This is a genomic window from Corynebacterium sp. 74A, from assembly GCF_008930665.1.
In the GTDB taxonomy this organism is placed as follows: domain Bacteria; phylum Actinomycetota; class Actinomycetes; order Mycobacteriales; family Mycobacteriaceae; genus Corynebacterium; species Corynebacterium megadyptis.
Genome location: NZ_PQMG01000005.1, coordinates 1 through 57,671, shown reverse-complemented (window position 1 = coordinate 57,671; position 57,671 = coordinate 1). Strand labels below are relative to the sequence as shown.

Below are 57,671 nucleotides of genomic sequence, written 5' to 3'. Positions count from 1 at the left end.
AGATCGCCGATGTGCTCACCCGCGTGTACCTCTACGACCGCAGCACCGACACCGAGCAGTGGGTAGACGCCAGTGCCCTCGAGATGTCCTATCGCTACTCCAACCTGAAGTTCACCCAGCGCGGCCTCGTGCTGGCCGTAGAATTCCAGCTCCGCACTGATGGCCTGTCGGCGCCGCTGCGCTTCGGGCAGCTCGCCCGCGAACTCGGGGTATCTGCGGAGGAAGACACCCCGCGTCGCGCCGCCGCCACCGTGCGTGAGGCTGTGCTCGCGCTGCGACGCGGCAAGGGCATGGTGCTTGACGACGCCGACCCCGACACCTACTCCGCCGGATCCTTCTTTACCAACCCCATCATCGACGCTGCCGATGTGGACACGGTACGCGCCAATGTGGCGGCGCTCGTGGGTGAGGAGGAGGCCGCCGCGATGCCGGTATTCCCCAGTGGCGAGGGGCGGGCCAAGCTTTCCGCGGCCTGGCTAATTGAGCGTGCCGGCTTCCACCGCGGCCACCCCGGCCCGGACGCGCCTGCGCGGCTGTCGACGAAGCACACCCTGGCGCTGACCAATCGTGGTGCGGCCACCTCGGCGGACCTAGTGGCACTGGCCCGCGAGGTGCGTGACGGGGTGCGCGAGCGCCTCGGGGTGACTCTCGAACCGGAACCGATCTGGGTGGGCGTGAGCCTCGATTAAGGCGGAACCACCCCTATTGTCTGGGTGGAACCTTAGAATGGCGAACAAGCCCCGACAATCTACGACGCGGCGTGTACGGCCGTGACACAAGAAGTGAGTGAGCATCGATGACGAATACTGGCAACCCCGGCAACCAGTCCGGCCCTTTCCGCGACCCCAATGAGCCCCAGTGGCAAGCGGGGCAGGGGCAGACGGATCCGCCCACTCAGAACATGCAGCCTATTCAGCAGCCCTACTCGCCTGATGCGGATTTCGCCGCCCCCGCCGGCGCGGCCGCTGGCTATGGTCAGCCGCAGAATTATGGCCCACCACCGCAGCACACACCCCCGCAGCAGCAGCCGCAGCAGCAGCCGAAGAAATCCGGGGGAAAGACCGCCGCCATTATCGCGGGCGTGATCGTGCTGTGTCTGTGTGTCGTCGGCGCTGCCATGGTGCTCGCCCGGGTGCTCAGCGGCGGTGGCGGGGACGATACCCCTACCCAAGCGGTCGGGAGCAGCTCTGAGGAGGAATCCGTGGTGGAAACCGTGGTGGAGACGGTGACCGAGGAGGAAAGCACCCCTGCGGAGACCAGCAGCTCGAGTTCGTCCTCCTCCCCCTCATCGTCTGAGAGCTCATCGCCCTCCACCACGACTGAGCCGCGGGATCATTTCCGCCCCAATGGCACTTATGCGGGCTCGACGAACACCTTCGAGTACTACACCGGTAGCTCCGTGACCACGAAGCCCTTTGCGAAGGCTGTGGCCAAGGAGATGGTGCCCCACGCCAATGCCACCGATGTGTTCACGATTCGCGCCACCTCGCCGGTGACGAATAAGGAGTACGAGATGAAGTGCGTGCCGCAGAAGGCTGATGGTTTCACCTGCAGCGGCGGCGATAATGCGGTGGTTCACCTCGTGCGGAAGTAGGCCAGATCGCCCTCCGCGCGAGCCGCCCAGCGGCCTCGCGTGAGGCCCGAAAAGAAGAGCCCGCCCCATACTGTGGGGCGGGCTCTAGTTATGTGTCCGGGTGGGGACTAATACTCGTTTTCGCTGCCGTAGCGCTCGACGAGGAGCTGCTGCACGTCGCGGCGGCGGATCTTGCCCAGCTGGTCGCGGGGGAGTTCTTCGAAGTGGTAGAACACGCGGGGCACCTTGTAGCGGGTGAGGTTCTCGCGGCAGAAGCTCTTGAGGGACTCCGGATCCAGGGTGGCTCCCGCAGAGAGAGTGATGGCGGCGGTGACCGTCTCAGAACCGTCGCCGCGGGGCATGCCCACCACGGTGCAGTCGGTGATATCCGGGTGCTTCTGGAGCACGTCCTCGACTTCCGCCGGGTAGACGTTGAACCCGCCGGTGATGATCATCTCCTTCAAACGAGAAACGAGCTTGACGAAGCCGTCTTCTTCCATGAGTCCCACGTCGCCGGTGCGGAACCAGCCATTGTGGAAGGAGGCGTCGGTGGCCTCTTGGTTTTTCAGATAGCCGGGGAAGATTTGGGGGCCACGCGCCAGCACCTCGCCCTCGACACCATAGGGCTGCGTCTCATCCAAGTTATCGGGGTTGGCGATGCGAATTTCGGTGTCGGGGAAGGGGATGCCCACATAGCCGGGACGGCGGTCGCTGGTCATCGGATTACCGATGAGAATCGGCGAGCACTCGGTCAGCCCATAACCCTCGACGAGACGGCCATTGGTGTGTTCCTCCCAGCCCTGGACCACAGACACGGGCAGGGTGGAGGCGCCAGAGAAGGCGTTGCGGAAGCAGCTGATATCGATACCGGTTTCCTGCGAGGCCTCCACGATCCGCTCATAGAGAGTGGGAACACCCGGCAGCCAGGTGGGCTTCTTCTTCTTCACTACCTCCATGATCAGCTTGAGATCCGGGGAGGGCAGCAGCAGCACCTGGGCGCCCACGAAGAAGGAGAGGGTGGCGACCATCGTCATGCCATAGGCGTGGAACATCGGCAGGGCGGCGAGCATGCGCTCCTCGCGATCGCCGAGGCCCTCCACCCAGTGCTTGCCCATCAGCAGGTTAGAGAAGAGATTGCCGTGGGTGAGCTGCGCCCCCTTGGGGCGGCCCGTGGTGCCCGAGGTGTAGAGAATCAAGGCCACGGTGTCGCGGGTGACGTCCGGGCAGGATGTGATGTCGGCGCCATCGCCGCCGATCACAGGATCCAGCAGGGTCTCCCACGGAATCGAGTTGCGTGCCGGCTCGGAGAGCTTCTTGCGGGTCTTGATGAGCGAGGGCAGCGGGACGCGCAACGCCACGCGCTTGACCATCGGCATGGCGTTGATCATGTTCACCGAGACGATCGTCTCCAGCGACGTGGAGGCCCGCAGCGATTCCAGCACATGGGCCGACTTATCCCAGCAGATTGCCACTCGGGCGCCATGATCAGCGAAGGGCGGCTCCAGCTCGTGCGAGGTGTAGAGCGGATTGTGCTCCACCACGGTGGCGCCGAGCTTGAGTACCGCGTAGAAGGCGATGAGATGCTGCGGACAGTTCGGCAGCATGATGCCGACGCAGTCACCCGGACGCACGCCGAGGGCGCGCAGACCAGCGGCGCAGGCCCGAACCTGGGTGTCGAACTGGCTGAAGGTCAGTGACTTACCAAAGAAGTAGGTGGCGGGGCGGCCACCATTGATCTGGAGGTTATTGTCGTAGACATCCAGCAGGGTGGTCTCGCCATAGTCCAAGGCGTGGGGAGTCCACTCGGCGTAATACTTCAGCCACGGCTTTGAACCGGGTTCCGGTGTGGTGGTGTTTTCAGGATTGTCGGTCATGGTGGAGATGAACTCGCCTTTCGATCAGCGTGGCGTCGAAGCGTATGAGGATCCGGACGTCTTTTCTGGGGCGTGTAAGGGTCAGTTTGCCAACAGTATAACGATGAATTCCTCATGTTTTTGCGCCGAGGCCCATCGCCCGTTCTTATCTAAATCTTAACTGTGGGGTTATGTGCGGCGCACATGAGGACCTACTGCTGCACTCGATGCCGCAGTGTCAAGGCAATTGTCGCTGGTGGGTGCCGTAGGCGAGAAATTGTGTCATGAGCAGCATGTCCGCAGCGCCGCTGAATGTCGTTCAGTCGCTGTCCTGCCTGCCCACGACGGCCAGACACGAACAGCGGCCGCGATTCTGGCTGCTGAGAGCGCCGTTGCCGCAGAGTAGGGAGCTGTGGCTCGGGGACGTGAAAAAGAGCACATGTGGCCTGGCCGACTGGCGGCGACTGGGGCCCGTCCGCTCTGGGCAGGAGCGCTCTAGAATAAACAGCTATGCGTATCGCGATGATTTCCATGCATACCTCTCCGTTGCAGCAGCCTGGGCAGGGCGATGCCGGCGGCATGAACGTCTACGTGCTGGCCACGGCCCAAGCGCTCGCGGATCAAGGCATGGAAGTTGATATCTTCACCCGTGCCCACCGGCCGAGCCAGGGCGAGATCGTCCAGGTTGGCCCGCGGATTCGAGTAATCAACATCGTCGCCGGCCCCTATGAGGGCCTTGCTAAAGAGCAATTGCCGATGCAGCTCGCGGCCTTTGCCGGCGGAATGTTGGCTTTTGTGCGCTGCCACAAGCTCTCCTATGACCTCATTCATTCGCACTATTGGCTCTCGGGGCAGGTGGGCTGGCTGCTTCGGGATCTCTGGGAGGTGCCGCTGGTCCACACGGCGCACACCCTCGCCGCGGTGAAGAATGCACACCGCAGCGCCGATGACACCGAGGAATCCGAGGCGCGGCGCATCTGCGAGCAGCAGATCGTGGATAACGCCGACAAGCTGGTGGTCAATACCCTCGAGGAAGAGGACAACCTCGTCTCCTACTATGACGCCGAGCGGGACAAAATTGAGATCGTGTATCCGGGGGCGGACACGCAGCTATTTACGCCGGGCAATGATCGAGCCACCGAGCGGGCGCGCCGGGAACTGGGATTGCCTTTTAATGCCAAGGTGATTGCCTTTGTGGGCAGGCTGCAACGCTTCAAGGGCCCGCACATTCTGCTGCAGGCTGTGGCCCAGATGCTCGAGCGCGATCCGGAGCTGAATGTGCGCGTGGTGGTGTGCGGCGGGGCCTCGGGGCCGAATGCCACCGGCGAGGAGTACTACCGCCTGGCCGATAGCCTGGGGATTGGTCGGGTGGTGCGTTTTCTCGAGCCACGCCCGCCCTCCGAGCTGGTCGCGGTGTTTCAGGCCGCGGATGTGGTGGCGGTGCCGAGCTATAACGAGTCCTTCGGGCTGGTAGCGATGGAGGCCCAGGCCACGGGCACCCCGGTGGTGGCGGCCCGCGTGGGTGGTCTGCCGATTGCGGTGCGGCACGGGGAGACGGGGCTGCTCACCGATAGTCACGAAGTAGCGGAATGGGCAGCGGCCCTCACCGCGATGGTCAGCGACGATGTCACCCGCATCCAGATGGGAGAGAATGCGCGTGAGCATGCCCTGAACTTCTCCTGGGCGGCCTCGGCGGAGCGGCTACTGACCGTGTATTCCGAGGCGTTGAACTCCCCAGTGGATCAGTGTGCGCCGCGCAAGGCGCATGGCTAGCCGGTGGTCCCGCGCCTCGCGGAGTCCACAGCGAGATGTGTGAATGTGGGGCACTCAATAGCCTGAGGGCGAGACGATGATGCCTGAGCGTGGCACAATGGTGGTTATGACTGGAAAGCTAATTCTTCTCCGCCATGGCCAGAGTGAATGGAACGCATCCAACCAGTTCACCGGCTGGATGGATGTCAATCTCACCGATAAGGGCCGCGAAGAGGCGCAGCGCGGTGGACAGCTGCTCAAGGAGCAGGGTGTTCTGCCGGATCTGCTCTACACCTCGCTGCTGCGTCGCGCGATCAACACCGCCAATATCGCCCTCAACGCCGCTGACCGCCACTGGATCCCAGTAGTCCGCGATTGGCGTCTCAACGAGCGCCACTACGGTGCGCTGCAGGGCCTGAACAAGGCTGAGACCAAGGACAAGTACGGTGACGAGCAGTTCATGGCATGGCGTCGTTCTTATGACACCCCGCCGCCGGAGCTGGACGATGATTCCGAGTTCTCCCAGGCCGGGGATCCGCGCTACGCTGATCTGCCCGCCGTGCCGAAGACGGAGTGCCTGAAGGACGTCGTCGAGCGCTTCGTGCCCTACTTCGAGGAAGAGATCCTGCCGAAGGCCAAGGAAGGCAAGACCGTCCTGCTCGCCGCGCACGGTAACTCCCTCCGCGCCCTGGTCAAGCACCTGGACAAGATCTCCGATGAGGAGATCGCTGGGCTGAATATCCCCACCGGTATCCCGCTGGTCTACGAGCTCGATGCCGATGGCACGGTGCTCAACCCAGGTGGCACCTACCTGGATCCGGAGGCTGCTGCTGCCGGTGCCGCCGCCGTGGCTGCCCAGGGTGGCAAATAACCTGTCACGCTCACAGTGAGCTCACTGTGCTGTATGCCTATAACGCGGTGAGTGAAGAGGCCCGCAGTGCGTCCCGTGCGCACTGCGGGCTTTTCCGTGTGCTGAGCAGGCCTAGGCGGTGCGTGCGACACCCACGGGTGTGCTCGCGTAGCGGCATCGCCCAAACTGTGCTTGGGTGGGACACAGAACCATCACATTATTCGCAGTGATACCACGGCCGGCCCGTTACTCCGGTCGGTGTCAGTGAGTTATCCATGCCGCCGGCTTGGTCGGCGGCGTCGGCGAGAGAAAGCCAGAGACATGTTCTTAGTCGGAATCATCGTGGGAGCCATGGGGGCTCTCGTGATGATGCCGCTTGCGCGTTTTCTGCGGCGCTGGGCGCAGCGACGCCGCGAGGCCGAAACGATCACGGATAACCGCATCACCACGATCTCCCAGGTACTGCACCTGACGGTGCAGGGATCGCCGACGGGTGTGGCGGTGATCGATCGAAGTGGCTCGGTTGTGCTCTCTAATATGCCCGCACACGATATGGGCATTGTGCACGAGCACAGCGTGAACAAGCAGATCTGGGCCTCCGCGCTAGAGGTATTCGCCGATCAAGACTCCCGGGTGGTCTCGCTAGAGTTGCCCCGCCGGCTCGCCAGCCGCGTCTCCGCGGTGGATGCCACGGTGGCGCCGCTGACGCTCACGGATGAGCGCTTCGTCGTGGTTTATTCCACCGATGAGTCAGAGCATGTGCGCATGGAATCGGCGCGCCGCGATTTCGTGGCCAATGTCTCTCATGAGCTCAAAACCCCGGTGGGGGGTATGGCCCTGTTGGCGGAGGTGCTGCTGAACTCGGCGGATGATCCCGAGTCCGTGATGCACTTCGGCGAGCGGCTGCTCAACGAGGCGCACCGCATGTCCTCGTTGATTAATGAGCTGATCGCTTTGTCGAAGCTGCAGGGCGCAGAGAAGCTGCCCGCGATGAAGCCGGTCTCGGTGGATGAGGTGATTGACGAGGCGGTTAGTCGCAATAAGTTGACGGCCGAGACCGCCGGCATAGAGATCATTCGCGATACGCCCTCCGGGGTGCAGGTGCGCGGCGATAGTACGCTGTTGATCACCGCTATTACCAATCTGATTATCAACGCCATCAACTATTCGCCGGAGTCCACTCCCGTGACCATCTCCCAAAAGGTAGTGCATTCCCCCAGCGGAGAGAAGACCGTGCAGGTGCGGGTGACTGATCGCGGCATTGGTATTTCGGAGGAAGATCAGCAGCGCGTGTTCGAGCGTTTCTTCCGCGTGGATAAGGCGCGGTCGCGCCAGACGGGAGGTACCGGTTTGGGACTAGCGATTGTTAAACATGTCACCGCAAACCACGGTGGATCGATTAAACTGTGGTCACAGCCCAATATTGGCTCGACGTTCACCCTTGAGCTTCCCGTCTTCGATGTTCAAGAAGCGAATGAGGCTCAGCCGCTGACGTCTGAGGCCCCAGAACTTCCCGCCGATACCTCGGTCGCGGCGCCGAAGCGTGCCAGACGCGCCCTCCGCCCCCTCGGCGGGGGACGTGGGCACCGCAATGCCGAGAAGCATCCGGCTGCGCGGCAGGAAAGCTTGATGGATCGTGTGGGAATTACGAGCGCATCCCCGCATGTGGGTATGCGCAATGAAGCCAGCAGGCGGAAGGATGGCACAGACTAACCATGACGCGAATTCTGATTGTTGAGGACGAGGAATCCCTAGCGGAACCGCTGGCATTTCTGCTGGCGAAGGAGGGCTTCGAGGTAAGTACCGCCGTCGATGGCCCCTCGGCGCTGGTGGAGTTTCATAAGAAAGACATCGATATCGTCCTGCTGGACCTTATGCTTCCTGGAATGTCCGGCACCGATGTGTGTAAGCAGATTCGCCAAAGCTCCCAGGTGCCGGTGATAATGGTCACCGCCCGTGACTCGGAAATCGATAAGGTTGTGGGCCTCGAGCTCGGCGCCGATGACTATGTGACCAAGCCTTATTCTTCTCGGGAGCTCATCGCCCGTATTCGCGCGGTGCTGCGCCGCAGCAAGGAACGTGCGGTGGAGGAGGAGTTCGACGAGCAGGTGCTCAAGGGCGGCCGGGTGTGTATGGACGTGGAATCCCATACCGTCACCGTCGACGGCGAAGAGATCGCCTTGCCCTTGAAGGAATTCGATCTGCTCGAGTACCTGCTGCGCAATTCGGGCCGCGTGCTCACCCGCTCCCAGCTCATCGACCGAGTGTGGGGCGCGGACTATGTGGGCGATACCAAAACCCTTGACGTGCATGTCAAGCGTTTGCGCTCCAAGATCGAGGAGCAGCCCTCCCGGCCCCAATATCTCGTGACCGTCCGCGGCCTCGGGTATAAGTTCGAGGCCTGAGGCGCTTATCGACGCTCACTCGCCGCCACCGTGGCTGGGTGCTGCAGCGACGATCCTGCTACCTGGGTGATCAGCTCCACGAGACGCTCATAGGCGGCATCGCCCATCACCTTCCGCAGCTCCGTCTCATAGCTTTGCCACATCGGTATCTCGCTGGTGTGGCAGGAGGGGGCGGAGGTGCACCACCAATCGAAGTCCTCGCCACCATTTCCCCATGCTCGCCGCTCATACTCGGAAATGGTGGTTTTCAAAATATCGGCACCATCGGCGCGCACGGTCCATTCCTCTTCGCGGCGCAAAGGCACCAGCCAACACACCTCCGGCTTGATCTCGGTGATGTCCTGGCCGCTGGCCACCGCATATTGGTGAAGAGCACAACCGGGGCCCGTGCCGTGTCCGTTGCGGTTGGCAAAGATGCAGGCGCCGTCGACAAGCTTCGTCTTCAGCGCCGGCTCCATCTCCCCGTCCTCGTTTTCTAGCTCATCCCATTCCAACCAGGGCTCGATCTCGGTGGCATCGGCGGCGGCGATGTAGTCATCGACCTCCGTGGGGCGTAGCTGCCAAAAATGCGCGGGCATCTCGGCCACGGAATTGTAGAGCAGATCCTGATCGGACTCGTCTGTGAGAAAAGCCCCATGATTGCAACAGCCCACTACTCGGTTGTTTTCGTCAACCCCGAGGCATTCGGGCTGACCGAAATGGCAGCGCCAGCGGGAAGTCAGCCACGTGATGTCCACGCTGAACAGGTGATTCGGGTCCTCAGGATTGTGAAATTCCAGCCATTGCCGCGGAAAGTCAGGGGGCAATTCGCGGCCCGCGCGAATGGATCGGCCGGCGGGGGATGTCGCGGGAAAGCCAAGAAATGTCGACGTCTCATGCGGGGTGTTCACACTTTTCCAACTTAGACCCGCTACCCTAAAGTTGTGCGATTAGGTGTATTGGACGTTGGCAGCAACACTGTCCATTTGGTGGCAGTCGATGCGCGCTCGGGTGGACATCCCACCCCCATGAGCGATTGGAAGACCACGATGAAACTCGTGGAATTCCTGGACGCAGACGGCGCCCTCAATGACAAGGGACAGTCGAAGCTGATCAAGAATGTGGCAGAGGCGAGAGATCTCGCCGACACACTACGGTGTGATGAGGTGATGGCTTTCGCCACCTCTGCGGTGCGTTCCGCCACGAACCAAAAGAAGGTTCTGGATCGCGTTGAGAAAGAAGCGGGCATCAAGCTCGAGGTTCTCACCGGCGAAGAGGAAGCAGTATTGACCTTCCTTGCGGTACGACGCTGGTACGGCTGGTCTGCCGGCCGCATCATCAATCTTGATATTGGCGGTGGCTCCCTCGAGCTCTCCACCGGTACCGACGAGCATCCGGAGAAAGCATTCTCGCTTGATCTCGGTGCGGGCCGGCTCACTCATAAGTGGTTCGACACGGATCCGCCCTCGCGAAAGAAGATCAATATTCTTCGCGATTACATCGACGCCGAACTTGCGGAACCCGCTCAGCAGTTGAAGAACTGTGGCCACGCCGATCTGGCTGTGGGCACGAGCAAAACGTTCCGCACCTTGGCTCGTCTCACCGGTGCTGCACCCTCCTCGGCGGGGCCGCGCGTCAAGCGCACCCTCACCGCGCCGGGCTTGCGCCAGCTGATCGCATTTATTTCCCGCATGACAGCTAGTGACCGAGCGGAGCTCGAAGGAGTAAGCTCGGACCGTTCCCATCAAATCGTCGCCGGCGCCCTCGTTGCAGAGGCAAGCATGCGCGCCCTAGGACTCGAAAAAATCGAGATTTGCCCATGGGCGCTGCGTGAAGGGGTTATCCTTAGACGAATTGATAAGGGATTGGACTAGGAAAGGAAGCGAGTATGAGCGACCAACAGCTGACAGTCGCAGAGCTCTTAGCCCGCGCATCCAAGGAGAACGGCGATCAGGCTCCGCGTAAGCGTCGCCGGCGCCGCCGCAGCCTCGAAGAGGGCGGTGTGTCCGTTGCCGAGCTCACCGGTTCGATCCCGAAGGTAGATAAAACCCCCGAGCAGCCCAAACACACGTCTCAGCCGATCGACGCGGAAAACACCGCCCGCACGGCCGAACCCTCCCCCGAGGCAGCGACGCCTGCTCCGGAGCAGCCGGCTGCGCAGCAGCAGGAGAGCGTCGATAAGCCTGCGAGCGCCCCGGTCGAGAAGCAGAAACCCGAGGGCTTTAGTCCGAAGCTCAACCGCGTGTCGCGCGGTACTGCGCCGAAGGACAAGGACGAGACCATGGTGCTCGACGTGGTCCACGAGGGCGAAGAGCCGCGTCTGACCACCGATACCTTCAAGGCCGTGAGCCCTGCGCAGGCGTCCGCGGCAGCGGAGCAGCCAGGAGCCGCTGCACCGCAGCCCGAGACCGCGCCGGAGCCGGTGGAATCCATCGAGCGTTCGCCGGAATCCGAGGGCAGCCGCAGCGATGAGCCGCCGACCGCCACCCTCGAGGCGGTCCGCGATGAGCACACCGGCGAGCAGAAGCAGCGCGTGGCCCCCTATATAGCCGAGCCGAGCCAGCCGGCCATGCACCCCGACGCGCAAGCCGCCGAGACCCCCGAGGCGGCTGCGGAGGAAGAATCCGAGCGCTCGGTGTCCATCCCCGCCATCATCGGTATGACCGTGGTGGCTGTGGTGATTGGTATCGCGATCTTCAAGGGCTTCGAATTGCTGTGGGCCAACTTCAGCGGCCTCATCACCGGCGTGCTGGCGCTGGCCGTAACCGGCGGCATCGTCGGTATCGTGCACGCGATGCGCACCGACCGCGACAAGCTCACCATGCTGCTTGCCGCGGTGGTCGGACTGGTTCTCACCTTTGGCCCCTCGCTCATCGCCGGGCTCTAACCGCCACCGGCTAGGAAACACCCCCCGCTATGGAGATAATCCGGCGGGGGTTCTTTCTTGCGCTGCCAGCTACATCTGGCACAGTGGTGATATGACCAAGATTGCAGTGATTGGTGGCGGAAACATCGGTGAGGCCCTCATTTCTGGGCTCATTGCCGGTGGTATCCGCCCGCAGGATATCAACGTGTCCAACCGCCGTGAGGAGCGCGGACGCGAACTTGCGGAGCGCTTCGAGATCAACGACTACGTCGATAACTACCAGGCCGTTGAGGGCGTGGACGTGGTGTTCTTGGCGGTCAAGCCCTACATGATCGTGGATGTGCTCGAGGAAATCTCCGATTCTCTCAATGAGAACACCGAGGACGCGATCGTGGTGTCCATGGCCGCAGGCATCTCCCTGGCAGCCATGGAGGAGGTGGTCTCCGCCGGCACGCCGCTGGTCCGCGTGATGCCCAATACGCCCATGTTCGTAGGCAAGGGCGTCTCCGCCATGGCGGCGGGGCGTTTCGCCGGCGATGTCGAGATGGACACCGTCGCCGAGCTCTTGTCCGCCGTGGGCGAGGTGGTGCGGGTGCGTGAGTCGGATATTGACGTGGTGACGGCGATGTCCGGATCCTCCCCGGCCTATGTGTTCCTCATGGCCGAGGCCATGACCGACGCCGGGGTGCAGCTGGGCCTGAAGCGGGAGCTTGCGGAGCAGCTGGCCGTGAACGCCATCGATGGCGCAGCCGCCATGCTCAAGGAAGGCAGCAAATCTCCTGTGGAGCTGCGTGCCTCCGTCTCCTCCCCGGCCGGCACCACTGCCGCTGCCATCCGTTCCCTCGAGGAATCCGGATTCCGGGGCGCGTTTTATCGGGCGATGGAAGCCTGCGCGAAGCGTTCCGCAGAGCTGTCCTAAACCGGTTCGCAACAAACCCTTAAGTAGCACTTCACCCCGCCGATGGGTGGGGTGCTTCTTTTTTGTGGGGTCGCCTCACGTGCCGCTGATAGTGGCGGCGGTCAATGGTGGGAGAGGCCCCGCGAGCCGCCCCTGAGATCGGAACACGGGGTTTCAACTGGGCAAATGAGGAATCCGGTAGAGAAAGGGTGAGGCGATGCAACTCACGTGCATGTATTTTCCCACCTGACTCATGTGACAGCTGAGATAAACTCCATCCCACCAGCTCGCATTCGTAACAACATTAACGCTAAGCTGTTCTCGAACACGATCGTGTCTCCATCTGCAGGAGGGGAAGCCTGCAGCGCGTTCGCGTTATGAAGGGTTTAACACTATGGCACACGAGGACAATGGCACCTTCTTGACCGTCGCAGAAGTCGCTGACATCATGCGCGTATCCAAGATGACGGTGTATCGACTCATTCACTCCAGCGAGCTGCCCGCCGTGCGGGTGGGGCGCTCTTTCCGAGTTCATGAGAAGGCCGTGAATGAGTACCTCGAGGCGTCGTTCTACGACGCCGGCTAAAACACGCTCCCGCGCCACAGTCGATAGACTAGGGCGCACATGTGCGGGCTGGTTATCGCGCTAGGGTGCTCTGCAGGGTGTAGCGAGGGGGAATTTTATCCTCGCTCACCCTCTAGGTATGATTGCTAGCATTCGTGTGGCATCACACCCACTCCCACTACGGGGGTGGCGGCACTCTCTTGCCGGGCGGTGCGTCCGACGATGTCCGTCCGCCTCGGCAGCGGCCTGCTGCTGCACGGCCGTCGCAGATGCGCACACTATGTATATATACGCACAACGATCTTAAGTAAGTGAGGATGCCCTATGGGTTCTGTTATTAAGAAGCGCCGCAAGCGCATGTCCAAGAAGAAGCACCGCAAGATGCTGCGCCGTACCCGCGTTCAGCGTCGTAAGCTCGGCAAGTAAGCCGCATGCGCGCGGCCCTTTGCATCACTCTAGGGCCTGCTCACACACCGCCGCAGTAGAGAAGATCTACCGCTCGGCGGTGTGTTTTTTATTCTCTGGGCGCTGCCTAGCTCTTTTTCTTGGACTTGCCCAAGTAGCGCCAGGCACCGGTGGAGAACGCGGCGGTGATGATGGCGGGCAGGCCAAACTTGCGCACGGCCTTGCGCACATTGCGGTAGTCGCGCACTTCCCAGCCGCGCTGGAGGGCAGTCTTGCGGAGTTTGGCGTCGGGGTTCACGGCCACTGCAGTGCCCACCATGGACAGCATGGGCAGATCATTAATGGAATCGGAATAGGCCGTGCAGCGCTGCAAGTCGAGCTGCTCCACGGCGGCGAGCGCGGCCACCGCGTGGCGCTTGCCAGAGCCGTGCAAGATATCACCCACGAGGCGGCCAGTGAACTTGCCGTCCTTGACCTCGGCCACGGTGCCTAAGGCTCCCGTGAAGCCGAATTGGCGCGCCAAGATCTGCGCCAGCTGCACGGGAGTGGCGGAGACCAGCCACACCTGCTGGCCGGCGTTGAGGTGCATCTCAGCGAGCTCCTTGGTGCCGGGCCAGATCTTCTCCGACATGTGGGTCTCTACGATGTCCTCGCAGAGCTCTACGAGCTCATTGACATCGCGGCCCTTAATAAACTCCAATGCCTGCTGGCGACCCTCGGCCACATCATTGGCGTTCTCCGAGCCGCTGAGGCGGAACTTCAACTGCTTATAGGCCACCGGTGCGATCTCGGAGAATTTAAAATACTTCTTCCTCGCCAGTCCCATGGCGAGCACGATGATGGAGGCGCCCTGGATCAGGGTGTTGTCCACGTCGAAAAAGGCGGCCGCCGTATGGTCCTGCGGGATCTCCGGATCCGGGGTTGTGACCGACCGAGCGGATGCTGCCTCAAAGGCGCCGGAGACGCTGGTCATGCCCGAGTCAAAGTCGGCGGGGTCGAGGCCAAAGACCTCGGCCACCGCGGCCTCGCCGGCGGCACGCTGGGATTGCTCATCAATCGGCGGGAGGGCACGATCTTCAAAGAAGTGGCGCAGGTTCCCGCGCGAGGTGGACCACGCCGCCAGAAATTCCGAGGGCGAGTTAGGCCCATCGAAGGGGCCGAGGGGAACGTTATTGGAGTTCACGGCGATTGTTCAGTGGCTTTCCGGGTAGGGGCTAGAGCTGATAGGCGCGCCCGAAAGTGGGACCCTTGCCATCGTATAAGGTTAGGGCGCAGCTCGCCGTCTTAATAATCACTCCGAGGATGGAGGCACTGATTCTCTATGTCCACCCACAGCGTTGAACTTATGGTCCGTGCCGGTTGTGGATCCTGTGTGCGCGTCGCCAAGCAAATCGAGCCCATTGTGCGCGTCGCCGGCGCGGCATGGCAGGTGCGGGATGTGGACGAGGACCCCGAGCTCGCCATGGAGTTTGGCGACCGTGTGCCGGTGGTTGTGGTAGACGATGAGGAGTTCGCGTGTTGGGAAGTAGACAGCGACGAGTTAGCCAACACTTTGTTGGCTTGAAGGTGAAAGCAGACTAGCGTTCTTATCAGCCTTTAATGTGACTGATGAGGAAGCGGTGAGCTATTTCAATGAGCGTGCTAGTTGTGGGAATGTCCCACCGGTCGGCACCTGTGTCGTTGCTTGAACAGCTCAGCATGGATGATGACGCAGCGATTCGCGTTGCGTCTACTCTGATTACCCGACCCTCGCTCACCGAGGCCCTCATTGTCTCTACCTGCAACCGGGTAGAGGTGTACTGTGTCACCTCCTCCTTTCACGCCGGCGTCCACGAAGTGGTGGATGTCCTGCACGAATACAGCGGGGTAGACATCGATACGCTGCGCGCCAAGCTCTATGTGCGCTATGCCGACGCCGCCGCCGAGCACATGCTCATGGTCACCGCCGGACTGGATTCCATGGTGGTGGGAGAGCAGCAGATCATCGGCCAGGTGCGTCACGCCTACCAGCTCGCCTCGAAATCAGCCACTGCCGGCCCAGCGCTGCACTCTCTCACCCAGACAGCCCTGCACACCGGCAAGCGAGTCCACACCGAGACCGCCATTGATGAGGCGGGAGCATCCATGGTCTCCTTCGCCCTGCAGCAGGCCATCGCCGAGATGGGCCGCGAAGAGGAGGACCTCCCCCTGAAGGGGGTTAGCGTTCTTGTGCTTGGCGCGGGGGCAATGGCCTCCCTAGCCTCCACTCACGTGGGCCGTATGGGGGTAGAGCGCCTCATCGTGAGCAACCGCACCTACGAGCGGGCGCAGAATCTCGTGGCGCACGCCCTCGAGGCAGGGGTGAACGCCCAGGCGATTCAGTATGAGGATCGCACCTCAGTGCTCAACGAGGTGTCCATGGTGGTCTCTGCCACCGGTGCCGATGGCTTCACCATCAACGCCAGCGATATCCCCGCCGATCATCCTGGCCTAGTGGCCGTGGATCTCTCCCTCCCGCGCGACCTGGACGATGCGATCGAGGAGCGCACTGGCTGCCACCTGATCAATATCGAGAAGCTGCACGAGTACGCCGATGGCGAGACCTCGCAGGTGCACGCCGAGTCGCTGCGCATTGTGCGCGATGCCCTTGAGCAGTTCACCTCCCAGCAGCGCGTGCGCGAGGTGGCACCCGCTGTCTCGGCGCTGCGCAAGCACGCTGCTGAGCTGGTGGAGGCTGAGATGGGGCAGCTCATGCGGCGCACCCCAGGCATGGAGGATGCTGACCGCAATGAGGTCAATCGCACCGTGCGACGCATCGTCGATAAGCTGCTGCATCAGCCCACCGTGCGGGTGAAGCAGCTGGCAGCCCGCTCGGGCACCGTCACCTATGAAACTGTGATTCAGGAGCTTTTCGGGCTGCAGGATCCGGTGCCGGGGCGCTCCATTGCTGTGGCGATGGATGAGCTGCCCGGAAATATGGGGCATATGCCGGTGCGGGCCGAGTCCGTAGCGGAGACCTACCCCTCCTCGCTGAGCGTCGGCGAGTAGTCTTAATGGGCATGTTTCGGATTGGTACTCGCGGATCTCAACTTGCCACTACACAAACCGGCCATGTGCGTGATGCACTGGCCGAGCTCGGCCACGACGCCGAATTAACTATCATCACCACCCCAGGTGATAAGAACATGTCGCCGGTGGAGCGCATCGGCGTCGGCGTATTCACCCAGGCGCTGCGCGAGGCCATGGCCCGCGGCGAATGTGATCTGGCGGTGCACTCCTTCAAGGATCTGCCCACCGCCCCCGATGATCGTTTCGTGCTCGTCACCCCGGCCCGTGAGGATCGCCGTGAAGCCCTCATCGCCCGCGATGGGCTCACCCTCGATGAACTCCCCGAGAACGCCACCGTGGGCACCTCCGCGCCGCGACGTATCGCCCAGCTGCGGGCGCTGCGCCCCGATCTGAATATCCGGCCCCTGCGCGGCAATATCGACACCCGTATGGGCAAGGTGCTGCATGGAGAGCTCGACGCCGTAGTGCTGGCGGCAGCGGGGCTGACTCGCGTCGGGCAGCTCGACCGCGCCACGGAGCTTTTCGACGCCACCCGCCTGATGCCCGCCCCCGCCCAAGGCGCCCTCGCTATCGAATGCCGGGCCGAGGATACCCACGCCGTCGAGGCGATCCGGGCCCTGGCAGATACCTCGACCGAGCTCTGTGCCGCCGCCGAGCGTGCCGTACTGGCCACCTTGGAAGCTGGCTGCACCGCACCGGTGGCCGCCCATGCTGAGTTCAGCCAGGGGCAGCTGAGTCTTACCGCCGGTGCTTTTGCGCTCGACGGCAGCGCCCAGCTGGTGCACAGCGCCAGCGGCGCGGCCGAGAACAAGGAGCAGGCCCGCGCGCTGGGCGCTGCGGTGGCCTGCGAGCTGCTCTCGCAGGGCGCCTCCGCACTGGTGGCCGTCTCCTAATCCCGCGCTTTTAATCCTGCGCTTTCTCGTACGTTCTCGCGGCGCCCCGGATAGCACAGTGTTGCTCTCCGCGGGCGCCGCTTGTGTCTCTTCCTACCCCGTGTGAGCTGGGAATATAAAAAAGTTGAGCGAATCGGGAACAACTCTGTGGGATGTGCCGTTGTATGAGGTGAAAAGTTGAGTTAGCTTCACTCAAGAAGGTTGGCGATTATGGCGAGAGTTTGTTAGCGTAGTCGCAGACATTGAGTGAGTAATGCTCAACTCGATGAATACAAACGAGCTCCGTCCGAGTGGGCGGGCACAAACGTACACAGGAGGACAACACAACTATGGGACGTGCAGTAGGCATTGACTTGGGTACCACCAACTCGGTCGTATCCGTGCTTGAGGGTGGCGAGGCAACCGTTATCGCTAACTCCGAAGGCTCCCGAACCACCCCTTCGGTGGTCGCATTCGCAAAGAACGGTGAGGTTCTGGTCGGTCAGTCCGCGAAGAACCAGGCCGTCACCAACGTCGATCGCACCGTGCGCTCCGTCAAGCGCCACATGGGCAGCGACTGGACCGTTGAGGTCGACGATAAGAAGTACACCCCACAGGAGATCTCCGCTCGCACGCTGATGAAGCTCAAGCGCGACGCTGAGTCTTACTTGGGCGATGATGTCACCGACGCCGTGATCACCGTTCCCGCTTACTTCGAGGACGCACAGCGCCAAGCCACCAAGGAGGCCGGTCAGATCGCAGGCCTGAACGTGCTGCGCATCGTGAACGAGCCCACCGCCGCTGCTCTGGCCTATGGCCTGGAGAAGGGCGACAAGGAGCAGACCATTCTGGTCTTCGACCTCGGTGGCGGCACCTTCGACGTCTCCCTGCTGGAGATCGGCGATGGCGTGGTCGAGGTTATGGCCACCGCTGGCGACAACGAGCTGGGCGGCGATGACTGGGATCAGCGCATCGTGGACTGGTTGGCTGAGAAGTTCAAGAGCTCCCACGGTATCGACCTGACCAAGGACAAGATGGCTCTGCAGCGTCTGCGTGAGGCTGCCGAGAAGGCCAAGATTGAGCTGTCTTCTTCGCAGCAGGCATCCATCAACCTGCCCTATATCACCGTGGACTCCGAGAAGAACCCGCTCTTCTTGGACGAGACCCTCACCCGCACCGAGTTCCAGCGCATCACCCAGGATCTGCTGGACCGCACCAAGGCTCCCTTCAACCAGGTAGTCAAGGACGCAGAGATCTCCGTCTCCGATATCGACCACGTGGTGCTCGTTGGTGGCTCCACCCGTATGCCGGCCGTCTCCGAGATGGTCAAGGAGCTCTCCGGCAAGGAGCCGAACAAGGGCGTGAACCCGGACGAGGTTGTGGCCATGGGTGCTGCTCTGCAGGCCGGTGTGCTGCGCGGCGAGGTCAAGGACGTGCTGCTGCTCGACGTCACCCCGCTCTCCCTCGGTATCGAGACCAAGGGTGGCGTGATGACCAAGCTCATCGAGCGCAACACCACCATTCCGACCAAGAAGTCCGAGACCTTCACCACCGCAGAGGACAACCAGCCCTCCGTGCAGATCCAGGTGTTCCAGGGTGAGCGCGAGATGGCCTCCGCCAACAAGCTGCTCGGCTCCTTCGAGCTCGGTGGCATTGCCCCGGCGCCGCGTGGCGTGCCGCAGATCGAGGTCACCTTCGACATCGACGCCAACGGCATCGTGCACGTGACCGCGAAGGACAAGGGCACCGGCAAGGAAAACACCATCAAGATCCAGGACGGCTCCAGCCTGTCTCAGGAAGACATCGACCGCATGGTCAAGGATGCTGAGACCCACGCCGAAGAGGATAAGAAGCGCCGCGAGGAGCAGGAGGTGCGCAACTCCGCAGAGTCCATGGCGTACCAGACCCGCAAGTTCCTCGAGGAGAACTCCGAGAAGGTCTCCGAGGACATCAAGAAGAAGGTCGAAGACGCCGCCAACGGTGTGGACGAGGCCCTGAAGGGCGATGACCTCGATGCCATCAAGGACGCCGTGGACACCCTGTCCAAGGAGTCCCAAGAGATGGGCAAGGCCCTCTACGAGGCCGAGGCTGCCCAGGGCGCTACCCAGGCTGAGGGCGCCGATCCGGCCGCTGATGACAATGTTGTCGACGCTGAGGTTGTCGACGAGGAGGATGAGAAGAAGTGACCCACCCAGGCGAGATGCCCGATAACCCGGGCGATCCCGACGCCACGGATGAGGCCAACTACTCTCCGAACGAGGCCGAAGCCGCCGCTGCGGAAGCGGCGGCCGACGCCGAGGCCAGTGCAGCAGGCGACGAGGAGGTAGTGGATCCCCTCGACGAGGAGATCAACGAACTGCTCGATGAGGAGGCCGCGCTCGCCGACGCCGAAGCCACCGAGGCTGAGGAAGAGGCAGCGGCCGAGGATCCGGCCGCGGCACAGATCGCGGAACTCACCGAGGATCTCAAGCGCGTGTCTGCCGAGTACGCCAACTATCGTCGGCGCACCGAGCGGGAACGCGAGGGCGTGATCTCCACCGCCACGGTGAAGGTGCTCAAGGAATTGCTTCCCATCCTCGATGATCTCGACATGGCTGAACAGCATGGCGATCTCGAGCAGGGGCCCCTGAAGCCCTTTGCGGAGAAGCTCCGCAGCACCGTGAACGGTGTGGGGCTCAAGCGCTTCGGCGAGACCGGCGACGAGTTCAATCCCGAGATCCACGAGGCCATCCAAGATGCCTCGACCGGGGAAGAGAAGGCCCTCGGCACCGTGGTGCGCCCCGGCTACCAGTACAAGGACACAGTCGTGCGCGCCGCTATGGTGATCATCGACGACCCAGTAGAGGATCAAGAATAAAAAGCCCACGATATCGTGTAGCGGAAGGAGGGGACTGTACGTCTCATGGCACAGCGTGAATGGGCAGAAAAAGACTATTACGCGGACCTCGGGGTCTCCTCGTCCGCTTCCCAGGCCGACATCAAGCGCGCCTACCGGAAACTGGCACGAGACAACCACCCCGACACCCACCCAGGTGACACCCAGGCGGAAACCCGCTTCAAAAAAGTCGCCGAGGCGTATGACGTCATCGGCGATGAGCAGAAGCGTAAAGAATATGACGAGATGAAGGCCATGCTCTCCTCGGGCATGGGCGGATTCGGTCGCGGTTTCGGCCAGAGAGGAGGCGCCGGGTTTCCCGGCGGGTTTCGCTCGACGTCGACGGAGGACTTCGACATCTCGGACCTCTTCGGGCAGACGGGCGGGGGACCCAGTGGAGGCTTTTCTAGTGAAGGCGGTCTGGGGGATATCTTCGGTGGCATTTTCAACCGCGGCGGTGGTGCTCGCCACGCAACTCGGCCGACGCGAGGATCGGACGTAGAAACCCAGATCACTCTGGATTTCCGCGAAGCCACCAAGGGCACCACTATCCCGCTCCGGCTCACCGGCGATGCCCCCTGCAATAAGTGTCACGGCTCGGGCTCCGCCTCGGCGAAGCCCGCCACCTGCGGGGTGTGCAATGGCACCGGCTATGAGTCGGAGAGCAAGGGTACCTTCGGGTTCTCTAAGCCTTGCAGCAACTGCAATGGCTCCGGCACTAAGATCACCGATCCCTGCTCGGCTTGTAGCGGCACCGGCACCGTCAACCGCACCCGCTCGATCACCGTGAAGGTGCCTGCGGGCGTGATCGACGGCCAGCGGGTACGCCTCGCCGGACAGGGCGAGGCCGGGCCGAATGGATTGCCCTCGGGCGATCTCTTCGTCACCGTCCACGTTCGCCCGGATCCGGTATTCACCCGCTCCGGCGACGATCTCGAGCTGACCGTGCCGATCTCCTTCGCGGAGGCGGTCTTGGACAGCACGGTGACAGTGCCCACCCTTGACGGCCCCGTCACGGTGCGTTTACGGGAAAACACCCCCAATGGCCGCACCCTGCGGGTGCGCGGCAGGGGAGTGCCCAAGCGTGATGGCACCAAGGGCGATCTGCTGGTCACCGTCGAGGTGGTGGTCCCGGATCATCTCGATGCCGGCGCTACCTCGGCGCTACGCAGCTACGCCCAGGCCGAGAAAGACTCCGGCTTTGACCCGCGGAAGGACTGGGCCGGACAGGACTAAACCCGTTACGCCCACCCGGCCAGCGCTGGGTGGGCGTCCACCCAAGGGAATACCATCGCAGACGCGCGGCGGCGTTCCACGAACCACCGGATGTGAGTGAGGAGGTGTCTTCCTAGCGTCATGACTCAACAGAACGACCACTCTGAGCACACGGAAGTCTATGTGATCTCCGTGGCAGCGGAACTGGCGGGCATGCACGCCCAGACGCTTCGCACGTACGACCGCATCGGGTTGGTGACGCCGCAACGCACCCGCGGCGGTGGGCGACGCTATTCGCCCAGCGACGTCGAATTGCTCCGGAAAATTCAGAAGCTCAGCCAAGAAGACGGCGTGAATCTCGCCGGAATCAAGGCGATTATCGAACTCAGTCATGAGAACGATCGCCTGCGCCAAGCTAATGAAGAGCTCAACGAGGATCTCACGGCGCTCGAGCGGGAGGTGCACGAATTGCGCCGCAACGCCGGGCGCAAGCGCGGCGAGATCGTGCACGTGCCCCGCTCCACCGCGGTGGTGGCGTGGGAGCCGCGCCGCTCCCGCGGCCGCCCCCAGCACTAACAACCTCCAGCCACCCACGACGCCCAGGCCGGGCTCGTGGGTGGTGGTGTATCTATGGCCAGGGCGTCGATGACGCGCCGGCATAGGCGGTACGCAGCGGGAACACGCGAACGCTAGTGAAAAACGTTATCGGCAATGATTGAAAATCTGGGTACACTGGAGGGTTGCACAATGACCCCTCTATGACCCTGAAGGAGTGGCACGTTTATGACAGCCACCGTTACTGGAATCATCGCCCGTGAAAAGGGCGCACCCGTAGAAAAAGCGCAGATAGTTATCCCCGATCCTGGCCCCACCGATGTGGTGGTGGATATCAAGGCCTGCGGGGTGTGCCATACCGATTTGGCCTATCGCGATGGCGATATCGAGGACGCCTACCCCTTCTTGCTCGGCCACGAGGCGGCCGGCGTGGTCTCCCAGGTGGGCGAGGATGTCACCTTCGTTGCCGAGGGCGACTTCGTGGTGCTCAACTGGCGTGCCGTGTGTGGCGAATGCCGTGCCTGTAAGCGCGGCGAGCCCAAGTATTGCTTTAGCACCCACAATGCCTCGCAGCCCATGACTCTCGAGGATGGCACCGCGCTCAGCCCCGCGCTGGGTATCGGCGCCTTCGCGGAGAAAACCCTGGTGCACGAAAAGCAGTGCACCAAGGTGAATCCGGCGGAGGATCCGGCTGCGGCTGGGTTGCTCGGCTGCGGCGTGATGGCTGGACTGGGCGCGGCGGTCAATACCGCCGATATTGCTCGCGGCGAGTCCGTGGCCGTGTTTGGCTGCGGCGGCGTTGGCATGGCGGCCATCGCCGGGGCGGTGGTGAACCAGGCCCGCACCGTGATCGCCGTGGATGTGGACCAGCGCAAGCTGGATGCCGCCATCGATTTCGGTGCCACCCACACCATCAATTCCTCCGAGCTATCGGAGGAGCAGGTGATCGAGCGTGTCCGCGAGATCACCGATGGCTTCGGCGCAGATGTGACCATCGATGCCGTGGGGATCATGCCCACCTGGCGCCAAGCCTTCTATTCCCGCGATCATGCAGGACGCATGGTGATGGTGGGTGTGCCGAACCTGAGCGATCATATCGACATCCCGGCCATTGACTTCTACTCCCGCGGCGGCAGCCTGAAGCCGGCCTGGTACGGCGATTGCCTGCCCGAGCGCGACTTCCCCGCCTTCGTGGACCTGCACCTCCAGGGGCGTTTCCCGCTGGATAAGTTCGTCTCCGAGCGCATCGAGCTGGGAGCTGTGGAAGAGGCCTTCGCCACCATGAAGGCCGGAGACGTCCTGCGTAGCGTGGTGGTGATCTAACTATGTTCCGAGTTGATCATGTAGAAACCAGCGGCACCTTCGCCCTCGATGGGGGCGAATGGGATGTCGACAACAATATCTGGATCGTCGGAGACGACTCCGAGGTCTACATCATTGATGCTGCCCACCAGGCCCAGCCGATTATCGACGCCGTCGCGGGTCGTCGCGTCCGCGGCATCCTGTGCACCCACGCCCACAATGACCACATCACCGTGGCCCCAGAGCTGTCCATCCGCCTGGATGCGCCGATCTATGTGCACCCCGGTGATGAGATGCTGTGGCAGCAGACCCACCCCGATATCGCCCACGAGGCGCTGCGCGAGGACATGCTTTTCGACGTCGGCGGCGCGGAGATGAGCGTGTTGAACACCCCCGGCCACTCGCCGGGATCGTGCTGCTTCTACGTGCCGGAGGCCGCAGAGCTCTTCAGTGGCGACACCCTCTTCCAGGGCGGGCCGGGCGCCACGGGCCGTAGCTACAGCAGCTTCGACACCATCATTCACTCGCTGCGCACCTCCGTGCTGGAGCTGCCTGCCGAGACGGTCGTGCGCACCGGGCACGGCGATCACACCACCATTGGTAGCGAGGCGCCCCACTTGGAGGAGTGGATTAAGCGCGGCTACTAGGGCTGATGTGGCTGTAGGCAATGCGCGGACGGTTTCAGTGACATGCTGGCACTGTCCGCGCAGGTGTGTCGTGGGTCATATGCGCCACGGCGGGAATGTGCGTAGGCTGTGTGACACATCACTACCCGCCGGGTAGTGGTGGTGCAGAAAGTCCCCACACACTGCGGTGCCATGGATATGGTCCGACGAGAGATACGGAGAACACAGCATGACTGTCTACGCACATCCCAATTCCGAGGGCTCGATTGTGTCCTTCCGCGAGCGCTATGACAACTTCATCAACGGCGAGTGGACCCCACCGGCCAGCGGCGAGTACCTAGACAACATCACGCCGGTCACCGGCGAGGTGTTCTGTCAGTTCGCTCGCGGCAAGGAAGAGGACATCAATCTGGCCCTTGACGCGGCGCACGCCGCCAAGGAGGAGTGGGGCCACACCGCCCCAGCAGAGCGCGCGATGGTGCTGAACAAGATCGCCGAGCGCATCGAAGAAAATGTGGAAAAGCTCGCAGTGGCCGAGACCTGGGAGAATGGTAAGCCGGTGCGCGAGGCCCTGGCTGCCGACATCCCGCTGGCTGCCGACCATTTCCGCTACTTTGCTGGTGTCACCCGCACCCTCGAAGGCCATACCTCCCAGATCGATCGCAACACCGTGGCCTATCACTTCAAGGAGCCACTCGGCGTGGTCGGGCAGATCATTCCGTGGAACTTCCCCATCCTCATGGCTGCGTGGAAGCTCGCCCCAGCCCTGGCCGCTGGCAACTGCGTGGTGCTCAAGCCCGCAGAGCAGACCCCGGTATCGGTGCTCTATCTCATGGAGCTCATCGCTGATCTGCTGCCCAAGGGCGTGGTGAACATCGTCAATGGCCTCGGCAAAGAGGCCGGCGCGGCGCTGACCTCCTCCCGTCGTATCGCCAAGGTGGCCTTCACTGGTTCCACCGAGGTGGGCAAGATGATCAACAAGGCAGTGGCCGATCAGGTGATCCCGGTGACCTTGGAGCTCGGCGGCAAGTCTCCCTCGGTGTTCTTCAGCGACATCATGAGCAAGGACGATGAGTTCCTGGACAAGTGCGTCGAGGGCGTGGTCATGTTCGCCCTGAACTCCGGCGAGGTGTGCACCTGCCCCTCGCGCGCCCTCATCCAAGAGGACATCGCCGATGAGTTCATCGCCCGCGTGGTGGAACGCACCAAGAAGATCAAGGTGGGCAACCCCCTCGATTCCGAGGTGATGCTAGGTGCCCAGGCCTCGCAGGAGCAGCTGGACAAGATTTCCGGCTACCTCACCTCCGGCCCGGCCGAGGGCGCCGAGGTGCTCACCGGCGGCAACGTGGCCAAGCTCGAGGGCAGCCTCGACGGCGGCTTCTATGTGGAGCCCACCATCATGCGGGGCGAAAACTCGATGCAGATCTTCCGCGAGGAGGTCTTTGGCCCCGTGCTGGTGGTCACCACCTTCAAGGACTTTGATGAGGCCATCGAGATCGCCAATGACACGAACTACGGCCTCGGCGCCGGTGTGTGGACCCGCGATCAAAACACCGCCTACCGCGCCTCCCGCGCCATCCACGCCGGTCGCGTGTGGGTGAACCACTATCACAGCTACCCGGCCGGTGCTGCCTTCGGTGGTTTCAAGGAGTCCGGTATTGGCCGCGAGAACCACGCCATGATGCTCGATCACTACACCGAGACCAAGTGCGTACTCACCTCCTATGACCCCAAGCCCACCGGGCTGTTCTAAACACCCTCCCGCGAGACGATTCCGGCGCCGTGGCCCCCAGTACTGCTGGGAGCGCGGCGCCGGTGGCGTTTAGCGGTGGGCGAGCTTGCCTAGGCGGGCAAGGAGCTCGGGATCATCCCAGTAGCTGGTGTGCGTGTGCTTACCGTGCCACACCTCCGCGCCGAAGCTGGAGGAGCTGGGATCCGGGCCGTGTATCCCGAAGTGGGGATCGGGGGCGAGGGTGATGACGTCCGCGCTGCCGGTCAGGGCCACTACATCCGTCTCCTCGTTATCAAAGACCAGCTCCTCGCGGTGGCGTGCGCCCACTCCGGGCGAGCCGAGCAGCACCAACGCATCGGTGGCCAGCCCCTCCTCGCGGGCGGCCATGCCCGCCACGGTGGAGCCATAGGAATGGCCGAGGGTAAGCAGCCGCGGCTCTGCCACCCGCTCCTCGCCGGGGCCGTCGCCGGCGGCGATGGCGCGGCGGCGCTCGCGTAGCGATTGCTGGAATGTGCGCAATTCCTCGCTGCCGCGCTGGGCACTGTCACGGGAGAGCGCTTGGCCGAGGTTGCTGGGTGCGCTATAGCCCATCCACATCACCGCAGCCCCGCCAGTGGCGCTGGCGATCGAGCGGGTGCGCTCAAGATAGGTGCCCCAGCCGGAGATATCGGAGGAGCCCACCCCGGCCACCACGGTGGTGATCGACTCGGCCGCATCAATATCGCCCACCGCCACCACGAGCCGTCCATTCGAGGCCTCCAGCACGGTGACATCGGGGTTGTCCGCCAGTAGGGGCTGAATCTCCCGTGGCGCTTGGGCGCGCTGCAGCACATCGATGTCGCGGGCGGGAAGCTCGGCGTAGTCCGCCAATCGCGAGGTCGGGGGCGGCAATTCCGCGCCGCAGACACGGGCAATCTCGGCGCCACAGAGCGCGTCGAGCCCGCGGCCGGTGGCGAGGAGAAACATCCGCATCCGCTGGTGTAGCTGCAGCACCGGTGCCCCGGCGGCTGCGGCTATCGGCGCGGTGGCGCGCAGTCCCTCCCAGAGGGTTTCGAGCTGCCGCTGGAAGGGGAGCGCGGCCTCCAGCACTGAGGCAATCTGCTGCATCTGCGCGGCCGAGCGCGCCGCGGGGACCTGCACCTGCTCCTCATGCTGGGCGGCAGCATCGAATGCTGCGCCGCGTACACCTTCGCTCACGGCCTGCTGCCAGCGGCGAATATTACTGTCGATCTGTCGCGATACCTCCACCGCGAGGGCCACATAGCGTTCGGCGATCGCCGCCATCTCCCTGGAATCAAGGGGCAGCTGCTGGGCAGGGGTGATCAGGCGCGTCATCGCAGCGCCCCTCCGATCCGTTGGGCGAGGTTTTCTGCGAGATGCTCATTGCAGCTGAGGCAGCGGTGGACGAACTCCTCGACGCTGCGGGTGTGCTGGGTGAGGGCGGCGTCGACAAGCGACAGTCTGTGGGTGAGACGGCCATTGGCGGCGTGCAGCGCGAGGCTGGTGAAGGCCGGCATCGCTGGCTCGGGTGGGCGCACGCTCACCGTGGCGGCGCGAAAGAGTGGAGAGACACTGTGCGGGCTAAAGCTGAGTTCATTCATGGCGCTCACTATGCGCCAGCCGCAGCGCCTGGGCGAGGGCGCGGCGCCGCGTCGTGTGGATAACCTAGGGTTATGCACATACGCTGGTGTTATGAAAGCAGCAGTAGTGCAAATTCTGAGTAGCGATGATAAAGAGGCCAATCGCGAGCAGGTGCTTGAGAAGGCTCGGGAGGCGGCCGCCCAGGGCGCGGAACTGGTCGTGTTCCCCGAGGCCAGCTCGCAGGCCTTTGGCACAGGTCGGCTGGATCAGCAGGCGGAGCCGCTCGATGGGCCCTTCGCGACCGCGGTCGCTGAGCTAGCCATCGAGCTCGACGTGGTGATCGTGGTGGGCATGTTCTGTACCGCCGACACCATTGCGCGCGAGGGGAAAGAAGTCCATCGCGTAGATAATGTGGCGCTGGTGACAGGGCGCGGGCTGCACGCCGGCTATACCAAGATTCACTGCTATGACGCCTTCGGATTCCGCGAATCAGACACCGTTCGCGCCGGGCATGAGCTGCTGGTAGTGGATGTGCCGGGCAGTAGCGGTGAGTCGTGGAGGCTGGGCTGTGCCATCTGCTTCGATGTGCGTTTCCCAGAGCAATTCAAAGATCTCGCGCGACAGAAGGGGGCCGAGGTGATCGCGGTGCCCACCTCCTGGCAGGACGGCGAGGGCAAGCGGGAACAGTGGCGCGCCCTCACCACCGCCCGCGCCCTGGACTCCACCTGCTACATTCTGGCCGCGGCCCAAGCGCGCCCCGGCGGAGCAGCGAAAGCCGGGGAGGACGATGGCCCCACCGGCATTGGACATTCCCGCGTGGTGGGCCCGGCGGGGCAGGTGCTCGCCGAGGCCGGCTATGAGCCGGAGATCCTCTACGTGGAGCTCGACCGCGAGCAGCTGAATGCGGCGCGACGCTCTATTCCCGTGCTGCTCAACGAGGCGGAATACAGCTAGCGCCGCCTAAGTCCGCTCTCCGTGCTAGCCGAGCGGGATGGTGTGAATCCGCGCGGGATCGATTCCGGTGTCGAGCAGCCGCCTGCGTGCGGGGAGGATGAAGTTGCCGCCACCGTGGATGAATATGTCGTGGTTGCGCCACGCGCTCAGCGCAGAGTGCGACCCGGCGTGCACGGGAGGAGTGGTGCGCATGGCCACCTCGGTGGGGGAGCCGATATTGAGATTCAGGCCCGTTGGTAGCTGGGAGTGGGTGGTGTCGTGGGCCCAGTAGGGGTTGTCGGGGGAGTCCACGCAGGGATAGACCCGCAGCCATGGCTGAGTGGCGGACAGCTGCATGAGTGTGGAGAGATCGTAGAGCTCGGCGGGGAACTCGGCGCCATAGAACAGCGTCACATTAGGTGCGGTGTGCACGGTGGTGGCGGCGGTGCTCTCGCCTGCTCTGAGTACAGAGTTGGCATGGACGCGCATCTGCTGCTCAGCGAGATCGAAGATCATCGAGCGCAGCAATGCGAGGCCATGAGTGTGGGCGAGCATGAGCACGTCACGGTCGCCGGGGATGGCGAGAGTGCCGAGGGGGTTGCCGATCCACCACACATCGCCGGGCCGGGCGAGGCCGAACATGGGCGAGCATCGTCCTCGCTGGTTGATGCGCACGTGGAACTCGATGAAGCCTTGGGCGTTGCTGGGGTTGGCGGGGGAGAGGAAGCGCCATTCGCCAGGGATGAGGTTGGCATTGCAGGGCACAAACTGTCCCGCGCGGTAGGGGATGGGCCGGTCGGTGACCACGCGCACCACGCTGACGCGCTTGGTGCGGCGCTCCACCTCCACTACCTCCGCCCGATACAGTGCAGGGATGCCACGGTGTTCCTCTGCGATCATTGCCGAGGCCATGATGTCGCAGGCTCTGCTGACAGCTTCTTGGGCGCCGAGCACATGGCCGACGGACATATCGGCGCAGTTTTCGAGGATGCCGCGGTTGATGATGCGGCCGAACTCGGGAAGGCGGTGCACCGGCACCCGAAATTTGCGGTGATCGCGCCCGAGCTGGGCGATGATGCGTTGCATGCGCGGGCTGAGCTCGCCGCTGGCGGGGGTGTTGCGCAGCAGCTGCTCGAGCACAGGCACGAGAAAGTAGTGGCGTTGCTGCGGTGTAGCGGAGAAGAGGATGGCGACATCGGGGAGCGCGGTTATGAGTCGTTCATAGGTGGTGGTTCGAAACGCCTCTGCACGGGAGACAAGGCGCTCTGCGATATCACTCAGATCCTCTGTGGCCATGGCCCTATTCTGCACCATTTCGCAGTGAGCTGGGAACTGGAGCCAGAGTTGAGGCTGGGGTGCTCAACTTTTTCTGAAAATATTTCTGCTTGAGTGGAACAGACTCAAGTTTTGGTGCGTTATAGAGAGTGAATCCCCACGAGGCGATGGCGCACGGCGCTTATCGACGCCACCTACGGCGCTCCCGCCGCGTGGGAGAGATATAACGACACTGATTAATGAGAGGAAAGAACGAACATGGCAGGGTTTAACCCCACAACAAAGACCTCCGAGGCGCTACAGGAAGCCCTGAAGCTCGCCAGCGCCGAGGGGAATCCCGATATCCGTCCCGCCCACATCTTGGTGGCCATCTTGGAACAAGAGGAAGGTATCGCCTCCCCGGTACTCAAGGCATCGGGTGCTGATCCGAAGGCTATTGCTGCCAAGGCGCGGGATCTGGTGACGTCCTATCCCAGTGCCGAGGGGCAGGGGATGGCGAATCCGCAATTTAACCGCGATGGGCTCAATGCTCTCACCGCCGCCCAGGAACTGGCCGGCGAGTTGGGCGATGAGTTTGTCTCTACCGAGGTGCTGCTGGCTGCGATTGCTCGCGGCAAGGATGACGCCGCCCAGCTCTTGCAGGGTGCTGGTGCCACCTATGATGTGATTAAAAACGCCTTTCCTTCGGTGCGCGGTGGGCACAAGGTGACCACCGAGGATCCCGAGGGCCAGTTCCAAGCGCTAGAAAAGTACTCCACGGATCTTACGGCCCGCGCCCGCGAGGGCAAGATTGATCCCGTGATCGGCCGTGACGCCGAGATTCGCCGTGTGGTGCAGGTGCTTTCGCGGCGTACGAAGAATAACCCCGTGCTCATTGGTGAACCCGGTGTGGGTAAAACCGCCATTGTGGAGGGGCTTGCTCGACGCATCGTGGCCGGCGATGTGCCGGAGTCGCTGCGCGGCAAGACCCTCATCAGCCTAGATCTGGGCTCGATGGTGGCCGGCGCGAAGTATCGCGGCGAGTTCGAGGAGCGGCTCAAGGCGGTGCTTGATGAGATCAAGGGCGCCGAGGGCGAGATTGTCACCTTTATTGATGAGCTCCACACCATTGTCGGCGCGGGTGCCACGGGCGATTCCGCCATGGATGCCGGCAACATGATTAAGCCCATGCTGGCGCGCGGCGAGCTGCGTCTCGTTGGTGCCACCACCTTGGAGGAGTACCGCAAGTACATCGAAAAGGATGCCGCGCTCGAGCGCCGCTTCCAGCAGGTGTATGTGGGCGAGCCCTCGGTGGATGATGCCGTGGGTATTCTGCGCGGGCTGAAGGAGCGCTATGAGGTGCACCATGGTGTGCGCATCCAGGACTCCGCCTTGGTGGCCGCCGCCGAGTTGTCCAACCGCTACATCACCAACCGCTTCTTGCCCGATAAGGCGATCGACTTGGTAGACGAGGCTGCCTCGCGGCTGCGCATGGAGATCGACTCCTCCCCGCAGGAGATCGATGAGCTCGAGCGCATCGTCCGGCGCCTGGAAATCGAAGAGATGGCACTGGCGAAGGAAAGCGATGCGGCCTCGCAGCAGCGTCTGGCGAAGCTGCGCGAGGAGCTGGCCGATGAGCGCGAAAAGCTCGGCGAGCTGAAGGCGCGCTGGTCCAATGAGAAGAGCGCGATCGATGAGATGCGCGATGCCAAGGAAGAGCTCGAGCGGCTGCGTTCTGAGTCTGAGATTGCGGAGCGCGATGGCGACTATGGCAAGGTGGCCGAGCTGCGCTACGGCAAGATCCCAGAGGTAGAGAAGAAGGTTGCCGCCGCCGAGTCGCAGGTGAAGGATGGCCAGAACAACGCCATGGTGGCCGAGGAGGTCACTCCTGATGTAATCGCCGAGGTGGTCAGCTCGTGGACGGGTATTCCCGCCGGCAAGATGATGCAGGGCGAAACCGAGAAGCTCCTGCACATGGAAGATGTGCTGGGCAAGCGAGTGGTCGGCCAGCTGGACGCGGTGCGGGCAGTCTCCGACGCCACGCGCCGGGCCCGCGCCGGGGTGGCTGATCCGAACCGGCCCACGGGTAGCTTCCTCTTCCTCGGTCCTACCGGTGTGGGTAAGACCGAGCTGGCGAAGGCCCTGGCCGAGTTCCTCTTCGACGATGAGCGCGCCATGGTGCGCATCGATATGTCCGAGTATGGGGAGAAGCACTCCGTGGCTCGCCTGGTGGGTGCCCCTCCCGGATACGTCGGCTACGATGCCGGCGGCCAGCTCACCGAGGCTGTGCGCCGCCGCCCCTACACCGTCGTTCTCTTCGACGAGGTAGAAAAGGCGCACCCGGATGTGTTCGACATTCTGCTCCAGGTGCTTGACGACGGTCGCCTCACCGATGGTCAGGGCCGCACGGTGGACTTCCGTAACACCCTGCTGATTCTGACCTCGAACCTGGGCGCCGGTGGCAGCCACGAGCAGATGATGGATGCCGTGAAGCGCACCTTCAAGCCGGAGTTCGTCAACCGCCTCGACGATGTGGTGATCTTCGATAGTCTCACCCAGGAGCAGCTGACCCACATCGTGGAGATCCAGGTGAATCAGCTGGCTGAGCGGCTCGCCGCCCGACAGCTCACCCTGCAGGTCTCCGATGCCGCCAAGCACTGGTTGGCCGATCGCGGCTACGATCCCGCCTATGGTGCCCGGCCGCTGCGCCGGCTCATCCAGAAATCCATCGGCGACCAGCTCGCCCGCAAGCTATTGGCGGGAGAGATCCACGATGGCAACACCGTGCACGTGGATGTCGCCGAGGGCGGCGAGGACCTCGAACTGAGCTCCTAAGGGCTGTGGCTGAGGCAGCTGCCCCCGCGCCGGCTGGTGGCTGGGTGTGCGCTGGCGCGCACCCGCGGCCGCCGGTGGCATAGAATAGCGCGCATGCATCGAATCTTCTCCGGCCCTGTCCACCGCCTTTGCGCCGGTATTGCCCTGGCGCCCCTGCTGCTGAGTGCGGCAGCGTGCTCGACGGATGAGCAGGACGGACAGCAGCCGGAGGAGACGGCGTCGACAAGCGCAGTGCAGCAGGCGGAACCCGTGGATATCGCTGCCGCCACCCTGCAGGAAGGGGAGATGCTGCCGCATCTGCGCTACACCAACTATGGGCAAGACTATGCCGCGCTCAGTGATGAGGAGCGCACGGAGCTGGCGCGCAGCCAAAAGTACCAAGAGGAACAACTACGCACAGAGCCGGCAGAATGCGCCGAGGTGGCGTTAGGCGAGAGCTTCATTACCGCGCTCGTGGCCGAGAAGCCCGAGGCCGCGAATGTAGTGATGTGGCAGCCCAAGCCCGAGGACTATACGGATGATGCAGATCTTGAGGCCTATTCGGTGTTGATCGCGGACGCTGCGGCTCTGGGCGAGCACGGTGCCCTTGAGGAGAACTGCCTCGACTACAGCGCCACGCTTCCCGTGGGTGGGGTCGATGTCGGCTATAGCGTGACGCAGCACTTTAAGCACACCGCCATCGACGATGTGACGCTGAGCGGGGCCGAGGATGTGCAGGCCTATTCCACAGTGACGTGGGTCGATGGTTCCTCAGCCGAAGAAGGACACCGAACCTATATTGTGCGGGGGCGCACTGGGAATGTGGTTGTGCTGGCCCGCGGTATCGAGCTCAACAGCGTCAAGACCCTGGCGCAGGCGCAGCTCGATCGCATCGCCGCGACCCGCGGCTAGCGCGGGGACCTGCGGGCTCGTGCCCACGAGACTGTGATCTGGAATCCCAGAACAAATTACATTCACACTTTTTAGACGTGGAATGTACCGCATGACGCGCCGATTTCCCCTCCTGATAGGGGGGAGGTCTGACGAGGAGCGCCTGTTGGGGGATACCAGGGGACAGTCCTAACAGCCGCAAAAGTACAAAACTTCTGCCCGTTGATCTTTCTGAAAACCGCCTCAACCTGCATAAAGGCGTGGTGTGGCTTAGGCTGGCAGCTATGAATCTCACCATCACCCCTGATGAGTTGGCAGACCGCATCCGCTTTGGCCGCAAGACCACCCTCCTTGCATCCTTCTGGCGGGCAGGCGAAAAAGAAGGCCTGTACAAATTCAATTCCGAACACATCCCCACCTCCCTCTACTGCGATACCGCGCACGCGCTGGCCGGTGTTCCCTCCAGCGTGGAGGGGCGCAACCCGCTTCCGGACGCCGCCCAGCTGGCTAGGTGGTTCGTGCGGTGGGGCATTAATACCGATCAAAAAGTTGTGGTCTACGACGAAGGCAATGGGCTTTTCGCGGCCCGCGCCTGGTGGGTGCTGACTTGGGCGGGCGTGCAGGATGTGCGCGTGCTCGACGGCGGCATGGCCGCATGGGAAGCAGACGGGCACCAGATCATCGGCGGCCCGGGGAACCTGCCCATGTTTTCTAATATCCGCCCGCACCTGGGCAATCTGGCCGTCGCCGACTATGAGGACGTGCAGCGCGCCGCCACCACCGGCGACGCCGTGCTCATTGATTGCCGCTCCCGCAACCGCTTCGCGGGCCGCAAGGAATTCCTCGACCTCAAGGCCGGCCACATCCCCGGCTCGGTGAACATTCCCGTCACCGACTTCCTCACCGAGGACAATCGTTATCGCAGCCCCGAGGACATTCGGGAGATCTTTGACAAGGCGGGCATCACGCCGGGCATGAAGACCATCATGATCTCCGGTTCGGGCGTGCACAGCTCCCAAGCGATCTTCGCCATGCACCTCGCCGGGCTCGACGGCGCGGCTCTCTACCCCGGTGGCTGGTCCCAGTGGTGCGCCGATGCCAGCAACCCCGTGGAGCGTGGCGACGTCGCCAGTGTGTCGGAGTGCGTGCGAAATTAGTTTCACCGCCGCTCAGCACAGATTAAGCTAGGTGAGCGATGAACGTAGTTATCTTTATCGTTGCGGCACTCCTCTTCCTCGTCGGCCTCTGGCTGCTCGTTGTAGATCGCAAACGCCGCACCCGCACTGCCCCGCGCGAGCTGTCCCGCACCAGCGACGTCGACCGCCCCGTCGAGGACGAGCAGGCGCCTGAGCGCCCCGTGGCGGATGACGTTGCCGCTGCGCCGCTGCCGGTCGCTGACACCGCGCCCGCCCCAGCCGAGCACTCGGAGCCGCAGCTTGCAGCGGAGGAGGGGCCACTCGAGCCCGTCGAGCCTGCCGAATCTGCAGCCGCCGAGCCTGATGGGTCGGCTGTCGAGCCTGCCGAGTCTGCGGCCGCCCCCGACGGCGCCACGGCCATCTATGCCGAGGAAGAAACCAAGGTGGATGTTGACACCGAGGACGCCCTCTACGATCTCCCGCACCCCGACTCGGAGGCGGAGGCAAAGTCAGCGCCGCAGGCGCCCACTGCCGAGCCCGTAGAGCCCGTGGACCCCGACGCTCCCGAGGAGAACGAGGCGAACGAGGAACACGAGGAGCAGGCTGGCGTCAATACGGCACCGGCCGCCGCAGCCTCGAAGCGGCGTTTCTCCCTGCCCGGGTTTATGAACTCCGCGCGCCGTGAGCGGCGCGACTGGGCCAAGGAGCATGACTACTTCTTCGCTAAAAGCGATGAGTTCCTCAGCGATGAATGGTCGCGTGGCGCGGCCGCCACGGGCGCGGTAGCACGCAACGTGGTCAGCGGCACCGCCTGCGGCCACGAGATGCACTTGGTGGATCTCGGCGGGGTGTGCGTCATGGCGATGCGCCGCGGCTCGGTCTCTGATGTGGTGATCGATGCCCGCCGCGCCAGCGCGGATGATGCCCCCGGCGCCGGTGAGGATTTGCTGGCCGTCGGCGAGCTGCACGAGCTGCGCGTGGTGGCCAGCGAAGTCGATGTGGCCGAGCGCTTCCTCGATGAGCGCGTACACGCCGCCCTCGAGGCCCTGCCGCCGGCCGTTGATGCCGTGTGGTGCGAGGGCAACTGGGTGCTGGCCCAATTCCAGCCCCACTCGCAGTCTCCGGATTGGGATGCGGTGTGCCAGCCGCTCTCTATGCTTGCCGACGCCGCCCGCGCGCTGCCGCCCCGCCGCGGCGCGCTATTGGATCTGAAATTGGAGGAGCGCGATCCTTCCCGGCCGGTGGTGGAACCCATCGAGCTGGATGAGGTGAGCGTGCCGGAGGAATTCTCCGACCCGCGCCCCGCCGTGGTCACCCGCCCCGAAGAGCCGGTGGAGCTGCCGAGCCGCGCCCAGCAGGTATCGCGCGGGGTCGTGAGCTCCCGCGGTGTGGGCACCGATGACATCGCCCCCATCGCCTCCGGCGATAGCCGCGAGCACACTGGCTTCGACGGCACCAAGGTGCTGCGCGATACGGGAATGTCCTCGTCTATCTTTAATGACATCTCCGCAGAGCTGGGCACCAGCTTCACTCCCGAATTCGCCGCGCGTCTCAATGACTCTGCGGCCCAGGACGAGGCTGATACGCCCGTGCAGGACGAGAGCGACGCGGCCACGGATGAGGGCGGCGACGCGGATGAGAACACCACCACTAACAACTAGGAAATGAGCGCGAGAATGGACGTTGCGGCTGCAAAGGCAGAACTGGCAGAGCTAGTGAAAGAACTGGCCGTGGTGCACGGGGAGGTCACGCTCTCCTCGGGGAAGAAGGCCAACTATTACGTGGACCTGCGCCGCGCCACGCTGCACCACCGGGCCTCCCGGCTGATTGGGGCCTTGCTGCGGGAAGAGACCAAGGACCTGGACTATGTCAGCGTCGGCGGGCTCACCCTGGGTGCTGACCCGGTGGCAACCGCCGTGATGCACGCCGAGGGCCGTGAGATCAACGCCTTCGTGGTGCGTAAGGAAGCAAAGAAGCACGGTATGCAGCGCCGTATCGAGGGCCCTGATGTGGTGGGCAAGAAGGTGCTGGTGGTGGAAGATACCACCACCACCGGCAATTCCCCGCTCACCGCTGTGCAGGCGCTGCGTGAGGCCGGCGCCGAGGTCGTGGCGGTAGCGACGGTGGTGGATCGCGCCACCGGTGCCGCCGATGTGATCGCCGCAGAAGGCCTCGACTACCGCTACCTGCTGGGCTTGGAGGATCTTGGTCTTGCCTAAGCATCAGACACCGGAGCCGGAGGGCTCCTCGGGGCGCGGGCCCACCGAGTGGTTCGAGGCGCCCCGCGGGGTCGGGCCGTGGGAGCAGGAGTATCCCGATACGCCGCTGCCCACGGACTCCCGCTACGATCCTCGGCTGCTGGCGGAGGGCGATCGCCGCAATGTGGTGGACGCCTACCGCTATTGGACGATGGAGGCCATCGTCGCCGATATCGATTCTCGGCGGCACCAGCTGCACATCGCTATCGAGAACTTCGAGAATGACTCGAATATCGGCACCGTGGTGCGCACCGCCAATGCTTTCGCCGTGGACACGGTGCATATCGTGGGTCGGCGGCGGTGGAATCGCCGCGGTGCCATGGTGACCGACCGCTACCAGCACCTGCGCCATCACTCCAGCGTGGCCGAGGTCTTAGCCTTTGCCCGCGAGCAGGATCTCAGCGTGGTGGCCATCGATAATGTTCCCGGCTCCGTGCCGCTGGAGACCGCCGAGCTGCCCGAGCGCTGCTTATTGCTCTTCGGGCAGGAAGGCCCCGGGGTCAGTCCCCAAGCCCAAGAGGGGGCGATCATGACCTGCTCGATCGCCCAATTTGGGTCGACGCGCTCGATCAACGCCGGGGTAGCAGCCGGTATTGCCATGCATACCTGGATTCGCCAACACGCCGATCTGCGCCATTCCTGGTAGCCGCGCCCAGCGGCGCATACTCACCCGTAGCTTATGCTCCCGAAGAAGAGCGTTAGCGCAGGCCACGGCGGGTATGTGTCGTTTCTGTTACCGTTTCAACTAGAGAAAGTGTAGAACGTGAGTTGAAGCCACCGCGCTCTGGCAGTGGCTTGCACACGCTGCGCCCTAGTCCCTGCACGGGCCAGGGGCGTATCCACCAGTTTCCGCCCCCGTGGGCGGTCGCTGCTCGTGACCTTGATGGAATGAGGACAACTACCGTGCCCGAGAAGTGGATTCACCGCGCTGACCTAGCCGAGGCAGCGATTGAGGATCGTCACGCCACTGGGCTGTGGGCGTTGCCGCGCACCAACCTGGCCGAAGTGGCCTGGCCTGGGGGCGTGAAGGAAAAGCTCATGCTGCATTGGCACTACTGGTGGCAGGCGCACTATCTGGACTGCCAGATTGATGCGGCGCTGCGTACCTCCACTCGGCCCCGCCGGAAACGCATCCAGCACACGGTGCGCGGCATCAGGGTGCGCAATATCTACAAGCTGAGCCGCAATAAGTACTACGACGATAAAGCGTGGCTGGCCCTTGCCTTGCGCCGCATGGATACAGTGCATTCCCTCTCCGCGCCCGCCTATGCGGCGGAGCTAGAGGAGAACCTGCGCGCCAATGTGGACCCCAGTCTTGGTGTGCTGCCCTGGCGGGAGGGAGAGAACTTCTTCAACGTGCCCACCAACGGCCCCGCCGCGATCATGCTGGCCCGCACCGGCTATGTGGACGAGGCCCGCACCATGACGGATTGGGTTTTCGACAACCTGATGAATGAAAAGGGTTTGATCATGGATGGGGTGCGTATGCGCATGCACGGCCCCGAGGTCGTCAAACCCATTCACCCCTACTGCCAGGGCGTGGTCATGGGCGCCTGCATGGCCATTATCGAACAATTGCGCAAGCAGGCGGGCTTGGAACCCCATGCGCGTATCGAGACTCTCGAGGACGCCGACCGCGCCGAGGACATCATGGATTATGTGGCCCGCGTGCGGCAGCTCGTGCACGCCGTGGCCAAAGAACTGGCCAATGATCGCGGCGCGATCACCACGGTGAACCGCGGCGGCGATGGCGGCCTCTTCAAGGGCATTCTTGCCCGCTACCTCGCCGAGGTGGCCGTGAATCTACCGAATGATGGCGGGCGCAATACCTCCACCAAGAAGATTGCTGCGCGGCTGGTCTTGGCATCCGCCGAGGCCGCCTGGGGATATCGCCTCGAAATCGATGGCCTGCCGGTGTTCCCGTCGGAGTGGACCGAGGATGCCCAGCTGCCACGCAATGCCGGTGTGGTCTCTGCCAAGGTGGGCGGAGCGCTCACCAGTTCCGGCATCCCGGAGCGGGATCTTTCGGTTCAGCTCAGCGGCTGGATGCTCATGGAAGCCGCCGCGCGCGTGAGCACCCAGGTGGGCGCGGAGCTCGACCTCACCATCTAACACTGCCCGTCACATCCACTCATATATGTGCGGTGGGCTGAGAGGGGGTGGGTGCCCGCAGGCATATCTCCCCCTCGCTCACCAGTGCGAAAACAGACAAAGATTCTTCCGTATTCCTCGTTCCCTGTCGTCGACTGGCGCGAATAAAGGGGAATAGGAGTGCGAAAAAAGGGGCGCGCGTGTCGCTCCGTGGCGCTATCATGAGGCCCTAACCTATTTTTTAAGGAGAATCTTTTACGGTGTCACGTCCCACTTTTGGATCGGATTTTCATAATTCTTGGTCTGATCAGCCTGCAGACTCCCGCGGCGATACCGCGCCGCGGGCTTGGGATTCTGTCCCCTCCTCTTCTTCGGCCGCTTCCGACTCTCCTGAGTTCGGTGGCGGCTCCAGCTTTAGCCAACCCACGGCCCCCGCAACCCCGCCGCCGCGCCTCCAACCGGTATCGGGGCCGTGGCCGCTCTTGCTCGTGGCTGGGCTGACCTCGCTGCTCGGAATTTTCTGCGCTCTGGCCGCCCCGCTGCTCGGGGGAACGGCCACCGATCCCGCATTCCGCACCTATGCCCTCGTGGGGTGGGTATGCGCCGGCATCCTCACGTTTGTGGCCATTGGATTCCACAAGATTGCAGATAATCGTCGAAAAGCGGAGAGCTTTTATGTGGAAAACACGACACAAACGGCGCTGCTGCGCGCAGCCTTAGCTTTAGGCGCTGTGGGCGTAGTGATTACCGCGTTCGAATTCGCCCTAGCGATCTCTAAAACGGTCGGTGCGTAGCGTAGCGACGCCACCTTCTTTATCTTCATTGCTTTTTACTCTAAGGATCGAGAAACACAGTGAACCACCCCGCCCAGCGCCGTGGATCGTCTCGTCGATGTGGTGCAGCCGCCCTGGCGGCGGCGCTTAGCGTGGCAGCAGCGCCGCAGGTAGCTGCAGCGCCGGCGCCCTCGCCAGTCGCGGCAGACAATATCGCGCGCCTGAACTCCTGTATCGCCCAGAAAAAGTCCGCAGACCTGATGTTTGTGGTGGATGAGTCCCAGTCCCTCTCGGGATTCGAGGATCTTCCCGCCACCGACCCAGACGCGGTGCGCGTGGCCGCCGCCCAAGACCTCATCCGGCAGCTCGGCATCGCAGCCCAGGATGTGGATGCGGATATCAACGTCAAGCTCGCCGGCTTCGGCGAAACCTACGAGTCCGATCCTGATTCCTATGGTGACTGGGCCAATGTGGCCAACCAGGCCGATGCGCTCGCCTCCACGGCCGAGATTTTCGCGGAGCGCGACCAGCAAAGCTACACCGATTATGGGACCGCGCTGCGTGGGGCTGGGGCAGATATGGCCGCCCATAGCGATGGCGACTCCTGCCGTGCCGTGCTCTTCTTTACCGATGGTCTCATCACCACCCCGGGCGAGGAGGCTGCCGCCGCCACAGACCAGCTGTGCTCGGCGGCCGGGCCGGTCAACCAGCTCCGCCAGTCTGGGGTGCAGCTATTTACCGTGGGGCTTATTCCGCGCGGCACCGATTCCCCAGAGCAGCTGCTGCGCGATATGGCCGAAACCCCCGACTGCGGCGAAGCCCCCGCCAATGGCGCCTTCTTTAACGCCACAGACGATGTGGCCGGGCTCTTCAGCGCCTTCCGCGGCATCCTGCCCAATGCGGGATCCGTGCAGGACGAGCTGCGCATGGGAGAGACCTTCCGCTTCGTGCTGGATAACTCCGTCGATGAGATCCGCCTGGACGCGCAGCCGCAGCAGCGCGGCGCCAGCGATAACGTTCAGCCCTATCTGATTAACCCGCGCGGTGACCGTATTGATCTCGGCGGCAGCGGCACGCAGGATCTCGCCGGGGCAGAGGTAGAGGTCTTGGGAGACAACCAGGTGCTGCCCGGCATGATCGACGCCGAGCTGCGGCAGAATGGCTCCGACGCCTGGGCAGGGGAGTGGACCTTCGGCTATGACTCGCCGGAAAAAGAGGGCCGTTACAAAATAAAGATGCAGATCCTGCCCGGCCTGCACCTCGATATTCCGGCCCTGAGCGAGGGAGAAAAGACCGGTATCACCAACGAGGAGCCGCTGCAGGTGCAGCTGCTCAACCGCGATGGCGAAGCCGTCGATCTGGAGGGTGAGGCCGAGCTGGAGGCGATGTTTGTTGCCGCCGATGGTGCCGCGCCGCTGCCCTTGGGCGAGGCGCAATCCATTGCCGAGGGCAGCCCCGTGGCCGTGCCTCTCGACGCCATCGATCGGCCAGTCAACGGCACGATCGCGCTGCGGAGCCAGATCACCACCAAGGGCACCGATGATGCGCCGGGCACCGCGCTCTCGCCGATCGTGGCCGAGTATCCGGTGTCGATCTCCCCGCGGAATATGCCCGTGGTACCGGGCGAGGTGCAGGTGACAGTGGAGGAGACCCACGCCCAATTCACCGTGCCCATCACCGGTCCTGGAGAGGCCACGCTCGGCGGAGCCGTGCTCAACGCCGTGCCCGAGGGCGCCGAAGGCGTGAGCGTGCAGGTGGATGAGGCCCCGCTACAGCTTGCCAAGGGAGAAGAAGGCACGCTGTCCTTCACCATTGATAGCGAGCACCTGGCAGATGGCCCCCTGGCCGGTGTACTGCAGCTTAACCTCGCGAGCGCCGATGGCGATGGTCGCACGGCCGAGGTGGATATTCCCCTGACCGGCTCCATGCGCGCCCCCGTGAACACCACTGTGTTCTCGCTGGTGATGGTGGTGGCGCTGCTGCTCGGGCTGCTCATCCCGCTGGCTATCTTGTACCTCTTCAAATATCTCAGCGGCACCCTGACCCGCAAGAAGATCTACGCGCTCACCATCCCCGTGCAGATCAAGGAGCACCAGGTGATCCGGAGCAATACCGGCCGCCCCTTCCACGTGGATCGCGGGGAGCTGATGGACTCCACCGGCACGATGGTCAGTGGCCGGCACGCCACCATCGGCTCTAAGAGCTTCGGGGTGGCCCTGGGGCTGAACCCCTTCAGCTCTGCGCAGGCCCGCGCCCAGCAGACGCCGTCCATCCCCGATGATGGCCGCCGCTCGGGTGACAACGCCGTGCTGCCCTTGGATCTTGCCCAGCACTGGGTGTTTTATCCGCAGCAGGGCCGCCCCGAGGCCGGCGTCGTGGTGGTGCTCGTCGATCGTTTCGCCACCGATGACGCCGTGGCGCGCATCGAACGCTCGGTCCGCGAGAAGCTGCCACGCCTCGCCCAGGATCTTCACACCACAGCGAAGGACAGCGGCGAGAACACCGCCAGCGATAGCAGCGGCGGCAGTGGCGCTGCAGAGACGGCCGCCGCAGGCTCTGCGGCCAGTAGCTGGGGCGGGCCCAGCGAGCCCCGCAACACCGGCGGTGGCGGCTGGGATCAGCCCCGCAGCACCGGCTGGGACTCGGGCGGACACGAGGATCAGAAACCCCATCGCCCCTCCTCGGGCGGCTGGTCAGATGACTCCCGCGGCTGGGATTCCTAGGCGCACACGGATACGGCAGTAGACACGGTAGATATCTACAAGGAGAGATGAAAAGATGCGGAAGTTTTTGGTAGTAGGCTGTGGCGGCTCGGGCGCGAAAACCTTGGCCTACATGATGGATCAGCTCAAGGCGCTGATCCGAGAAGTAGAGCCAGGGCGCGATTCCCTGCCCAAGGCGTGGCAGTTTGTCTCTATCGACGCCCCGCTTGCCGCCGAGGATGGGCCCAGCGGCTTAGCCAATGTGGAGCAGGCTGGGGGCCGCTATATCGGTATCGGTAGTCACCAGTCCTATCGCACCTTCGACGCCGCCGTGTCGGCGGAGCTCGCCCGCGGCGACGGCCTCAAAGACATCGCCACCTGGGCGCCGCGGGTGCCCAATGCCATTGAGCTTCCTATCTCCGCCGGTGCCGCCCAGCGCCGCACCTTGGGGCGCATGCTCACCCTGCCCAAGCTGGAGAAGATCCGCGAGGAATTACGCAAGGCACTGGAGGATATGAATACCTCGGATGCCAATGTGGAGTTGAACGAGCTCAACCGCAAGATCCAAGGTTTCTCCTCCGATAAGAGCGAATCGGATCCCACCATCCTGGTGGTCTCATCCATGGCTGGTGGCTCCGGTGCCTCCATGTTTTTGGATGTGTGCCGCGTGCTCGCCGGGCTGCCCAATGCCAAGCCCGAGCAGACCGCCGTGTTCCTGCTGACACCTGAGGTATTCGATTCCTTGCCCAAGGACGCCATGAGTGGCGCCTGGCCCAATGCCCTGGCCATGTTCGGTGAGGTCTTCGCCGCCCAAACCGGGGCCGCCGCCGCGGCCGACGCCTCCCTCTACCACGCACTGGGTATCGCTACCGCAGATCAAGGCTCCACCTTTGCTCGTCTCTTCCCCATTGGTAGCCGCATGGGTGAGGAGCGGGCGCGTTTCGGCCGCGAGGGCTCGCCCTCGGAAATCTATCGTGGGCTCGGTCGGGCCCTGTCCGGTCTGGTCTACTCTGAGCAGGCTTCCGCGGATTTCGTGCAATACGATCTCGGCAATGCAGGCGCCCCGGATGCGAAGCGCTCCTATCTCGGCTGGGCCGATAACGAGAAGCTGAAGTGGACCGGCCTGCCCTGGGGCTCGATGGGCTACGCCCAGCTCAGCATGGGTCGCGATAAGTACAAGGAGTATGCGGCGCAGCGCATTGCCCGCGCCAGCTTCGATCAATTGCTGCGCGGCCACATCGATCCGCGCAATCACTCCACCGGTGAGGAACAGCTTCGGGAGCGCCTCGCTGAGCGCCTGCCGGACAGCATGAACCGGATGAAGATCCACCCGGAGCTGGTGACGAGCGCCGCCACCACAGACATCATCCGCAATTGGTACGAGGTTCTTTTCCATGCGGAGCTGGAGGCCGCCGTCAGCGAATCCCAGGCGGTACTGCGCTCGAAGATCCCCGCGCCGGTGGAGGGCCAAAAGGGCCAAGAGTGGGCCGACGAGGTAGACAGCGTGATGGGGAGCTCCTACCTGAGCACGGAGCTCCGCAGGGTCATGCAGCGATCGGCCTATAGCGCGGTGTATCGCTGGGCGGACTTCATCACGGACAGCATGCTCGCCGAGGCCGAGGAGGAGCTCTCGCGGCTGGGAATTCCCTACGTGGAGAAGATGCTCTCCGAGCTGGATGTGATTGTGAAAGACAAGCTCCAGCCGGGCACCGAGAAATTTATCCTGAACCACCAGGGCCTCGATCCGGCGGCGCGTCCCGCTGATGCCGATCAAGCCCTGCACCCGGTCACCGGGAAGAAGCGCATTCACAATGCCGATGCCGTGGTGGAGCAGCTCCTCAGCTGCTACAGCCCGCAGCTGCGCACCGCCATGGTGGTGGAGCTGGCCCGTAGCCTCAGCCCAGTACTGGAGGATTTCCGTTTCGGGGTGCTGCGCCGCCTGCGCGATGAGCTGGACCGCGCCCACAAGGATGTGCGCGCCGCCGACAAGGCCAAGGAGTCCACGCTGGATCTCGCGGATGTGGCCACCGATGAGCCGGCGGCGTGGCCGCGGCCGCACGATGAGAAGGTCAGTGATCGCTTCCGCGGCTCGGTGAATGAAATCGTGATTACCGAGGTGGATAACTTCCCCGCTGATTTCGAGGCGCAGCTGCTGGAGGCAGTCTCGGGCGAGGACGCGAATGTCACCGATCTTGCCGAGGCCACCTCCCGCGTTACTCGCACCATCATCAAGGGCGAGTGGGAGACCACCGATGCGGTGAAGGCCCCGCGCGATACTCTGGCGCGCCCCGCCGACGAGGTGCCCGGCGGTAACCGGGCGGGCTGGGCGAGCAAGCATTTGCGACGCCACCCCGAGAACACAGGGGAAAGCCGCGAAAGCTCCAATGCCGTATTCAAGGCCCGCATCCGCCCGAAGGACCTGCTCGAGCGCGCCCGCATGTGGGTGGTGCGCCCAGGCGAAAGTTTCGAGCGCTTTATCTCCGCAGACCTGCGTAGCTACATGACCCAGGACGAGATGCTGAGCGACGCCGAGTACGAGCAGCGTATCGCTCGGCTGCGCAGCGAATTCTCCAAGGCGCTGTCCCTATCGCGCCCCTTGGCCGCGGTGGACGCCACGATGGTGCAGGCGGTACACGGGCAGGGAGTCACCTACCGTTATTCCTTCTCGGAGATCCCCTTCAAGGATCAGCGCGTCGCCGCCGAGCTGGAGAGCACCCTGAGTTCGAGCAAGATCGAGGGGCAGTCGCGCACCAAGTTCGACAATGCCCTGCGCGATAGCACCAATATTCAGCGCATCGATATCTTCGGCTCCTATCCGAACTATTCGCCGATCGTGTTCAGCTCCCTGCTGCCGCAGATCGCAAAGGAGTTCAAGGCCAGCCACAATCGCTTCGATTTCTGGAACCTGCGCCGCACCCACACCCTTGATGCCGCGCTGCCGCTGAGTATCGATGAGCGCAAGGCCCTCGTCGGCGGCTGGTTGCTGGGCGTGGCCACTGGCCGCATCCTCATCACCAACCAGGGCACCACGGACGCCGCGGCCCATGTGTATGGGCGCCTGCCCGCCCACCGCGGCTCCGCGGATCGCGCCGAGGGCTGGTACCACTTCCCCTCGCCGATGCTCACCGGCCCTGGGGAGATGCGCAATGAGGTGGATTGGATGCCGGCGGTGTTGGAGTCCATTCTGCTGGCCTACGCCAATAGCCATGAGCGGGATCGCAGTGGCGCCCCCGGCGCATCCCTGCACCCCTACTGGGCGTTGCGGGCCCTCTTCGATGATTCGCCGGAGAAGGCCAGCAATGTCGATGGCGGTCTGCGCCACCCGGCAGTGAATACTTTGGCGCGCTTCCTGCGCACCGGCGAGTGGCCCGCCGAGCGCAATGGCACCCGCGGCACGAGCATCGCGGAGCGCGTCGGCATGGTGGAAGAACACCTGGCCCGCGCCTTGCGCACCGCGGAAATGTTGGCGCCGGTGGATAATACGGGCTTCCCCAGCGCCTCCACGGTGGATAAGTCCTGGGCGCATCCGACCAGCCGCGAGCGCGCCTCGAAGATGCCCTACTACCGCGACTTCGCGGCGGATGTGGTGGAGATGGCCAATCTCTTGCACGGGCTGCTCGATGAGGCGCAGCGAGTGGCGGAGCAGCCGGAAAGCACGAGCAGTATTCCTACCGGCTTCAGCTCGGCGCAGACTGACAATGATGATGAGTTCTCCGGATTCGGTGGTGGTTTGTTGTGAGTTACACCAAAAACACAGATGTTGTCTTCATCGGTGCGGGTCGCCTCTTCGGTGAGCTGCGCGGCGTGGCCGCGGACCTCACCACGCTCGGGCATGTCTCGCGCACCTTCTGGATTGATGCCGGCGCCCAGGACCCCGCCCGCGGCGGCGTGCACTCGACGGTGCGGCTGATGGAGGAACCCGCCGAGCAGCACCGCGGCTGCGAGAGCTTCGTGGCGCTTTCCGATGCACTGCGGGATATCCGGGGATTGACCCTAGTGGTACACGTGGTGGACGCTAATGATCCGGACACCGATTATGCGGCCGTGGATCGGTGGATGCGTCTGATCCAGTCCGAGGCCGCGCAGAACTCGGTGCGCCGCGTGCGCCTCTTGCTGCCGCAGCTGCCGCTGCCCAGCACGGAGCCGGCCCCTCGCGAGGGCTGGGCCACGGTGGCGCTCACCGCCTTCGACGCGGATTCCCCCCTGACGTCCTCGCGCCGTATTCAACAAGACGATGGCCCCCTCGAGGTGGCCCGCGCCTATGCCCCGAGCGTGCTCGGGCTCTGCGGTCGTTTCACGGCGGCGCCGGTGGTGGGCGTGCTCAAGGAGGATGGCAGCGAGATCATTCAGGGCCTGGCTGATTCCTTCGTGCTGGCCCGCTGCTTCTTCCGTAATTTAGACGCCAGTGCCGCCGAGGAAGAGCTCCGCGACGCGGTGATCAACGTGCGGGAGGATATCCCGGTCACGCATATGCGCGATGGGCGCCAAACGGTACCCCAGCAGCAGAGTGAGGAGATGGTGCGTCGCTATGCGAGCGAGCTGTTGCAGGCGCACCAGGCCGAGCTCATTACCCAGGAGAAATCCCCGAAGAGCGCCGAACAGGTAGAGCAAAGTGGTGCGGCCGCACTCAAGGCCTTCTTCCGCGAGTTTTTCCGCGCCACGGTGGGCTCGCGCTCGATCTGGAGTTCCTCCCTCCACCAGGGCATGGCGGATCGCATGCGGGATATGCTGCAAAAGAATCTCTATGGAGAAGAAAGTACGATTCGCGTCGTGGTGGGGCAGAAGGGCCGCGGCAGCAGCGGCGAGGCCGGGATGGAGGCGCTGCGCGCCAGCTCGGCGCGACTGCTGGGCGCCTCCAGCAAGGCCGGTATCAACGTCACGAGTCAGACCAATCTCTCGAGCCTGTGGTCCGATTATTGTGCGGCCTCGCTCACCCTCATCGACGGCTCGGATCGTTTGCATGATCGGCTGCCGAACCTGGTGGATAACTCCAACCCCGCCGTGGTGAGCACCGCCGCCGAGGTGGTGCCGGATACGGAGCAAGGCTTCGATGCCAGCCTGCCGATTCTGGACGAGTTTATGAAGCGCGAGGAATCGGAAAAGTTTCTGCACCCCTACGATGCGGTGCGGGTGCGGAGCTTCGATAGGAAACTCACCAAGGCTGTCTCCCGCACCTCGGATCCCGAGGTATTGGACCTGCGCGAGGATTTCCAGCGCTGGCGCGCTGAGAGCGGCACCAGCTTTGCCTCCGAGGTAGGCTCCGGTTTGCTGGAGCGTCTCTCCCACGCCCGCCATCGGGTGGGCGCCGCCTTCGACGCCGCTCAGGCCTGCGAGCAGCAACTCAGCCAGATTGGTAGCCAGGATACGGAGGCCATCAATCGCCGCCTGACCAGGAAGCTGCGCCTGCTCAGCGGGCTATGGGCGGTGCTCATGCTGCTGCTCATCTACTGCTGCATCCGCTTCTACAAGCCCGATTGGCGCGTGCCTTTCCCGCAATGGCGGGGCCTGAACTGGCAGTGGACGGTGCTCCTTGCGGTACTGACTACGGCGGTGATTGTGGCGGTGCAGATGGCGATCTTTGCCCGGGCGCGGCGTGGGGTCTATGACCTGCTTCGCCAACGCCGCTTGCTGGAAGAAAACCTCGAGATCTACATGGACAACTACCACGCAGCACTGGGCGATGTGGCCCGCCTGACTGGGGCCTACCAGCAGTTCTTGGCGTGGTCCTTGGTGCTTGGCCGCGTGCTCGCCTATCCCTTCGGGGCCCCGCGCACCACCCGCGCCACCACGGAGATCCCCACCGCCGGTCTGCCGCGTGCGGCTCGGCTGGGGCGCGCGGTGGCCGATCCGGATAAGCGCCGCGAGCTGACCCATACGCTGCGGCAGTCCTTGTGTCGCGAGGGCTGGGCGGGCAGCGCCTTCGAGCGCAGCGTGGGCGAGCTGGCCCGCCAGGTGGCCTCCACCACCGGCAGCCGCGAGCAGCGCGTCACCGATTTCTATAGCCTCAACGGCCTCGGTTCGGGTTCGGAGCTGGATCAGCTCGCCCAGTGTGCGATGCGCACGATCCCGGAGCTGTCTGAGCAGGAGCGGCAGCGCCTTATCGACGCTCTCTCGCAGGAGAGTAGCGCCGCCACGGTGCAGAGTTATCTGCCGCAGGCCGTCTTCTACGAGAACGGCCAGGAACGCACAGTGGAGCGCAGCGAGTTCTTCTCTGGGTTGATGGAGCCGGATCGCGCCGATGTGGAGTTCCCCGCAGAGTCGCTCAGCGCCCTCGGCGCCACCCGGGGCGCGACCGTGATCGATCAGGACAAGAGCGTGACCTATCACTCGGATTCCAGCCGCGGTTCGCTCACCCGCAGCGTGCTCAAGCAGCAGTTCGGCGCGGTGGCCAAGCTCTCCTTGCTGGTGCCGCTCAGCGAAGATGATGCGCAGGTGGAGGACTTCAACCCCAGTGCGCAGGGGGCAGATTTTGGGTGGACGATGTACCGCTCCGACACGGATACCTTCCCCGGCCCCGACGGCGCCCCTGGCGGGCACCGGCGCGGTGAGGATGACTCCCAAGGATTCCCCGGACCATCCACCCTGCTCTAAGCACAGTGCCTTGTGAAAGTTTGAGGAAAGAGAGACCCTATGGCGATCAATAGATGGGTAACTGATCTACCCGCAGACGCTATCGCCCAGCTCAGTGGCCTAGTGGCGCCGTCTCGCGAGCGGGTAGCCGCCATTCTTCGCGACGCCACCCCGCAGCAGATTGACGCCGCGACCGCGATGCTCAGCTGCGAATCCCAGCAGATCCCGGATCCCAGGGCGGAGCAGTCCGCGCCGCCCGCAGGCGCCCCAGCTGGGATCGTCCCGATCGATACCGCGGCAGCGGCGGAGGACAGCGCGGAGGCGGCGTCGACAAGCGTCGCGGACGAATGGGACTTCGCTGCGGGCCCGGAGCCGACGAAGCCGCAGGTAAACCCAGCGGATTTCATGGATGAGAAGCTGCGCGGCTTCAGTTTTGCGCCCTTCGCACACCAGGTCGCCGCTCCCTGCGGGCTGGTGAAGGTAGAGGTAGAAGAGGTCACCGATGCGGGCACCCAGGTGCTCGTCTATTGGGATGAGATGCCCTCCGCTGCGAATTTCGTGCTCTACCGCCTCGTGGGGAATGTGGGCGAGGGCCCGCTTAGCCCGGAGGAGGGCACGACTCTGGTGCATACCCGCGGCCGCGCCTTCCGCGAGGTGATTCCATCCACGGTGGGCATGCGCCACTACACGGTGTGGGCCTATATGGGCGATAGCCCTCGGAGCCTGCTGGGCGTGCAGCCGGAGCTCGTGGGCGAGGAGGCGCTGGGCCTGCCGCCGCGCAATATCACCCTGGTGGAGGATAAAAACGGTACGGTCACCGGCTCCTGGGCGCTGCCGCAGGGCATCGACGATATTGAGGTCTATGCCCGGGTGTCTACCGCGGTGACCCCGCTTTATGATCCGAGCCACCGGGTGACCTCTGGGGTGGGCTTGCGCAACTTCACCCACACCGTGGCCAAGCGCGGAAAAACCTATGACTTCCAGCTCTTTCCCACTTTCGAATTCCGCGGCAGTAGGCGCGTGGGAGAGGGCTCGGAGATCGCCCAAGTGCAGATTTCCGCGAATATTCAAAAGGTAGTGATGAAAGAAGCGGTGCGCCTACCCAGCAGCGCTGGTGACCGGATCAGCCTGGCGTGGGATGTGCCCTCGATGGGCGAGGTGCGGGTGTATCTGAGCGAACAGGCACCCCAGGCAGATTTGGCGCTCGAGGCGGTGGAGGAGCGGCACATCCTCGACGATGATGCCCTCGGCTCCACTAAGTGGGTGCATACCTTCGACTTCGACGAGATCGACCAGTATCAGCCCGGCGAGGAGCACCGCACCGTGGTGCAGTGGCCGGGGGAGTGGTCGCAAGTGTTCTGTGTGCCCGTGCACGTGGTGGGCGATTCCTTCCAGGTGGGCGACTATCAGGTGGTCAACCGCGTGGAGAAGATTAAGGATACGACCCTGCACGAGCGGGTATCGAGCCAGTTGGTCACCTTCGATTGGCCCAAGGGGGCCTCGGTGGTGCACGTGCGCTCGCGGCGCAGCCGCATCGATCACTATCTCGTGGAGGAGGACTATCGCCGCCAGGGCGGGGTGCGTCTCCGGCTGGCGAATCTTGGCGACACCGTGGAATTGGAGCCGCGCTTCTACTACGGCGGCACCGCGGTGACCGGCGAGGCCACCACCATCGATTATGAGGGTTTGTGGACGTATCGCTACCGCATCCGCCAACGCAACGACAACGGCGACTATCTGCTCGGGGTGTGGCTGTGGCGCGACGGCGCCGAGGATGAACACCCGCCGAGCTTTGTGCTGGTATTCAACCGCGACCGCCTGCCGTTGCACGCCGGTGATGGCGAAAGGCTCCACACGAGGCGGAAAGCGCCTTTTGAGGTTGATGAGCCGGCGCCGAAGATGGTGCCGGAGCGGCTCGAGGCGGACTGGCTCGCGGCGTCCGACGAGGCCACAGAAACCTATTGGTTCACGAAGTTGGAGCCCTCGCAGCACGGCTATGTGCGCGTCTTTCTCGCCGATGCGGAGCGCCACCGGCCGAACGAGCCCCAGCGCGTGGTGGTAGACGATGATTCGCAGCTCTTCGAGGTCCATCCGGGAGGCATACGATGAGCCCTGAGTCTGTGTCCTCGCCCGTACTGGGCACCTTCAGCTTCGCCTCCTTCGGCCGCAGCTCCACCCGCGCCGGTGGTTGGGGCGTGGGCGATAGCACGGGGCGGATCACCCAGCAGCTGATTGCGCAGCTGCGTCCCACTATTCCCTCCACGCTTGTCGACGGCGCCCGCTTCGGAAACTACCCGAGTAGTGCGGAGATCGCGCACCTTAATCGGCGTTTCGCATGGCTGCCGACAAGCGATGCCGAGGGCAATACGGTGTGGGCCTTCTATGCCTCCTGCCATGCCGGGCAGGACGCCTCCGGCAGGCCGGGCAATGTGTTCACCTTTGTGCAGGTGCACGATTCCGCCGCGCAGGTGGACCCGATCAGGATGATGTATTCCCCACAGATCCCTGCACCCTTTGGCAAACGAGAGGTCGATGCCGCAGCGCTTCCCGCCGCGATCACCGAGCCTGGGCCGCTGAGCGACGCCGTGCTGCACCGCTTCCTCACCGCCTCGGCCGAGTCGGCCGAGCTGCCCGTGCCGTGGGAGAATCTCTCGGCTCACAGCAGCGGCGGGCCGCGCCGGGAGTATGTGGATGCCGCAGTGGCGGCCCTGCGCACCGGCGCCCCTGTGGTGCTGGCCTGCCCCCTGGCTGAATCTCCGCTGTGGGTGGCCGCGGTCTATCGCGCCCACGGGGAGAACACGAGCTTTGCCACCTTCCACAACGCCGAGCGTCTCGCCGATATGCTCGGCACGAAAGCCCAGCTGGTGGCGGTGCGTGCGGAGCATGTCGAACTGGCGCGGGAGGTGGTGCCAGAACACGCGGTGGTGCTGGATGTGACCGCCCCACTGCCGGAGGTGCTGCGCGCCCCCAGCACCAGCGCGACGGATCCTATCGTCGCGGACCCCGCTGTGACTGACTCGGCTGTGGCGGACTCGGCTGTGGCTGACCCGGCCGCAGCACCGCTCGCTGCGCGCCCACAGGAGTCCGCGCAGCAGGAGGAAAGCAGTGCGGCATGGGGCGGACAGGAACGCATGAGCTTGGGTGAACAAGGATCCTCCGCTGCCACGGCCGCCCTCGGAGACATGCAGGACTATCCTTCTTTCAGCTTCGAGCAGCTGGGGCCCCTGCAGCAGGAATGGCCGAGCTCGCAGGGGGCGGACGTCGATGACGCAGAGCTGTCGTTGAGTGATGAGGAGTTTGTGGCCGACCTCGAGCGGGACATGGTTCCGTCCGCGCCGCTGGCCCCACCGCCTGTCCCCGAGCTATCCCCAGGTGGCATATACAACGGAGAATGTGTGGTCACAGACGACGATCTGCGTCTGATCCGGCTGCCGCTGCCGGCCTTCGTGGAGATGATGACGCAGTGGTACATCACCGAAGAACCGGACGAGGCTGCTACAAACACCCGTCTAGTCATTCGGATGAATCGCCTCGCCGCACTGACGACGCTCAGCGATGACATTCTGCGGTTGCGCGCCCGCTGCGCACTGGTGGCGTTGGTCAGCGATGTGCATGCCTGCGACAGCATAGGGCCGCTACTCCAGTTGCAGCGCCACGATCTCGATCGCCTGCAGAGTTTCTTTGCCAAGGAGGTCGACGATCTTCTCGCGCATAAGGACACGATTGAAGAGATTCTCTATTGCGACCGCACTCCTTTTAGATGTATCGAAGACGCGGTGGCGCAGCTGATGCGCGCACCCGAGAACCAGGACAGTGCCCGCTATCTTGGGCCACAAATACAGCGGCTGCTGCGCGATTCGGGCAGTGATATGCGACCGGAAAGGTACTAAGAGATATGAATACCGTTACTCTCGGCGGCGGCCACAGCTATGAGCTGCCCCTCGGTGACTTCATCAAAGTCAGTGCTACCCGCGTCAGTGGCGATGAGATGGATGTGCGCCTCGATGTGCGTGGCGAGCTCATCCACAACCAGTACAGCGCCGCAGATACCGTGATTACGGAGCTGCACGGTGATGTCGCCCTCGCGCTCACACCGGATAGGGGCGCGGAGTTTCCCCAGACCACTCCGTGATTATGCGGGTCATCCAGCCCGCCACGGCGAAGCCAGTGACCGTGCAGACCGAGGAGATTCGCCTCGACGGGCTGCATGAGAAGACCGTGCTCACCCTCTCCCCGCGGGACGGGGCAGTGCAGGTCACTGCCGTGGATGCGGGTATTTCCACCACCCTGTCGCGCTCGACCACCACCGTGTACTCGGCATTGACCAGTATCGATGCCCCGCGGGCGCAGGTCCGGCGCTGCAGCGTGTGGATGGATGATTCGGCCGCTGTCACCGCGGCCTTGCAGGAGGTAGATCTGGGGCCTGTCCGCGAGATTCTCGACGGCGTTGCAGAATACTTTTCCATCGCTGTGGACGATCACAGCACTGCCGGCGCGGGTGCCGCGACCACCGTGGGGGCTGATCTCAGCTCGCTGGAGTCGGAGGAGTGCGTGGCCGTGCTGAGTACCCACCTGCGCCCCTCCTTGTCCGTGCCCACCCGGCGCACCCTCGTGATTGTGCTGGGCCCTGATGCCCGCCGCGAGGCCGAGATGTATCGCAGCGCCTATGGCGATCGCTATCCCTTGGATCTGCTGGTGATCGACGATGCCCTGCACCACTCACTGAGCACGGGTGATCGCGCTGATCTCCAGGACGAGGCCGAGGTGCTGGTGCACTGGTTGTGCGCCGATGAGCACAGCGCGCCCGAGCAGGATGCAGCGGTTGAGCTGGGCAGGATGAGATTCAACGACGCCGATATGGAAGGAGGACGATGGTGATGTCGACCGCTCCGGTGTATGCGGGCCCGCGTTGCCCGGACACATTCCAATACCTCGACACCGCACCGACGAGCACTCGCTCTGGGGAGCAGCTGCCGGCCGATTGGGGTGAGGCCGTCGTGCACTGCGTGGTGATGGCGGGCGCCCGCGCCACCGGCAAAAGCCTCTATCTGGCGGTCGTCGTGAAGCAGCTGGAGCTGCTGGCCAACGAGAAATTCCCGGGCATGGTGGTGGAACCGGTGACTGCCTCTACGAAGGAGCGCTACGCCAAACACTATGAGCAGCCGCTCTACGTGGAGATGAAGCAGATGGCGCCCACCCCCACCAGCAGCCAGGAGGACGCCTATCAGCGGGATCCTTTCATTTTCTCTCTCGGCACGTGGCCCGATAGGGACGGTGTTGAGCGCCCTAATTATGTGGTGCTTCGCGACGTTGCCGGCGAGGATTTGGAAAACCCGAGCGTGGATCGGGACGCGCTGAGCTTCTTCCGCGACGCCGATCTGGTGATTATGCTCTTTGACCCGCTGCTGGTGCCCTCGGTTCAGGCCTATGTGCAGGGTCTGGTGCCGCGCCAAGACGGGCTGGGAGGCAACCCCGAGGATGTGTTCACCAATCTCATGCGCATCCTGGGCGATGCCCGACCGCCGCTGGCGCTTGCGATCTCCAAGTTCGACTCGCTGCAGATTCTCGAGCGCATGCCCGAAGGAGAATGGAAGGCCATCATGGGCAACCGTGGCGCGGCTTTCCGCCGCGACAATGGCTGGGACTACAACCCCGAAGCTCAGAAGGTGCTGAACCTCGAAGTGAAGTCGCTGCTGGGCTACATGAAGGCCGGGGTATTGCTGAACAAGGTGGAAGCAGCCTATATGGACAGCGATCACTCCTATTTTGCGGTGTCCTCGCTCGGCGATTCCCCGATGGGCGAGCGCCTCAGCCGCAAAGGCATCGCCCCCTACCGCTGTTTAGATCCGCTGCTGTGGATCCTCACCCAACGCAACGTGTTGAAAGAAGACTAAGCAGATGAGCTCCACCGAACCCCAGTGGGAGTTTTCCTCCGAGCAGAAGCGCCCCACCACTCCCCGCTCCGCGCATTCCTATACCACGGGCGTGGTGCACGATACTACGGCGAAGTATTCCCCGAGCTTCACCGCCACCTCGATACGCACCGCGCCCCTGCCCGTGTGGGGTGCCGCGGCGCTGTATCTGGGGTTGGTGGGCTGGCTGCTTACGGCCCTCGTCCAGGAATTGATGCGCTCTAACGCCCGCGATCTGCTGGTGATTATGCAGGTACTAGCCATCGCGGTCATCGCGACGGGGGTGGTTGCCGTGCTCAAAGCCCAGCAATGGGGGCGGTGGCTGCTGACGGCGGTGTCGGTGGCCGCCATCTTCCTCATCGTGGTGGGGAAGTTGTGGATTGCCACCATCATCGCGGTACTGGCCGCGGTGCTGGTGTGGCTGCCCTTTAATAGCGCCTGGTTTGGCTATCGCCGCCGCGGATAGTTCACCTGGTAGTCGGCGAAGGCTCGACGCTGCGCGGCGTCGAGGGTGAGCTGCCCGCCATAGGGGAGGATCCATTGCGGCCGCGTATGCCCAAAAGGCACCCCGAACACGGCAGGCAGCTCGGGGTTATAGTGCGCAAGCTGTTCGAAGATCACATCGCACTGGGCCTGCCAGGCAGCATCCTGCTGCGCCTGTGAGGGAATAACCTCCAGCGAGCTCACCGGCGGGGAGGCGATCATGAGCCCCGCGGCGACGTCGAAAAGCCCCCACTCGCCGAGCCCGCGCACCCACCGCATGATCTGATCCGGCGGGGTGAGGTTCTCGCTGGCCTCGAGCAGAATGATGTGGCCCCGCAGCCTGTCCAGCGTCGGCATACGCCCCGCCATGGCCAGCTGATCAATCACCTCAATGCAGCCGCCCCAGGTGGCGCCGCTGACGCGATCGCGCGCCCCACGCCACTGCCACGGGCGCGCCGGGCGGCGCTCACCGAAGCTGCGCAAGGCCGCAGGCTGAGTCCAGTCCACCCCAACATCCTCCGAGGCGTCCACCGGGGTGATCTCGAGGCGGCCGCCATCGCGCAGGGCGGCGAGAAAGGAGGCGCGGTGTTCGGGATCGATATACGGCCCGGACCCGAGGTGCACATGGGTGGAACCGCCATAGAAGCTCTGAACCCCCAGCTGCCACAGATGGTTGTGCAGGTTGGTGTTATCGGAGTAGCCGAGGAAGGGCTTGGGGTTGTGCCGAATCACCTCATCATCCAGATGCGGGATCACCTGGAGCTGATCATCGCCGCCAATAACGGCGAGTATCCCAGCGACCGTGGGATCGGCGAAGGCCGCGGTGATATCGCGGGCACGAGCCTCGGCGGAGGCGCCGACGGTGCGGGTGGTGGGAAACTCCACCGGCTCGAATCCGAGCTCCCGCAGGCGCGCGAGCGCCTGGGCGTAGACCTCAGGGAAAGCGCCGGCGGCAGCAAAAGAGGGCGAGATAACAGCGAGCTTCATGGCCTCTCACTCTAGCGCGGGCTGCGGCGAGAGGTGCGCGGGCGTCTTAGCGGCCCGTGGTGAAACGTGTTTTCACGCGGTGGGCGTCCTCATCCATTCCCAGCTGGCGGAAGGCGCGCAGCGTCTTTTTAAACAGCGGCGCCGAGGCCTGCGGGCCGCGCAGCTGATGCAGCAGTGCGGCGTGCAGCTCATAGAGATAGGCAAGCTGCTTGGCCGCTGCAGGCGAGAGCTGGTCGATATCGAAGATCCCGCCGCACCGTTCCGCTTCCTGAATAGCCGCTTCATACTCGCCGCTGGAGTGGCGCAGCTGGGCGGATTGGCGCACGAGGTATAGGTACTGCGTGGTCACCGTGGTGGCATGCTCGGTGAAACAGGCGTCGTGCAGGATCGGTAGGGCTTTATCCAAGGCCGCACGTTGGGTCTCTGGGCCGACGGACTCGGCCAGCCGACACATACTGACCAAGGACACGGCGACGGCCTTATAGTCATTGAAGTACTGGGCGGCGTCCACATAAGTCAGAAACAGCGGCAACACGGTGCGGACATCGTCGGGATTGCGCGCCTGGGCCTCGAGGTGATTACCGAGGGACAAATAGCGGCTGAGGCGGGGAATATCCGCCACCATCGAGGCGGGAAGAAGTGGTATCACCTGCATCCAGGCATGAAGTGCCGGCGCCATCTCAGGCAGCGCGGACTCGGAGGCGGCACGAGCCAAGACATACTGATCAAAGATCTTCGCGAACTCCGGCACCCGTGCCGGAGGAATCATCTGATTTCCCTTGGCCTCCGCGTAGAGCTGCGCAGTAAACAGCGTGGCGCAGTGCTCCACAAGGTCGGGTTGCGCGGTGGCGAGGGGCGCGAAGTACTCCTCGAGCGGATACGGAAAGTCCGCCATGCGGTGGCCCTGGGCATAGGCCTCATCGCCGAAGTACTCGGCCATGGAGGTCGCACAGGTGGGATCGGTCTCTGCTTCCCGTTGCTCTGCTTCCCTTTGTTCCGCCTGCTGCTGCTCGGCAGCCTGCTGCGTGGCGTCGTAGTGTTCGTAGAGGAGATCCAGCAGCTTGAGGGAATCAGCGTCCATCCGCTCCAGAAGCGCTTGGCGCTGGTTGAAGGTGGGGTCTTGGTAGAGATACTCGGAGCAGGCCAGCCACGCCTGCGCATTCTGCAGAGCGGGGGTCGTGCCGAGAACAAGGGCCACCGCGAGTTGCCGCTGATTGAGCTGCCGCAGGGTATCGGCGAGAACAGGACCCCGGTTGAAGCACATGTTCTCCACTTCACGGCCGAGCAGTGCGGTGTAGTGATCGTCCAAGATCAGTCGCAGGGCGCCATAGTCCGCCTCGCTCCAGTCGGGCGCGAGAGGGTTGGTGGCTGCAAGCAATACATTCGCCTGCTCCTCTGCGCCCTGTGTTCCTGCACGCTCGAGCTCGGCGAGCAGCTGATCCAAGGTGAGGCCCGTGTTAGTCATGCTTCTGATATTAGGAAACAGCTGCGACATTGTCTGCCAAACACTCGGCCATATGTTCGTAGGGGGGGCGCAGGGTGCCATCCGGATTTTTGTTTAGACACATTTTTTGCCCAGAAAGACTCCCGCTCATGTCCGAATGTGTGGTTTTTCACGTGTTGTGGGGCGGTTTAGGTACTGCGATAGTGCGCTAAAGCTGGCATAATAAAAATCAAAGCGCACATATCGGATCGGCTATCCGCAGTCTCGCTGCCTCCGTGGTTGGGCTGCGGCGGTCGCCTCGAGAAGATGCGTCGCCAACCACACTCTATGGAGGGATTTTCTTCATGCCAATTGCAACCCCCGAGGTCTACAACGAGATGCTGACCAAGGCCAAGGAGGGCGGCTTCGCCTACCCGGCCATCAACTGCACCTCTTCCGAGACCATCAACGCCGCGCTCAAGGGCTTCGCTG

The 57,671-nt window shown here is 63.6% G+C and carries 48 protein-coding genes (1 of these 48 running past the window's edge); 40 read left to right on the top strand and 8 right to left on the bottom strand.

What is annotated here, in order from left to right:
• Positions 1–689 carry the 3' portion of a UDP-N-acetylmuramate dehydrogenase gene (locus GBB11_RS08280; RefSeq protein WP_151549591.1) on the top strand. The gene continues 454 nt to the left of window position 1, outside the view, so the window shows 689 of its 1,143 coding nt (coding positions 455–1,143); the start codon falls outside the window, past its left edge; its stop codon occupies positions 687–689.
• A 107-nt stretch (positions 690–796) separates the two neighbouring features.
• Entirely contained in the window at positions 797–1,594 is a 798-nt protein-coding gene (locus tag GBB11_RS08275; RefSeq protein ID WP_151549590.1) for a hypothetical protein, read from the top strand.
• Positions 1,595–1,701: 107 nt separating this feature from the next.
• Here the strand turns inward: GBB11_RS08275 and GBB11_RS08270 are convergent, their stop codons facing one another.
• Positions 1,702–3,447 (bottom strand): long-chain-fatty-acid--CoA ligase, encoded by a 1,746-nt coding sequence (locus GBB11_RS08270; protein ID WP_151549589.1) that lies wholly within the window; start codon positions 3,445–3,447, stop codon positions 1,702–1,704.
• 489 nt (positions 3,448–3,936) lie between these two features.
• Here GBB11_RS08270 and mshA point away from each other — a divergent pair, with 489 nt between their 5' ends.
• From mshA to GBB11_RS08250, 4 genes are all read left to right on the top strand, one after another.
• A complete protein-coding gene (mshA, locus tag GBB11_RS08265; RefSeq protein WP_151549588.1) occupies positions 3,937–5,199 on the top strand; it encodes a D-inositol-3-phosphate glycosyltransferase in 1,263 nt (420 codons plus the stop codon).
• Positions 5,200–5,305: 106 nt separating this feature from the next.
• A complete protein-coding gene (locus GBB11_RS08260; RefSeq protein WP_370513269.1) occupies positions 5,306–6,049 on the top strand; it encodes a phosphoglyceromutase in 744 nt (247 codons plus the stop codon).
• A 300-nt stretch (positions 6,050–6,349) separates the two neighbouring features.
• A complete protein-coding gene (locus tag GBB11_RS08255; protein WP_151549586.1) occupies positions 6,350–7,741 on the top strand; it encodes an ATP-binding protein in 1,392 nt (463 codons plus the stop codon).
• Positions 7,742–7,743: 2 nt separating this feature from the next.
• Positions 7,744–8,433, top strand: a complete 690-nt coding sequence (locus GBB11_RS08250) for a response regulator transcription factor (RefSeq protein ID WP_151549585.1) — start codon at positions 7,744–7,746, stop codon at positions 8,431–8,433.
• Positions 8,434–8,438: 5 nt separating this feature from the next.
• On the opposite strand, the gene GBB11_RS08245 is transcribed toward GBB11_RS08250, so the two are convergent.
• Entirely contained in the window at positions 8,439–9,323 is an 885-nt protein-coding gene (locus tag GBB11_RS08245) for a hypothetical protein (RefSeq protein ID WP_151549584.1), read from the bottom strand.
• A gap of 33 nt (positions 9,324–9,356) precedes the next feature.
• On the opposite strand from GBB11_RS08245, the gene GBB11_RS08240 reads away from it, so the two are divergent.
• From GBB11_RS08240 to GBB11_RS08220, 5 genes are all read left to right on the top strand, one after another.
• The gene (locus GBB11_RS08240; protein WP_151549583.1) at positions 9,357–10,286 is read left to right on the top strand and encodes a Ppx/GppA phosphatase family protein; all 930 of its coding nucleotides are present in this window, start codon (positions 9,357–9,359) and stop codon (positions 10,284–10,286) included.
• 14 nt (positions 10,287–10,300) lie between these two features.
• Positions 10,301–11,299 carry a hypothetical protein gene (locus GBB11_RS08235; protein ID WP_151549582.1) on the top strand — a complete coding sequence of 333 codons (999 nt, stop codon included), beginning with the start codon at positions 10,301–10,303 and terminating at the stop codon, positions 11,297–11,299.
• A 91-nt stretch (positions 11,300–11,390) separates the two neighbouring features.
• Entirely contained in the window at positions 11,391–12,197 is an 807-nt protein-coding gene (proC, locus tag GBB11_RS08230) for a pyrroline-5-carboxylate reductase (RefSeq protein ID WP_151549581.1), read from the top strand.
• Positions 12,198–12,570: 373 nt separating this feature from the next.
• A complete protein-coding gene (locus GBB11_RS08225) occupies positions 12,571–12,762 on the top strand; it encodes a helix-turn-helix domain-containing protein (protein ID WP_018019464.1) in 192 nt (63 codons plus the stop codon).
• A gap of 303 nt (positions 12,763–13,065) precedes the next feature.
• Positions 13,066–13,167, top strand: coding sequence for a 30S ribosomal protein bS22 (locus tag GBB11_RS08220; RefSeq protein WP_003855542.1), 102 nt, complete (start codon positions 13,066–13,068; stop codon positions 13,165–13,167).
• Positions 13,168–13,273: 106 nt separating this feature from the next.
• Here the strand turns inward: GBB11_RS08220 and GBB11_RS08215 are convergent, their stop codons facing one another.
• Positions 13,274–14,329: an HAD family phosphatase gene (locus tag GBB11_RS08215; protein WP_151549580.1), complete on the bottom strand. Its 1,056-nt coding sequence runs from the start codon at positions 14,327–14,329 to the stop codon at positions 13,274–13,276.
• Between the two features lie 138 nt (positions 14,330–14,467).
• On the opposite strand from GBB11_RS08215, the gene GBB11_RS08210 reads away from it, so the two are divergent.
• The 10 genes from GBB11_RS08210 (at position 14,468) to GBB11_RS08165 (ending at position 25,392) form a co-directional block, all read left to right on the top strand.
• Positions 14,468–14,710 carry a glutaredoxin family protein gene (locus GBB11_RS08210; protein ID WP_151549579.1) on the top strand — a complete coding sequence of 81 codons (243 nt, stop codon included), beginning with the start codon at positions 14,468–14,470 and terminating at the stop codon, positions 14,708–14,710.
• A 68-nt stretch (positions 14,711–14,778) separates the two neighbouring features.
• A complete protein-coding gene (locus tag GBB11_RS08205) occupies positions 14,779–16,173 on the top strand; it encodes a glutamyl-tRNA reductase (protein ID WP_151549578.1) in 1,395 nt (464 codons plus the stop codon).
• A gap of 11 nt (positions 16,174–16,184) precedes the next feature.
• The gene (gene hemC, locus GBB11_RS08200; RefSeq protein WP_151549577.1) at positions 16,185–17,087 is read left to right on the top strand and encodes a hydroxymethylbilane synthase; all 903 of its coding nucleotides are present in this window, start codon (positions 16,185–16,187) and stop codon (positions 17,085–17,087) included.
• A gap of 329 nt (positions 17,088–17,416) precedes the next feature.
• Positions 17,417–19,252, top strand: a complete 1,836-nt coding sequence (dnaK, locus tag GBB11_RS08195; RefSeq protein ID WP_151549576.1) for a molecular chaperone DnaK — start codon at positions 17,417–17,419, stop codon at positions 19,250–19,252.
• Positions 19,249–19,923 (top strand): nucleotide exchange factor GrpE, encoded by a 675-nt coding sequence (gene grpE, locus GBB11_RS08190; protein WP_151550470.1) that lies wholly within the window; start codon positions 19,249–19,251, stop codon positions 19,921–19,923. The genes dnaK and grpE overlap by 4 nt, the downstream gene beginning before the upstream one ends.
• Before the next feature lie 45 nt (positions 19,924–19,968).
• Positions 19,969–21,177, top strand: coding sequence for a molecular chaperone DnaJ (gene dnaJ, locus GBB11_RS08185; RefSeq protein ID WP_151529283.1), 1,209 nt, complete (start codon positions 19,969–19,971; stop codon positions 21,175–21,177).
• A gap of 120 nt (positions 21,178–21,297) precedes the next feature.
• Positions 21,298–21,732 carry a heat shock protein transcriptional repressor HspR gene (locus tag GBB11_RS08180; RefSeq protein WP_151549574.1) on the top strand — a complete coding sequence of 145 codons (435 nt, stop codon included), beginning with the start codon at positions 21,298–21,300 and terminating at the stop codon, positions 21,730–21,732.
• 207 nt (positions 21,733–21,939) lie between these two features.
• Positions 21,940–23,034: an S-(hydroxymethyl)mycothiol dehydrogenase gene (locus GBB11_RS08175; protein WP_151549573.1), complete on the top strand. Its 1,095-nt coding sequence runs from the start codon at positions 21,940–21,942 to the stop codon at positions 23,032–23,034.
• A 2-nt stretch (positions 23,035–23,036) separates the two neighbouring features.
• The gene (locus tag GBB11_RS08170) at positions 23,037–23,660 is read left to right on the top strand and encodes an MBL fold metallo-hydrolase (protein WP_151549572.1); all 624 of its coding nucleotides are present in this window, start codon (positions 23,037–23,039) and stop codon (positions 23,658–23,660) included.
• A gap of 208 nt (positions 23,661–23,868) precedes the next feature.
• Positions 23,869–25,392 carry an aldehyde dehydrogenase family protein gene (locus tag GBB11_RS08165; RefSeq protein WP_151549571.1) on the top strand — a complete coding sequence of 508 codons (1,524 nt, stop codon included), beginning with the start codon at positions 23,869–23,871 and terminating at the stop codon, positions 25,390–25,392.
• Positions 25,393–25,461: 69 nt separating this feature from the next.
• On the opposite strand, the gene GBB11_RS08160 is transcribed toward GBB11_RS08165, so the two are convergent.
• Together GBB11_RS08160 and GBB11_RS08155 are read right to left on the bottom strand one after the other, a co-directional pair.
• Entirely contained in the window at positions 25,462–26,706 is a 1,245-nt protein-coding gene (locus GBB11_RS08160; RefSeq protein ID WP_151549570.1) for an alpha/beta hydrolase, read from the bottom strand.
• Positions 26,703–26,972, bottom strand: coding sequence for a hypothetical protein (locus GBB11_RS08155; RefSeq protein ID WP_151549569.1), 270 nt, complete (start codon positions 26,970–26,972; stop codon positions 26,703–26,705). The genes GBB11_RS08160 and GBB11_RS08155 overlap by 4 nt, the downstream gene beginning before the upstream one ends.
• A 91-nt stretch (positions 26,973–27,063) precedes the next feature.
• On the opposite strand from GBB11_RS08155, the gene GBB11_RS08150 reads away from it, so the two are divergent.
• Positions 27,064–27,906, top strand: coding sequence for a carbon-nitrogen hydrolase family protein (locus tag GBB11_RS08150; RefSeq protein ID WP_151549568.1), 843 nt, complete (start codon positions 27,064–27,066; stop codon positions 27,904–27,906).
• Positions 27,907–27,930: 24 nt separating this feature from the next.
• Here the strand turns inward: GBB11_RS08150 and GBB11_RS08145 are convergent, their stop codons facing one another.
• Positions 27,931–29,181 (bottom strand): FAD-binding oxidoreductase, encoded by a 1,251-nt coding sequence (locus tag GBB11_RS08145; protein WP_192796353.1) that lies wholly within the window; start codon positions 29,179–29,181, stop codon positions 27,931–27,933.
• Positions 29,182–29,418: 237 nt separating this feature from the next.
• Here GBB11_RS08145 and clpB point away from each other — a divergent pair, with 237 nt between their 5' ends.
• The 17 genes from clpB to GBB11_RS08060 all read left to right on the top strand — a co-directional run bounded on the left by clpB (position 29,419) and on the right by GBB11_RS08060 (position 54,752).
• Positions 29,419–31,974, top strand: coding sequence for an ATP-dependent chaperone ClpB (gene clpB / locus GBB11_RS08140; protein ID WP_151549566.1), 2,556 nt, complete (start codon positions 29,419–29,421; stop codon positions 31,972–31,974).
• Positions 31,975–32,067: 93 nt separating this feature from the next.
• Complete coding sequence (locus GBB11_RS08135) at positions 32,068–32,865, top strand: hypothetical protein (protein WP_151549565.1); 798 nt, start codon at positions 32,068–32,070, stop codon at positions 32,863–32,865.
• Positions 32,866–33,128: 263 nt separating this feature from the next.
• Positions 33,129–34,001 carry a sulfurtransferase gene (locus GBB11_RS08130; protein ID WP_151549564.1) on the top strand — a complete coding sequence of 291 codons (873 nt, stop codon included), beginning with the start codon at positions 33,129–33,131 and terminating at the stop codon, positions 33,999–34,001.
• A 38-nt stretch (positions 34,002–34,039) separates the two neighbouring features.
• Complete coding sequence (locus GBB11_RS08125) at positions 34,040–35,641, top strand: hypothetical protein (RefSeq protein ID WP_151549563.1); 1,602 nt, start codon at positions 34,040–34,042, stop codon at positions 35,639–35,641.
• Between the two features lie 3 nt (positions 35,642–35,644).
• A complete protein-coding gene (gene pyrE, locus GBB11_RS08120; protein WP_370513515.1) occupies positions 35,645–36,199 on the top strand; it encodes an orotate phosphoribosyltransferase in 555 nt (184 codons plus the stop codon).
• Complete coding sequence (locus GBB11_RS08115; protein ID WP_151549562.1) at positions 36,192–36,884, top strand: RNA methyltransferase; 693 nt, start codon at positions 36,192–36,194, stop codon at positions 36,882–36,884. The genes pyrE and GBB11_RS08115 overlap by 8 nt, the downstream gene beginning before the upstream one ends.
• Positions 36,885–37,141: 257 nt before the next feature.
• A complete protein-coding gene (locus GBB11_RS08110; protein WP_151549561.1) occupies positions 37,142–38,350 on the top strand; it encodes a glycoside hydrolase family 76 protein in 1,209 nt (402 codons plus the stop codon).
• A 239-nt stretch (positions 38,351–38,589) separates the two neighbouring features.
• Entirely contained in the window at positions 38,590–39,123 is a 534-nt protein-coding gene (locus GBB11_RS08105; protein ID WP_151549560.1) for a hypothetical protein, read from the top strand.
• Positions 39,124–39,182: 59 nt separating this feature from the next.
• A complete protein-coding gene (locus GBB11_RS08100) occupies positions 39,183–41,825 on the top strand; it encodes a vWA domain-containing protein (protein WP_151549559.1) in 2,643 nt (880 codons plus the stop codon).
• Positions 41,826–41,880: 55 nt separating this feature from the next.
• Positions 41,881–45,543: a tubulin-like doman-containing protein gene (locus GBB11_RS08095; RefSeq protein ID WP_151549558.1), complete on the top strand. Its 3,663-nt coding sequence runs from the start codon at positions 41,881–41,883 to the stop codon at positions 45,541–45,543.
• On the top strand, positions 45,540–48,395 hold the full coding sequence (locus GBB11_RS08090; RefSeq protein WP_151549557.1) for a hypothetical protein: 2,856 nt from the start codon (positions 45,540–45,542) through the stop codon (positions 48,393–48,395). The genes GBB11_RS08095 and GBB11_RS08090 overlap by 4 nt, the downstream gene beginning before the upstream one ends.
• 39 nt (positions 48,396–48,434) lie before the next feature.
• Positions 48,435–50,483, top strand: coding sequence for a hypothetical protein (locus tag GBB11_RS08085; RefSeq protein WP_151549556.1), 2,049 nt, complete (start codon positions 48,435–48,437; stop codon positions 50,481–50,483).
• Positions 50,480–52,264: a hypothetical protein gene (locus GBB11_RS08080; protein ID WP_151549555.1), complete on the top strand. Its 1,785-nt coding sequence runs from the start codon at positions 50,480–50,482 to the stop codon at positions 52,262–52,264. Before GBB11_RS08085 ends, GBB11_RS08080 begins: the two co-directional genes overlap by 4 nt.
• 5 nt (positions 52,265–52,269) lie before the next feature.
• Positions 52,270–52,506: a hypothetical protein gene (locus GBB11_RS08075; protein ID WP_151549554.1), complete on the top strand. Its 237-nt coding sequence runs from the start codon at positions 52,270–52,272 to the stop codon at positions 52,504–52,506.
• 2 nt (positions 52,507–52,508) lie between these two features.
• A complete protein-coding gene (locus tag GBB11_RS08070; protein WP_151549553.1) occupies positions 52,509–53,252 on the top strand; it encodes a hypothetical protein in 744 nt (247 codons plus the stop codon).
• Complete coding sequence (locus GBB11_RS08065; protein WP_151549552.1) at positions 53,252–54,268, top strand: hypothetical protein; 1,017 nt, start codon at positions 53,252–53,254, stop codon at positions 54,266–54,268. Before GBB11_RS08070 ends, GBB11_RS08065 begins: the two co-directional genes overlap by 1 nt.
• Positions 54,269–54,272: 4 nt before the next feature.
• Positions 54,273–54,752 carry a hypothetical protein gene (locus GBB11_RS08060; RefSeq protein ID WP_151549551.1) on the top strand — a complete coding sequence of 160 codons (480 nt, stop codon included), beginning with the start codon at positions 54,273–54,275 and terminating at the stop codon, positions 54,750–54,752.
• On the opposite strand, the gene GBB11_RS08055 is transcribed toward GBB11_RS08060, so the two are convergent.
• Positions 54,734–55,756, bottom strand: coding sequence for a S66 peptidase family protein (locus tag GBB11_RS08055; protein WP_151549550.1), 1,023 nt, complete (start codon positions 55,754–55,756; stop codon positions 54,734–54,736). The genes GBB11_RS08060 and GBB11_RS08055 overlap by 19 nt on opposite strands.
• A 46-nt stretch (positions 55,757–55,802) precedes the next feature.
• Entirely contained in the window at positions 55,803–57,221 is a 1,419-nt protein-coding gene (locus GBB11_RS08050) for a hypothetical protein (protein WP_151549549.1), read from the bottom strand.
• 323 nt (positions 57,222–57,544) lie between these two features.
• Here GBB11_RS08050 and GBB11_RS08045 point away from each other — a divergent pair.
• A partial coding sequence (locus tag GBB11_RS08045; protein WP_192795986.1) for a class II fructose-bisphosphate aldolase occupies positions 57,545–57,671 on the top strand: 127 nt, incomplete at its 3' end.

Excerpts from the sequence above, each read along its gene's own strand:
- GBB11_RS08275 (WP_151549590.1), top strand. The coding sequence starts at position 797 with ATGACGAATACTGGCAACCCCGGCAACCAGTCCGGCCCTTTCCGCGAC.
- GBB11_RS08270 (WP_151549589.1), bottom strand. The coding sequence starts at position 3,447 with ATGACCGACAATCCTGAAAACACCACCACACCGGAACCCGGTTCAAAG.
- mshA (WP_151549588.1), top strand. The coding sequence starts at position 3,937 with ATGCGTATCGCGATGATTTCCATGCATACCTCTCCGTTGCAGCAGCCT.
- GBB11_RS08260 (WP_370513269.1), top strand. The coding sequence starts at position 5,306 with ATGACTGGAAAGCTAATTCTTCTCCGCCATGGCCAGAGTGAATGGAAC.
- GBB11_RS08255 (WP_151549586.1), top strand. The coding sequence starts at position 6,350 with ATGTTCTTAGTCGGAATCATCGTGGGAGCCATGGGGGCTCTCGTGATG.
- GBB11_RS08250 (WP_151549585.1), top strand. The coding sequence starts at position 7,744 with ATGACGCGAATTCTGATTGTTGAGGACGAGGAATCCCTAGCGGAACCG.
- GBB11_RS08235 (WP_151549582.1), top strand. The coding sequence starts at position 10,301 with ATGAGCGACCAACAGCTGACAGTCGCAGAGCTCTTAGCCCGCGCATCC.
- proC (WP_151549581.1), top strand. The coding sequence starts at position 11,391 with ATGACCAAGATTGCAGTGATTGGTGGCGGAAACATCGGTGAGGCCCTC.
- GBB11_RS08225 (WP_018019464.1), top strand. The coding sequence starts at position 12,571 with ATGGCACACGAGGACAATGGCACCTTCTTGACCGTCGCAGAAGTCGCT.
- GBB11_RS08220 (WP_003855542.1), top strand. The coding sequence starts at position 13,066 with ATGGGTTCTGTTATTAAGAAGCGCCGCAAGCGCATGTCCAAGAAGAAG.
- GBB11_RS08210 (WP_151549579.1), top strand. The coding sequence starts at position 14,468 with ATGTCCACCCACAGCGTTGAACTTATGGTCCGTGCCGGTTGTGGATCC.
- GBB11_RS08205 (WP_151549578.1), top strand. The coding sequence starts at position 14,779 with ATGAGCGTGCTAGTTGTGGGAATGTCCCACCGGTCGGCACCTGTGTCG.
- hemC (WP_151549577.1), top strand. The coding sequence starts at position 16,185 with ATGTTTCGGATTGGTACTCGCGGATCTCAACTTGCCACTACACAAACC.
- dnaK (WP_151549576.1), top strand. The coding sequence starts at position 17,417 with ATGGGACGTGCAGTAGGCATTGACTTGGGTACCACCAACTCGGTCGTA.
- dnaJ (WP_151529283.1), top strand. The coding sequence starts at position 19,969 with ATGGCACAGCGTGAATGGGCAGAAAAAGACTATTACGCGGACCTCGGG.
- GBB11_RS08180 (WP_151549574.1), top strand. The coding sequence starts at position 21,298 with ATGACTCAACAGAACGACCACTCTGAGCACACGGAAGTCTATGTGATC.
- GBB11_RS08175 (WP_151549573.1), top strand. The coding sequence starts at position 21,940 with ATGACAGCCACCGTTACTGGAATCATCGCCCGTGAAAAGGGCGCACCC.
- GBB11_RS08170 (WP_151549572.1), top strand. The coding sequence starts at position 23,037 with ATGTTCCGAGTTGATCATGTAGAAACCAGCGGCACCTTCGCCCTCGAT.
- GBB11_RS08165 (WP_151549571.1), top strand. The coding sequence starts at position 23,869 with ATGACTGTCTACGCACATCCCAATTCCGAGGGCTCGATTGTGTCCTTC.
- GBB11_RS08160 (WP_151549570.1), bottom strand. The coding sequence starts at position 26,706 with ATGACGCGCCTGATCACCCCTGCCCAGCAGCTGCCCCTTGATTCCAGG.
- GBB11_RS08155 (WP_151549569.1), bottom strand. The coding sequence starts at position 26,972 with ATGAATGAACTCAGCTTTAGCCCGCACAGTGTCTCTCCACTCTTTCGC.
- GBB11_RS08150 (WP_151549568.1), top strand. The coding sequence starts at position 27,064 with ATGAAAGCAGCAGTAGTGCAAATTCTGAGTAGCGATGATAAAGAGGCC.
- GBB11_RS08145 (WP_192796353.1), bottom strand. The coding sequence starts at position 29,181 with ATGGCCACAGAGGATCTGAGTGATATCGCAGAGCGCCTTGTCTCCCGT.
- clpB (WP_151549566.1), top strand. The coding sequence starts at position 29,419 with ATGGCAGGGTTTAACCCCACAACAAAGACCTCCGAGGCGCTACAGGAA.
- GBB11_RS08135 (WP_151549565.1), top strand. The coding sequence starts at position 32,068 with ATGCATCGAATCTTCTCCGGCCCTGTCCACCGCCTTTGCGCCGGTATT.
- GBB11_RS08130 (WP_151549564.1), top strand. The coding sequence starts at position 33,129 with ATGAATCTCACCATCACCCCTGATGAGTTGGCAGACCGCATCCGCTTT.
- GBB11_RS08125 (WP_151549563.1), top strand. The coding sequence starts at position 34,040 with ATGAACGTAGTTATCTTTATCGTTGCGGCACTCCTCTTCCTCGTCGGC.
- pyrE (WP_370513515.1), top strand. The coding sequence starts at position 35,645 with ATGAGCGCGAGAATGGACGTTGCGGCTGCAAAGGCAGAACTGGCAGAG.
- GBB11_RS08095 (WP_151549558.1), top strand. The coding sequence starts at position 41,881 with ATGCGGAAGTTTTTGGTAGTAGGCTGTGGCGGCTCGGGCGCGAAAACC.
- GBB11_RS08085 (WP_151549556.1), top strand. The coding sequence starts at position 48,435 with ATGGCGATCAATAGATGGGTAACTGATCTACCCGCAGACGCTATCGCC.
- GBB11_RS08080 (WP_151549555.1), top strand. The coding sequence starts at position 50,480 with ATGAGCCCTGAGTCTGTGTCCTCGCCCGTACTGGGCACCTTCAGCTTC.
- GBB11_RS08075 (WP_151549554.1), top strand. The coding sequence starts at position 52,270 with ATGAATACCGTTACTCTCGGCGGCGGCCACAGCTATGAGCTGCCCCTC.
- GBB11_RS08070 (WP_151549553.1), top strand. The coding sequence starts at position 52,509 with ATGCGGGTCATCCAGCCCGCCACGGCGAAGCCAGTGACCGTGCAGACC.
- GBB11_RS08065 (WP_151549552.1), top strand. The coding sequence starts at position 53,252 with ATGTCGACCGCTCCGGTGTATGCGGGCCCGCGTTGCCCGGACACATTC.
- GBB11_RS08060 (WP_151549551.1), top strand. The coding sequence starts at position 54,273 with ATGAGCTCCACCGAACCCCAGTGGGAGTTTTCCTCCGAGCAGAAGCGC.
- GBB11_RS08055 (WP_151549550.1), bottom strand. The coding sequence starts at position 55,756 with ATGAAGCTCGCTGTTATCTCGCCCTCTTTTGCTGCCGCCGGCGCTTTC.
- GBB11_RS08050 (WP_151549549.1), bottom strand. The coding sequence starts at position 57,221 with ATGACTAACACGGGCCTCACCTTGGATCAGCTGCTCGCCGAGCTCGAG.